The 53,458-nt window shown below is 71.9% G+C and carries 43 protein-coding genes; 30 read left to right on the top strand and 13 right to left on the bottom strand.

Going from position 1 to position 53,458, the window contains the following annotated elements:
• Nucleotides 1-368: 368 nt before the first annotated feature.
• The 3 genes from IH09_RS29225 to IH09_RS29215 are packed head-to-tail and all read right to left on the bottom strand — an operon-like array spanning nucleotide 369 to nucleotide 3,064.
• Nucleotides 369-1,181, bottom strand: coding sequence for a DeoR/GlpR family DNA-binding transcription regulator (locus IH09_RS29225; RefSeq protein ID WP_052860517.1), 813 nt, complete (start codon nucleotides 1,179-1,181; stop codon nucleotides 369-371).
• Nucleotides 1,182-1,221: 40 nt separating this feature from the next.
• Nucleotides 1,222-2,103: a class II fructose-bisphosphate aldolase gene (locus tag IH09_RS29220; protein ID WP_052860516.1), complete on the bottom strand. Its 882-nt coding sequence runs from the start codon at nucleotides 2,101-2,103 to the stop codon at nucleotides 1,222-1,224.
• 55 nt (nucleotides 2,104-2,158) lie between these two features.
• On the bottom strand, nucleotides 2,159-3,064 hold the full coding sequence (locus tag IH09_RS29215; protein WP_052860515.1) for an SIS domain-containing protein: 906 nt from the start codon (nucleotides 3,062-3,064) through the stop codon (nucleotides 2,159-2,161).
• Between the two features lie 303 nt (nucleotides 3,065-3,367).
• Between IH09_RS29215 and IH09_RS29210 the strand changes: the two genes are divergently transcribed.
• Nucleotides 3,368-4,786: a sugar porter family MFS transporter gene (locus IH09_RS29210; protein WP_110952651.1), complete on the top strand. Its 1,419-nt coding sequence runs from the start codon at nucleotides 3,368-3,370 to the stop codon at nucleotides 4,784-4,786.
• An 849-nt stretch (nucleotides 4,787-5,635) separates the two neighbouring features.
• On the opposite strand, the gene IH09_RS29205 is transcribed toward IH09_RS29210, so the two are convergent.
• Nucleotides 5,636-5,935: a YciI family protein gene (locus tag IH09_RS29205; RefSeq protein ID WP_052860514.1), complete on the bottom strand. Its 300-nt coding sequence runs from the start codon at nucleotides 5,933-5,935 to the stop codon at nucleotides 5,636-5,638.
• 279 nt (nucleotides 5,936-6,214) lie between these two features.
• Here IH09_RS29205 and IH09_RS29200 point away from each other — a divergent pair, with 279 nt between their 5' ends.
• Complete coding sequence (locus IH09_RS29200; RefSeq protein ID WP_052860521.1) at nucleotides 6,215-6,976, top strand: endonuclease V; 762 nt, start codon at nucleotides 6,215-6,217, stop codon at nucleotides 6,974-6,976.
• A gap of 185 nt (nucleotides 6,977-7,161) precedes the next feature.
• On the opposite strand, the gene IH09_RS29195 is transcribed toward IH09_RS29200, so the two are convergent.
• Nucleotides 7,162-7,902: an MgtC/SapB family protein gene (locus tag IH09_RS29195; RefSeq protein WP_052860513.1), complete on the bottom strand. Its 741-nt coding sequence runs from the start codon at nucleotides 7,900-7,902 to the stop codon at nucleotides 7,162-7,164.
• A 164-nt stretch (nucleotides 7,903-8,066) separates the two neighbouring features.
• On the opposite strand from IH09_RS29195, the gene IH09_RS29190 reads away from it, so the two are divergent.
• The 5 genes from IH09_RS29190 (at nucleotide 8,067) to IH09_RS29170 (ending at nucleotide 14,496) form a co-directional block, all read left to right on the top strand.
• Entirely contained in the window at nucleotides 8,067-8,447 is a 381-nt protein-coding gene (locus IH09_RS29190; protein ID WP_052860512.1) for an MmcQ/YjbR family DNA-binding protein, read from the top strand.
• Nucleotides 8,448-8,626: 179 nt separating this feature from the next.
• Nucleotides 8,627-9,784: a CaiB/BaiF CoA transferase family protein gene (locus tag IH09_RS29185; protein ID WP_052860511.1), complete on the top strand. Its 1,158-nt coding sequence runs from the start codon at nucleotides 8,627-8,629 to the stop codon at nucleotides 9,782-9,784.
• An 82-nt stretch (nucleotides 9,785-9,866) separates the two neighbouring features.
• Complete coding sequence (locus IH09_RS29180) at nucleotides 9,867-11,009, top strand: acyl-CoA dehydrogenase family protein (protein ID WP_052860520.1); 1,143 nt, start codon at nucleotides 9,867-9,869, stop codon at nucleotides 11,007-11,009.
• A gap of 56 nt (nucleotides 11,010-11,065) precedes the next feature.
• The gene (locus tag IH09_RS29175; RefSeq protein WP_052860510.1) at nucleotides 11,066-12,280 is read left to right on the top strand and encodes an acetyl-CoA C-acetyltransferase; all 1,215 of its coding nucleotides are present in this window, start codon (nucleotides 11,066-11,068) and stop codon (nucleotides 12,278-12,280) included.
• 35 nt (nucleotides 12,281-12,315) lie between these two features.
• The gene (locus IH09_RS29170) at nucleotides 12,316-14,496 is read left to right on the top strand and encodes a 3-hydroxyacyl-CoA dehydrogenase NAD-binding domain-containing protein (RefSeq protein ID WP_052860509.1); all 2,181 of its coding nucleotides are present in this window, start codon (nucleotides 12,316-12,318) and stop codon (nucleotides 14,494-14,496) included.
• Between the two features lie 35 nt (nucleotides 14,497-14,531).
• On the opposite strand, the gene IH09_RS29165 is transcribed toward IH09_RS29170, so the two are convergent.
• Nucleotides 14,532-15,260, bottom strand: a complete 729-nt coding sequence (locus IH09_RS29165) for a MerR family transcriptional regulator (protein WP_052860508.1) — start codon at nucleotides 15,258-15,260, stop codon at nucleotides 14,532-14,534.
• 418 nt (nucleotides 15,261-15,678) lie between these two features.
• Between IH09_RS29165 and IH09_RS29160 the strand changes: the two genes are divergently transcribed.
• Entirely contained in the window at nucleotides 15,679-17,148 is a 1,470-nt protein-coding gene (locus IH09_RS29160; protein WP_052860507.1) for an amino acid permease, read from the top strand.
• Nucleotides 17,149-17,399: 251 nt separating this feature from the next.
• Here the strand turns inward: IH09_RS29160 and sph are convergent, their stop codons facing one another.
• Both sph and IH09_RS29150 read right to left on the bottom strand, forming a co-directional pair.
• Complete coding sequence (gene sph / locus IH09_RS29155; protein ID WP_052860506.1) at nucleotides 17,400-18,353, bottom strand: sphingomyelin phosphodiesterase; 954 nt, start codon at nucleotides 18,351-18,353, stop codon at nucleotides 17,400-17,402.
• A 303-nt stretch (nucleotides 18,354-18,656) separates the two neighbouring features.
• Entirely contained in the window at nucleotides 18,657-20,168 is a 1,512-nt protein-coding gene (locus tag IH09_RS29150; RefSeq protein WP_052860505.1) for a M1 family metallopeptidase, read from the bottom strand.
• Between the two features lie 223 nt (nucleotides 20,169-20,391).
• Between IH09_RS29150 and IH09_RS29145 the strand changes: the two genes are divergently transcribed.
• Together IH09_RS29145 and IH09_RS29140 are read left to right on the top strand one after the other, a co-directional pair.
• Nucleotides 20,392-22,353, top strand: coding sequence for a Xaa-Pro dipeptidyl-peptidase (locus IH09_RS29145; RefSeq protein ID WP_052860519.1), 1,962 nt, complete (start codon nucleotides 20,392-20,394; stop codon nucleotides 22,351-22,353).
• A 113-nt stretch (nucleotides 22,354-22,466) separates the two neighbouring features.
• A complete protein-coding gene (locus IH09_RS29140) occupies nucleotides 22,467-23,864 on the top strand; it encodes a M14 family metallopeptidase (protein ID WP_052860504.1) in 1,398 nt (465 codons plus the stop codon).
• Here IH09_RS29140 and IH09_RS29135 read toward each other — a convergent pair.
• Nucleotides 23,861-24,865, bottom strand: a complete 1,005-nt coding sequence (locus IH09_RS29135; RefSeq protein ID WP_052860503.1) for an FAD-dependent oxidoreductase — start codon at nucleotides 24,863-24,865, stop codon at nucleotides 23,861-23,863. The genes IH09_RS29140 and IH09_RS29135 overlap by 4 nt on opposite strands.
• 273 nt (nucleotides 24,866-25,138) lie before the next feature.
• On the opposite strand from IH09_RS29135, the gene IH09_RS29130 reads away from it, so the two are divergent.
• The gene (locus IH09_RS29130; protein ID WP_052860502.1) at nucleotides 25,139-27,223 is read left to right on the top strand and encodes an FUSC family protein; all 2,085 of its coding nucleotides are present in this window, start codon (nucleotides 25,139-25,141) and stop codon (nucleotides 27,221-27,223) included.
• Nucleotides 27,224-27,277: 54 nt separating this feature from the next.
• On the opposite strand, the gene IH09_RS29125 is transcribed toward IH09_RS29130, so the two are convergent.
• Together IH09_RS29125 and IH09_RS29120 are read right to left on the bottom strand one after the other, a co-directional pair.
• Nucleotides 27,278-29,734 (bottom strand): helix-hairpin-helix domain-containing protein, encoded by a 2,457-nt coding sequence (locus IH09_RS29125; RefSeq protein WP_052860501.1) that lies wholly within the window; start codon nucleotides 29,732-29,734, stop codon nucleotides 27,278-27,280.
• A gap of 128 nt (nucleotides 29,735-29,862) precedes the next feature.
• Nucleotides 29,863-30,735, bottom strand: coding sequence for an SCO6745 family protein (locus IH09_RS29120; RefSeq protein ID WP_052860500.1), 873 nt, complete (start codon nucleotides 30,733-30,735; stop codon nucleotides 29,863-29,865).
• Nucleotides 30,736-30,860: 125 nt separating this feature from the next.
• Between IH09_RS29120 and IH09_RS29115 the strand changes: the two genes are divergently transcribed.
• On the top strand, nucleotides 30,861-31,814 hold the full coding sequence (locus IH09_RS29115; RefSeq protein WP_052860499.1) for a GlxA family transcriptional regulator: 954 nt from the start codon (nucleotides 30,861-30,863) through the stop codon (nucleotides 31,812-31,814).
• Between the two features lie 159 nt (nucleotides 31,815-31,973).
• A complete protein-coding gene (locus IH09_RS29110) occupies nucleotides 31,974-32,615 on the top strand; it encodes a DJ-1/PfpI family protein (RefSeq protein WP_052860498.1) in 642 nt (213 codons plus the stop codon).
• Between the two features lie 48 nt (nucleotides 32,616-32,663).
• On the opposite strand, the gene IH09_RS29105 is transcribed toward IH09_RS29110, so the two are convergent.
• On the bottom strand, nucleotides 32,664-33,434 hold the full coding sequence (locus IH09_RS29105; protein WP_052860497.1) for an enoyl-CoA hydratase/isomerase family protein: 771 nt from the start codon (nucleotides 33,432-33,434) through the stop codon (nucleotides 32,664-32,666).
• 55 nt (nucleotides 33,435-33,489) lie between these two features.
• On the opposite strand from IH09_RS29105, the gene IH09_RS29100 reads away from it, so the two are divergent.
• Nucleotides 33,490-35,133, top strand: a complete 1,644-nt coding sequence (locus IH09_RS29100; RefSeq protein WP_052860496.1) for an ABC-F family ATP-binding cassette domain-containing protein — start codon at nucleotides 33,490-33,492, stop codon at nucleotides 35,131-35,133.
• 246 nt (nucleotides 35,134-35,379) lie between these two features.
• The gene (locus IH09_RS29095) at nucleotides 35,380-35,871 is read left to right on the top strand and encodes an ATP-binding protein (RefSeq protein ID WP_052860495.1); all 492 of its coding nucleotides are present in this window, start codon (nucleotides 35,380-35,382) and stop codon (nucleotides 35,869-35,871) included.
• On the opposite strand, the gene idi is transcribed toward IH09_RS29095, so the two are convergent.
• Nucleotides 35,846-36,454, bottom strand: a complete 609-nt coding sequence (idi, locus tag IH09_RS29090; protein WP_052860494.1) for an isopentenyl-diphosphate Delta-isomerase — start codon at nucleotides 36,452-36,454, stop codon at nucleotides 35,846-35,848. The two genes, IH09_RS29095 and idi, sit on opposite strands and share 26 nt — an antisense overlap.
• Nucleotides 36,455-37,193: 739 nt before the next feature.
• On the opposite strand from idi, the gene IH09_RS29085 reads away from it, so the two are divergent.
• The 15 genes from IH09_RS29085 to IH09_RS29015 all read left to right on the top strand — a co-directional run.
• Nucleotides 37,194-38,999: a DUF5941 domain-containing protein gene (locus IH09_RS29085; RefSeq protein ID WP_052860493.1), complete on the top strand. Its 1,806-nt coding sequence runs from the start codon at nucleotides 37,194-37,196 to the stop codon at nucleotides 38,997-38,999.
• Entirely contained in the window at nucleotides 38,996-39,748 is a 753-nt protein-coding gene (locus IH09_RS29080; RefSeq protein ID WP_052860492.1) for a phosphocholine cytidylyltransferase family protein, read from the top strand. The genes IH09_RS29085 and IH09_RS29080 overlap by 4 nt, the downstream gene beginning before the upstream one ends.
• A complete protein-coding gene (locus IH09_RS29075) occupies nucleotides 39,736-40,797 on the top strand; it encodes an iron-containing alcohol dehydrogenase family protein (protein WP_052860491.1) in 1,062 nt (353 codons plus the stop codon). Before IH09_RS29080 ends, IH09_RS29075 begins: the two co-directional genes overlap by 13 nt.
• A complete protein-coding gene (locus IH09_RS29070; RefSeq protein WP_094793264.1) occupies nucleotides 40,775-41,554 on the top strand; it encodes a CDP-alcohol phosphatidyltransferase family protein in 780 nt (259 codons plus the stop codon). Before IH09_RS29075 ends, IH09_RS29070 begins: the two co-directional genes overlap by 23 nt.
• Nucleotides 41,555-41,568: 14 nt before the next feature.
• Nucleotides 41,569-42,441 (top strand): glycosyltransferase family 2 protein, encoded by an 873-nt coding sequence (locus tag IH09_RS29065; protein ID WP_052860489.1) that lies wholly within the window; start codon nucleotides 41,569-41,571, stop codon nucleotides 42,439-42,441.
• A 78-nt stretch (nucleotides 42,442-42,519) separates the two neighbouring features.
• On the top strand, nucleotides 42,520-43,449 hold the full coding sequence (locus tag IH09_RS29060; RefSeq protein WP_052860488.1) for an ABC transporter permease: 930 nt from the start codon (nucleotides 42,520-42,522) through the stop codon (nucleotides 43,447-43,449).
• Nucleotides 43,442-44,236 (top strand): ABC transporter ATP-binding protein, encoded by a 795-nt coding sequence (locus IH09_RS29055; RefSeq protein ID WP_052860487.1) that lies wholly within the window; start codon nucleotides 43,442-43,444, stop codon nucleotides 44,234-44,236. Before IH09_RS29060 ends, IH09_RS29055 begins: the two co-directional genes overlap by 8 nt.
• Before the next feature lie 455 nt (nucleotides 44,237-44,691).
• The gene (gene hpnC, locus IH09_RS29050; protein ID WP_052860518.1) at nucleotides 44,692-45,558 is read left to right on the top strand and encodes a squalene synthase HpnC; all 867 of its coding nucleotides are present in this window, start codon (nucleotides 44,692-44,694) and stop codon (nucleotides 45,556-45,558) included.
• On the top strand, nucleotides 45,555-46,508 hold the full coding sequence (hpnD, locus tag IH09_RS29045) for a presqualene diphosphate synthase HpnD (RefSeq protein WP_052860486.1): 954 nt from the start codon (nucleotides 45,555-45,557) through the stop codon (nucleotides 46,506-46,508). The genes hpnC and hpnD overlap by 4 nt, the downstream gene beginning before the upstream one ends.
• 97 nt (nucleotides 46,509-46,605) lie before the next feature.
• A complete protein-coding gene (gene hpnE, locus IH09_RS29040; protein ID WP_110952650.1) occupies nucleotides 46,606-48,063 on the top strand; it encodes a hydroxysqualene dehydroxylase HpnE in 1,458 nt (485 codons plus the stop codon).
• 53 nt (nucleotides 48,064-48,116) lie between these two features.
• Nucleotides 48,117-49,181, top strand: coding sequence for a polyprenyl synthetase family protein (locus IH09_RS29035; protein WP_172450768.1), 1,065 nt, complete (start codon nucleotides 48,117-48,119; stop codon nucleotides 49,179-49,181).
• Between the two features lie 105 nt (nucleotides 49,182-49,286).
• Nucleotides 49,287-51,293: a squalene--hopene cyclase gene (gene shc / locus IH09_RS29030; RefSeq protein WP_052860483.1), complete on the top strand. Its 2,007-nt coding sequence runs from the start codon at nucleotides 49,287-49,289 to the stop codon at nucleotides 51,291-51,293.
• Complete coding sequence (locus IH09_RS29025) at nucleotides 51,293-51,949, top strand: phosphorylase family protein (RefSeq protein WP_052860482.1); 657 nt, start codon at nucleotides 51,293-51,295, stop codon at nucleotides 51,947-51,949. The genes shc and IH09_RS29025 overlap by 1 nt, the downstream gene beginning before the upstream one ends.
• 5 nt (nucleotides 51,950-51,954) lie before the next feature.
• On the top strand, nucleotides 51,955-52,980 hold the full coding sequence (hpnH, locus tag IH09_RS29020) for an adenosyl-hopene transferase HpnH (protein ID WP_052860481.1): 1,026 nt from the start codon (nucleotides 51,955-51,957) through the stop codon (nucleotides 52,978-52,980).
• Between the two features lie 4 nt (nucleotides 52,981-52,984).
• Nucleotides 52,985-53,458: flavodoxin-dependent (E)-4-hydroxy-3-methylbut-2-enyl-diphosphate synthase (locus IH09_RS29015; protein WP_190233442.1), on the top strand; the 474-nt coding region annotated here is incomplete at its 3' end.

Genomic DNA, 53,458 nt, shown 5'->3' with positions numbered 1-53,458 from the left:
CCCTCCCCCTCCCCATCCCCTGGCCGGTGTCGCTCCATGGCGACCTGCCGGAGCCGGCCACCCCGTGCCGAGCCAGAGGCCACCGCCGACTCCGCCGACCAGCCCCAGCCGTCAGCACCGGCCAGCCGTCGGCACCCAGTCGCCGGTCGCCAGTCGCCAGCCGGAAGTGCCAGCCGGTCGCCAGTACCGGTTGGTCGTCAGCGCCGCCGGTCGGCCGTCAGCACGGTTCCGCCGGCGGCGGCGGAGCGCGTCGGCCAATCGGCGGCCTCCGTCAGCTCGCTCGCCCATTCGCCGTGGCCACCCACAGCGGTTAACCGGCGACAGTCTTCAGTGCGGGTCGACCAAGGGCCGCCGCCGAGGGGCGGCCATCACCCGTGGCTGTCGCCGTCCGTCAAACGCGCCGCCACCACGCGAAGACCCCGGTCGGAGAACTCGCGGCGGGTTGCCTCCTTCACTCCGCCGTCTGTGATGAAGGTGTCGAAGACGTCCGCGTCGCCCACCCGGGCGAAGCAGCGCTCGCCGATCTTCGACGAGTCCGCGACGACCACGGCACGTCGGGCACGCTCGGCCATGAGGCGGTTGACCCGGGCCTCCGCCTCGTCGTGCACCGTGGCCCCCATCACCGGGTCCATGCCGTTGGCCCCGATGAAGGCGATGTCGACGGAGATCTGCTGGAGCACCAACTCGCTGAACGGACCCACCAGTTCGAATGACCGCGAGTGCGCGACCCCGCCTGTCAGGACGATTTTGATCTGTGGCCGTACAGCCAGCTCGTTGGCGATGTTGAGGGAATTGGTGACAATCGTCAGATGCGGCTGTGGGCCCGCCTCAGCGAAGTCGGGGCGGGTGGCCAGCACCCGAGCGATCGCCGTGGTCGTCGTGCCACCGCTCAGACCGACCACGTCCCCGCGCCCGACCAGCTTCGCCGCCGCCCTCGCCACTGCCTCCTTCTCCTCGGACCGATGAGCGTGCTTGTAACGGATCGGCAGGTCGTACGCCACCGAGCTGAGCACCGCCCCGCCCCGCGTGCGGGTCAGCAGCTGCTGTTCGGCGAGGGCATCCATGTCGCGCCGCATCGTGGCGGCCGAAACCTCCAGCTCGGTAGCCGCCTCCTCGACCTCTACCCGGCCCCGGTCCCCGAGCAGCTCAAGCAGTGCGTTCATCCGTTCATGGCGCTTCATGGCGCGAGCCTAACCGGGCTCTGGTGCCCCCTCTGACGTCTCACCCCCGGACCGATGCCTGGGCGGCGTACAGCTCTGGTTCGGCCGCCGGAGTGGTCAGTACGCCCAGCAGTCTCGCCGCCTCCTCGGCCACGGCCTCCCGGGCCGACTTGATGTACTTCCGGGAGTCCACGAGCGCGGGGTTCGCGGTGAGGGTCTCCCGTATCGAGTGGGTGAAGACGGAGACCAGATGTGTGGAGATGTTGATCTTTGTCATGCCGGCGGCGATGGCGCGACGCAGTTCGTCGTCCGGTACGCCGGAGGAACCGTGCAGTACCAGTGGTACCGGTAGTGTCGTGCGCAACGCCGCGATCAGGTCCTTGTCCAGCACGGCCGTGCGCTCGTGCATCGCGTGCGAGGAGCCGACGGCCACGGCCAGTGCGTCCACTCCCGTCGCGCGGACGAAGGACAGCGCCTCATCCGGGTCGGTGCGCGCCCCCGGGGCGTGCACCCCGTCCTTGCCGCCGACCTTGCCGAGCTCCGCCTCGACGTAGACGCCGCGGGCGTGGCACCAGGAGGTCAGTTCGGCGGTGGTGGCGACGTTCTCCGCGTAGGGGAGTGCGGAGGCGTCCACCATGACCGACCCCACCCCGGCGGCGATGCCCTGGTGGACCAGGTCCGCGTCGGTGATGTGGTCGAGATGCACCGCGATGTGGGCGGTGGAGTCCTCGGCCAGTGCGAGGGTGGCGCGGGTGATGGGCAGCAGGCTGCCGTGGTAGCGGATGCAGTTCTCGCTGATCTGGAGGATGAGCGAGGTGCCCGTGCGCTCGGCGGCGGTGACGAGCGCCTCCGCGGTTTCCAGATGGATGACATTGAAGGCCGCGGCACCGACCCGCGCCTCACGCGCGGCGTCGACGATCGATGAGGCGGGAACGAGGGGCATGGGAATCTAACTCCCTTGCGGACGGGGCGGGTTTATGCGGGTGGAGGAGCACTTTCTACGGAGCGGCCGGCGCTTCGAGCATCACCGAACGGGTCAGGCTGCGCGGGCTGTCCGGGTCCAGGCCGCGGGCACGGGCCCGCTCCAGTGCCACGCGCTGGACCAGCACCAGATCGGCCAGTGGATCGCGCGCGTGACACACGAAACGCGCACCGGTCCGTGCCACATCCGCCTCCAGGCCCTGCGGAGCCGTACCGAACAGCCAGGTCACCCGGCCGGGCGCGGCTATCGCGATCGGTCCGTGGCGGTATTCCATCGCCGGGTAGGACTCCGTCCAGCTCTGTGAGGCTTCCCGCATCTTGAGAGCCGCCTCGTTTGCCAGACCGAACGTCCACCCCGTGCCGAGAAAGGAGAACTGCTCGGCGTCCACCCACTCCTGTTCGACCGGTGCGGACAGCGCCTCGTGTGCCTCGCGTACCGCTGTGGAGACGTCGGCGCCCAAATGTGCGCGCAGCAGCGTCAGCGCCGTGGTCGCGAACCGCGTCTGCACCACGGACTTCTCATCGGCGAACGGCAGCGCGACCGTCTCGTCGGAGAGCGCGACCGCCGGCGTCTCGGGGTCGCCGATGATCGTCACCGAGGGGATACGGCCCTTGACCGCGTCCAGGACGCGCAGCACCTCGGTCGTGGTGCCCGAACGGGTGATCGCCACCAGCGCGTCATAGCCGCGGTCGCTGCCGAGGAATGCCTCCGAGGCGGCGAACGGGTCCGTCACGCCCATTCCGGCGCCCTCGCGCAGTGCGGCGTACGACTGCGCCATGAACCACGATGTGCCGCAGCCGACAACGGCGACACGCTGACCAGGCTTGGGCAGTGGGCCTGCCGCGGCACCGATCCGCGCCGCCTCCTGCCAGGTGTCCGGCTGGCTGCGCAGTTCCTGCTCCATGTACGAGGTCTCGCTCATGACCCGCCCTCCCGTGATGCGTATGTCCGAGGTCTGTGTCTGCTGGATGCGATGAGTGACTGATGATGCAATTTCTGGTTCCGTTGCAATCAACTGTACGCATTGCTCTGCCTCGAATCCATCCCTCGCGAGGGTGAACGGGTGGGTGGGGGAGGGCGGTGCGGGAGTGTGAAGAGTGGTTTGAACAAGCTGAATGGATGGTTGCCCGTGAGGGGAGGAAGATGTTGACACATGCTTGAAATGCGTCCGGAGTTCGCAAGTTAAATCATGAAGTAGGTCGCTACGCCGCACGAAGGACTGCCCATGTCCATGGCAACACTTCCGGCGACGCCCCCACCGCCGTCGTCCAGGACCTCGCACCGCACCGGCAGGATGTTCGCGCTCACCGGCGCCGTCGTCGGCGTCATCTACGGCTACGACACCGGCAGCATCTCCGGTGCCCTGGTGTTCCTCAGCAAGGACTTCCACCTCACCGCCGCCGAAAAAGGGCTGGTCAACAGCATTCTGGTGTTCGGCTCCCTCGTCGGCGCACTGATCGGCGGCAAGCTCGCCGACGCCCTCGGCCGCCGGACCGCGATGCTGATCGTCGCCGTTTCGTACGCCGTCTTCGTCGCGCTCTCCGCGCTCGCGCCCAATGTCGTGGTGCTCGACGCCGTCCGCTTCCTGCTGGGCATCGCCATCGGCATCTCGATCGTCGCCGCGCCGCTCTACATCGCCGAATCGGTCCCTGCGCGCATCCGCGGCGCTTCCGTCGCCGCCTACCAAGTGGCCACCGTGGCGGGTATCGCCCTCACCTACTTCGTCAACTGGGGCCTGTCCGGTGGCGGCCACTGGCGCTGGATGCTCGGCCTCTCCGCGATACCCGCGGCACTGGTGCTGATCCCGCTGCTCCGACTGCCCGACACCCCTCGCTGGTACGTCCTCAAAGGCCGGACGGACCGAGCAGTCGAGGTCATGGCGATGACCGACCCGGATGTCGATCCGCGCGCGGAGGTGGCCGCCGTGGGCGCCGCGCTCGCCGCAGAGGGGGGCGGATCGGCGCGTTCGCTGCTGCACAAGCCCTATGCGCGCGCCACGCTCTTCGTCGTCGGCCTCGGCTTCTTCTGCCAGATCACCGGCATCAACGCAGTGACGTACTACAGCCCGCAGATCTTCCAGGAGATGGGCTTCACCGGCGATGGCCAGAACTTCCTGCTGCCGGCCTTCGTCGAGCTCGCCTCACTGGCCGCGACCGTCCTCGCCATCCTCATCATCGACCGGATCGGCCGGCGGCTGGTGCTGCTCTCCGGCATCGGCACGGTGGTCGTGATGCTCGCCGTCCTGACCACCGTCTTCGCCATGGGGGAACTGCACGGTACGGCCACCTGGGTGGGTTTCGGCGCCGTCCTGCTCTTCACCGCGGCGTTCAACTTCGGCTTCGGATCGCTGATCTGGGTCTATGCGAGTGAGGCGTTCCCCGCCCAGCTGCGGTCCACCGGGGCGTCGGTGATGCTGAGCGCCGACCTGGTCGCCAATCTCCTGATAGCCCAGTTCTTCCCGTCCCTGATGGCCTGGGTGGGCGCGGCCTGGACGTTCGGGGGCCTCGCCGTTCTGGCACTCGGCGCCCTGGGCTTCGCCTTCGTCACCGCTCCCGAGACCAAGGGCCGCCAACTGGAGGAGATCCAGGGCTACTGGCTCAACGGCGGCCGCTGGCCCACCCCGGCCCCCGAAACCGCTCCTTGACCTACGCACGGCAGTGGTCGGCTCGCCCCCGCCCGCTGGTCCGGTGCGGGGCCGTGGAACACCGCCGGTCTCGCATCGGCGCCCCCGCGCACCACGTCGTGCTCACCTGTACGGCCTATCGCCCGCCTGCTGCTCCTGGCGCCCGTATGACGTGTACGGTGCGAAAAAAATCAGCGGTCCGGTCGACCGTGCCTGAGCAAGGCAGCGTCATGGGCGTCTCCTGAGCGGACGGGTACCGGGCGCGGACCCCGCACGGCGCGAGCCGTCGGGAGCTGTCCGGGTGCCGCCCCGGTGTCCGTGCGGATGCCGTTCCCCAGTCCAGAAGAGCCTCGGCCATGGCCTTCCACCACCCTGCCGGTACGGCCCCCGCCCTCGACCGCCGCATCGGGCGCCTGCGGGAAGCCGCCCGAACGGAGCCACGACTCGACGGCGTGCTGCGGTACGGATCGTGGACCCTCGGAGAGGTCGATGCCTGCTCTCCGATACCGAGGCATACCCCTGCATTCAGGACGCGCGCACCCAGGGCTTCGATGCCGCGATTCCCGCGCGGGCCGCCGGGCACGGGCAACAGGACCTACCGGCCGTCGACCGCGAGCGGTACACCGCGGCCGTCGCCGCTGCCCGTCTTGAGGACGTACGGACCGGCCGCGCGGTGGAGCCGGGAATCGGTGACCGAGGCGACGGCTTGGTAGCAGATGACGTTCTCCGCCGGACTGCACGACGAGACAGGGGGACTTCCCGGCCGTGCATGAGCGAGGCAGCGCACGCACCGGAGCCGCTGACGGAGTTTGCCCGGTCCGCCGTACGCACGACGTACCGGGCCGCGCGCGACGGCGGAGCGGACCGGGCTCAGGAAGGCAGCTGTTCCCGGTACTGCTCCAGGGCCGGCGCGGTCGTGGTCGCCACGAATTCGGTGATCCGGTAGGTGCACACATCGGCGATGGAGAACGGGTCCTCCGCCACGAGCCGCTCGACGGCCGCCCGGTCCATACCGGCGGCGAGGATCACGCCTCCGTCGCGCGGCACCTTGCGGCCGGCGGCGATGAAGTGTCCGGTCGCGTACTGCTCGTTCAGCCACTCCACATGCTCCCGCAGTGCGGCGTCGACGCGTTCCATGGGGGCGGTGTAGGTCAGCTCAAGTACGAACATGTCTGCAATATAAAGGAGGCGCCGGCCGCGGCGACTGGCGCCCTGTCGGCAGGAAGTCCGCAGGCCACAGGCGTGGACGGACGCGCGGACCGTCACCTCGGGGGCGACCGGCCACGGAGCATCGCGCAAGGTCGCGCCTCCAAGCGGGAAGAGGCGCTGACGGTCACCGGTCGGCCGACGCCGCCGAGAGACCCCGGAGACCCCGGAACCACATGAGCCCCTGATCCGGCGGGGCAGGCCGATCCGCCGGATCAGAGGTTCGATAACGTGACCGCCACCATGGATGCCTCCGGAACGATCTCCCCCGACGATGAACTGCGGCACTGGCCCACCGACGAAGCGCAGGCGCGCGCCGTCCAGGACCGGCTGAGGTCCTCCGTACGCCTCGATCAGTCCGGCCCTGAACCGGGCTTCGCGGGCACCGTGGTCGGCGTGGATGTCGCCTATGACGATGAGCGTGATGTCGTCGCCGCGGCGGCCGTCGCGCTGGACGCCCGCACGCTCGCCGTGGTCGACGAGGCCACCGCCGTCGGCCGGGTCTCGTTCCCGTACGTCCCGGGCCTGCTGGCCTTCCGTGAGATTCCCACCGTCCTCGATGCCCTCGCCCGCCTCACGCGCACACCGGATCTCGTGGTGTGCGACGGGTACGGGCTGGCGCACCCGCGCCGTTTCGGACTCGCCAGCCACCTCGGGGTGCTCACCGGGCTGCCCACGATCGGCGTCGCCAAGAACCCCTTCACCTTCCGGTACACACCTCCGGGACCGGACCGGGGTGCGGTCTCTCCCCTCCTGGACGACCGGCCGGGCACCACGGATGCGCCGGGTTCCGGAGGCACCGCCGGCGGCGCCGGTCATCCGGAGGAGGTCGGGCGGGCGCTGCGCACCCAGACGGGTGTCAAACCGGTCTTCGTCTCCGTGGGCCACCGCGTCGACCTCGACCGGGCCTGTGCGCATACGCTCCATCTGGCGCCCAAGTACCGCCTCCCGGAGACCACCCGGGCCGCCGACTCCCTCTGCCGGAGGGCGCTCGCGAGCGTCTGAGAGCAACGGGGAGAGGCGGTGCGGCCGAGCGCCCATGGTGGTCCCGGAGCATCATGCCCGCCCTCCGGGAGCAGTCTCGGGGCGCCGTCGGCAGCGTGGTCCGGTCCGGTGCTGCGCCGGGGGAGGGCCGGTCGTACCGATGGCGGAGGGTGTCCGAGTCGTCCTCCGTCGCCCGCCCGCCGGGCTCACTCCGTGCTGTCGTTCTGCCGCCCCAGGGCCACCCCGCGCACCCCGTCCAGTTCTGCCAGTGCCTCGACCAACGGGTGCGCCGATCCGGTCCCTTCGAGGCGGAGCAGGACCTCGGCCGAGACGTTTTCGTCGTCGGCGCCGGTCTCCACCTGTACGTCGGTCACCCGGAAGCCGCTGCCGGTGCACATCGCCAACATCTGCCCCAGCAGTCCGTGTTGGGAACGGTAGGTCAGTCGCAGCTCCACCCGTTCGTAGGGCGACGCCTTCATGGTCCGTTCCGTCAGCTTCGGGAAGCCGCGGACGATGAGGAAGTGCACCGCCGTCGCACCGATCGCCAGCAGTGCCAGGCCCCCGCCGCACGCCATGCCGATGGCGCAGGTCAGCCAGATGGTGGCGGCTGTCGTGAGGCCGCGGACCGCGTCCTTCTTGACGAAGATCAGGCCGCCGCCGATGAAGCCGATGCCCGATACGACCTGCGCGGCGACGCGGGACGGGTCGAGGGAGACGCCTTCCACGCCCAGGAGGGCGCCGAAGCCGTGGATCGACACCTCCATGAACAGTGCGCTGCCGACGCCGACGAGCGTATGGGTGCGCAGCCCCGCGCTCTTCTGCCGGGCTTCGCGTTCCAGCCCGATCAGTGACGACAACAGCAGTGCTATCGCCAGTTCGCTGAACTGGCGCAGTCCCTGGCCGTGGTGGATACCGAAGAGCTCGGGGGCGAGTTGCGGAGACGACATGGCACCAGTGTCCTCCGCCGGACCGTCGCTCCGCGGGCTGTTGTCAGTGGTCGCCGTTAGCGTGGAATGCGGTGGAAGTCATCAGCCGCGAAGGACGGGTGCGGCGGCCGGGCGGGACGCGCTGCCCGAGACCGGCGCGGGACGGGAAAGGACGGGCGGAGCCCATGGTGAAGGCAGTGGATCCGGTGGCGGTGCGGGAGCGGGTGCGGACGTTCGCGCTCGGGCTTCCGGGGGCCGTCGAGGACTTTCCCTGGGGCGAGAGCGTCGTGAAGGCCGGTAAGAAGGTCTTCGTCTTCCTCGGCGTCGGTGACGGCAGTTGTCCGCCCGGGATCACGCTGAAGCTGACGGACCCGGAGGCGCACGCCCACGCGCTGTCCTCGCCCGGTGTCGAGTCCGCCGGATACGGGCTGGGCAAGGCAGGGTGGGTGCGGGTGTCCCTGGCGGAGCGGGGCGCCCCGCCGGCGGAGCTGCTCTGCGACTGGGCCGAGGAGTCGTATCGCGTCATAGCCCCGAAGAAATTCGTCGCCGAACTCGACGGGGGATAGCCGGCGCGCAGCGATCAGGCGCACCAAGACCCGTGACGGCGATGACAGTTGGGCATCGCAGCCACGGGCTTCTTCGTGATCGGCACACGGCTCGGGGGCTTGTGGAAAGTGGAACACGTTCTTAACATCACAAGTGTTACATCAGAAGTGTCACAGTGCGGTGAGAGGACTGGGGCTCGATGGCGGATTCAGGGCACGGCCCGCTGAGCGGGGTGCGCGTGGTGGAGCTGGCGGGGATCGGGCCCGGTCCGTTCGCGGCCATGCTGCTGGCCGATCTCGGCGCCGATGTCGTCCGCGTCGACCGGCCCGGAGGCGCGGGACCGCGCATCGCTCCCGAGTACGACCTCACCAACCGCAACAAACGCTCGGTGGTGGTGGACCTGAAGAGCCCTGAGGGGGCGGCGCAGGTACTCGACCTGGCCGAGCGCGCCGATGTGCTGGTCGAGGGGTACCGACCCGGCGTGGCGGAGCGGCTCGGCGTCGGCCCCGAGGAGTGCCTGGCGCGCAACCCCCGGCTCGTCTACGGCCGGATGACCGGCTGGGGGCAGCAGGGACCGCTCGCCGACACCGCGGGACACGACATCGCCTATATCGCACTCACCGGCGCCCTCGGCATGATCGGCCCGCCCGACGGCCCGCCCGCCATCCCCGCCAACATCCTCGGCGACTACGCCGGCGGCTCCCTCTATCTCGTCATCGGCGTCCTGGCGGCCCTCCAGCACGCCCGCGCCGAGGGCGGAAAGGGCCAGATCGTGGATGCCGCGATCGTCGACGGCACGGCCCATCTGACGGCGATGATCCACGGCATGCTGGCGGCCGGCGGCTGGCAGGACCGGCGCGGTACGAATCTGCTGGACGGCGGGGCGCCGTTCTACGGCACGTACGAGACCGCCGACGGCGGCCATATGGCGGTCGGCGCGCTGGAACCGCGTTTCTACGCCGAGTTCAGCCGCCTCCTGGGCATCGAGGACGGTGCCCCCGACCGGAACGACCCGGCCGCCTGGGGCGCCCTGCGCACCGCCATCGCCGCCCGCTTCAGAACCCGCAGCCGGGCGGAGTGGACCGAGGTCTTCGCGCACTCCGATGCCTGCGTGGCGCCCGTACTGTCCCTGCGCGAGGCCCCCGCGCACCCGCATCTCGCCGCCCGTGGCACCTTCGTCGACCGCTACGGCCTCACCCAGCCCGCGCCCGCACCCCGCTTCTCCGCGACCCCGGGCACCGTGCGCCGCCCGCCCGCGCAGCCCGGCGCCGACACCGAAGAGATCGCCCGTGACTGGCAGGTCCCCGGCCTCACCGCCGGTCCCGGCGGCCGCGGGCGGCAGGACGCGGGCAGCTGATGGAACCCGCCGCCACACCCCGGTGCGCGGACGCGCCGCGCCGCCGTTCGCCGATCCGACCGGCTCCAAGGAGGGCCCGCAGATGAAGCGCCAGATCTTCACCGAGGACCACGACGCCTTCCGGGAGACCGTACGCACCTTCCTCGCCAAGGAGGTGACGCCGCACTACGAACAGTGGGAGAAGGACGGCATCGTCAGCCGGGCCGCCTGGCGGGCGGCCGGCCGGCAAGGACTCCTGGGGCTCGCCGTCCCCGAGGAGTACGGCGGGGGCGGGGAGCCCGACTTCCGCTACAGCGCGGTGCTGGCCGAGGAGTTCACCCGGGCCGGCGCCGCCGGACTCGCCATCGGCCTGCACAACGACATCATCGGCCCGTATCTGACCTCGCTCGGCACCGATGCGCAGAAGCGTCGCTGGCTGCCCGGATTCTGCACCGGTGAGACCATCACCGCCATCGCGATGACCGAGCCCGGCGCCGGCTCCGATCTGCAGGGCATCCGCACCACCGCCGAGGACCACGGCGACCACTGGATCCTCAACGGCTCCAAGACCTTCATCTCCAACGGCATCCTCGCCGACCTCGTCATCGTGGTGGCCAGGACCACCCCGGAGGGCGGGGCGCACGGCCTGAGCCTGCTGGTCGTCGAGCGGGGCATGGACGGCTTCGAGCGCGGCCGCAACCTCGACAAGATCGGCCAGAAGTCCCAGGACACCGCCGAGCTGTTCTTCCACGACGTACGGGTGCCCAAGGAGAATCTCCTCGGCGAGCTGAACGGCGCGTTCGGCCATCTGATGACCCATCTCGCACAGGAGCGGATGGGCATAGCCGTCGCCGGGATCGCCGCCGCCGAGCACCTCCTGGAGATCACCACGCAGTACGTCAAGGAACGCGAGGCATTCGGCCGGCCGCTGGCCAAGCTCCAGCACATCCGCTTCGAGATGGCCGAGATGGCCACCGAGTGCGCCGTCACCCGCGCCTTCCTCGACCGCTGCATCGTCGACCACACCGCTGGCGAACTGGATGCGGTGCATGCCTCGATGGCCAAGTGGTGGGCCACCGAACTGCAAAAACGCGTCGCCGACCGGTGCCTGCAACTCCACGGTGGATACGGCTATATGGCCGAATACCGGGTGGCCAAGGCATTCACCGACGGCCGCATCCAGACGATCTACGGAGGGACCACCGAGATCATGAAGGAGATCATCGGCCGCTCCCTCCTCGGCTGACCCGGACCGGCCGCCCCGCCGCGAAAGCCTCACCCTCATGCGAAAGGCTGCTTGACTTGAGTACCGAAGCGTACGTATACGACGCGATCCGCACCCCCCGCGGCCGCGGCAAGGCCAATGGCGCACTGCACGGGACCAAACCGATCGACCTCGTCGTCGGCCTCCTCCACGAAGTGCGCCGGCGCTTCCCCGGACTCGACCCGGCCGCCATCGACGACATCGTCCTCGGCGTCGTCGGACCGGTCGGCGACCAGGGCTCCGACATCGCCCGGATCGCGGCGATCGCCGCCGGACTGCCCGATACCGTCGCGGGCGTCCAGGAGAACCGCTTCTGTGCCTCCGGCCTGGAAGCCGTCAACATGGCCGCCGCCAAGGTGCGTTCGGGCTGGGAGGACCTGGTGCTGGCGGGCGGCGTCGAGTCGATGTCCCGGGTCCCGATGGCCTCCGACGGCGGCGCCTGGTTCGCCGACCCGATGACCAACTTCGACACCGGTTTCGTCCCGCAGGGCATCGGCGCCGACCTCATCGCCACCATCGAGGGCTACACCCGGCGCGACGTCGACGAGTTCGCGGCGCTCTCCCAGGAGCGCGCCGCCACGGCCTGGAAGGACGGCCGCTTCGCACGCTCCGTCGTCCCCGTACGGGACCGCAACGGCCTCGTCGTCCTCGACCGGGACGAGCACCCGCGTCCCGGCACGACCGCCGACTCCCTGGCCGCGCTCAAGCCCTCCTTCGCCTCCATCGGCGACCTGGGCGGCTTCGACGCCGTGGCCCTCCAGAAGTACCACTGGGTCGAGAAGATCGATCACGTCCACCACGCCGGCAACTCCTCCGGCATCGTGGACGGCGCGGCCCTGGTCGCCATCGGCTCCCGGGAGGTCGGCGAGCGCTATGGCCTGACCCCGCGCGCCCGCATCCTCTCCGCCGCGGTCTCCGGCTCCGAACCGACGATCATGCTGACCGGCCCCGCGCCCGCCAGCCGCAAGGCTCTGGCCAAGGCCGGTCTGACCATCGACGACATCGACCTCGTCGAGATCAACGAAGCCTTCGCGGCCGTCGTCCTGCGCTTCGCCAAGGACATGGGCCTGAGCCTGGACAAGGTCAACGTCAACGGCGGCGCCATCGCCCTGGGCCACCCGCTCGGTGCCACCGGCGCGATGATCCTGGGCACCCTCATCGACGAACTGGAGCGGCAGGACAAGCGCTACGGCCTGGCCACCCTCTGCGTCGGCGGCGGTATGGGCATCGCCACCGTCATCGAGCGCCTCTGACCGCCCCGTCCCACCCCCCTAACGGAGAAGCCACCGTGAGCGAGCCCACTGCTGTGTCGACCATTCGCTGGGAACAGGACGAGACCGGCATCGTCACTCTGGTCCTGGACGACCCGGACCAGTCCGCCAATACCATGAACAACGCCTTCAAGGCGTCCCTCACCGCGATCGCCGACCGCCTGGAAGCGGAGCGGGACACCGTCCGCGGCATCATCGTCACCTCCGCCAAGAAGACCTTCTTCGCCGGCGGCGACCTGCGCGACCTGATTGCCGTCACCCCTGCCCAGGCCCAGCAGGCATTCGAGGCGGGCAACGGCATCAAGCGCGACCTGCGCCGCATCGAAACCCTCGGCAAACCGGTCGTCGCCGCCATCAACGGCGCCGCGCTGGGCGGCGGTTACGAGATCGCGCTCGCCTGCCACCACCGCATCGCCCTCGACACCTCCGCCACCAAGATCGGCCTGCCCGAGGTCACCCTCGGTCTGCTGCCCGCGGGCGGCGGCGTCACCCGTACGGTCCGGCTGCTCGGTATCGCCGACGCCCTGCTGAAGGTGCTGCTCCAGGGCACCCGGTACAACGCCACCCGCGCCAAGGACGCCGGGCTGATCCACGACACCGCCGCCACCCCCGAGGAACTCCTCACCAAGGCCCGCGCCTTCATCGACGACAACCCGGAGTCCCGGCAGCCGTGGGACGCTCCGGGCTACCGCATCCCGGGCGGCACCCCGGCCCAGCCGAAGTTCGCGGCCAACCTCCCGGCGTTCCCCGCCAACCTCAAGAAGCAGCTCAACGGCGCGCCGTACCCCGCCCCCCGCAACATCCTCGCCGCCGCCGTCGAGGGCTCCCAGGTCGACTTCGAGACCGCCCAGACCATCGAGGCGCGGTATTTCGTCGAGCTGGTGACCGGCCAGATCTCCAAGAACATGATCCAGGCGTTCTTCTTCGACCTCCAGGCCGTCAACTCCGGCGCCAGCCGCCCCAAGGACACCGCGCCCCGCACGGTCGAGAAGGTCGCCGTACTGGGCGCCGGCATGATGGGCGCGGGCATCGCCTACTCCTGTGCCAAGGCCGGTATGCGGGTCGTCCTCAAGGACGTCTCCATGGCCGCCGCCGAGAAGGGCAAGGAGTATGCGGCCGGTGTCCTCGCCAAGGCGCTGGCCAAGGGCCGTACGACCGAGCGGCAGCGGGACGAGCTGCTGGCGCGCATCACCCCCACCGCCGATCCGCAGGACGTCGCCGGCTGCGACGCCGTCATCGAGGCGGTCTTCGAGGACGTATCGCTCAAGCGGAAGGTGTTCCAGGAGATCGAGCACCTCGTCGCCCCCGACGCGCTGCTCTGCTCCAACACCTCCACCCTGCCGATCTCGCTGCTGGCCCAGGGCGTCGAGCGCGAGCGCGACTTCATCGGCCTGCACTTCTTCTCGCCGGTCGACAAGATGCCGCTGGTGGAGATCATCAAGGGCGCGGAAACCGGCGACGAGGCCCTGGCCCGCGCCTTCGACCTGGTCCGGCAGCTCGGCAAGACCCCCATCGTCGTCAACGACTCGCGCGGCTTCTTCACCTCCCGCGTCATCGGCCACTTCATCAACGAGGGCGTGGCGATGATCGGCGAGGGCCTCGACCCGGCCTCCGTCGAACAGGCCGCCGCCCAGGCCGGATACCCGGCCAAGGTGCTGTCCCTGATGGACGAGCTGACGCTCACACTGCCGCGGAAGATCCGGCTGGAGACCCGGCGGGCGGTCGAGGAGGCCGGCGGCAGCTGGCAGCCGCACCCCGCCGACGCGGTCATCGACCGGATGGTGGACGAGTTCGGGCGCCCCGGCCGCAGCGGCGGCGCGGGCTTCTACGAGTACGGCGAGGACGGCAAGCGGGCCGGCCTGTGGCCCGGACTGCGCGAGCACTTCGCCACCGAGGGCGCCGCCATCCCCTTCGCCGACATGCAGGAGCGGATGCTCTTCGCCGAGGCGCTGGACACCGTCCGCTGCCTGGAAGAGGGGGTGCTCACCTCCGTCGCCGACGCCAACATCGGCTCCCTCCTGGGGATCGGCTTCCCCGGCTGGACCGGCGGCGTGCTCCAGTACATCAACGGCTACGAGGGCGGTCTGCCCGGCTTCGTGGCCCGCGCCCGGGAGCTGGCGGCCGCGTACGGCGAGCGGTTCGAGCCGTCCGCGCTCCTGGTCGAGAAGGCGGGGAAGGGCGAGAAGTTCGGCGACTGACCGGGTCGCGGGGGCGGGCCGGCCCGGCCCGCCCCTCACGCCTCGCGCCCGCCGAACCACTCCCGCAGCTCTTCCTTCATCGACCGCTGGAAGGCGGTGACCAGCGCCTGCACCACCATCGGCTGCATATGGGCGGAGAGCGACTTCAGCCGCGCCACGTCGTCCGGATCCGGACCGCCGTCCCGGTACGGCTCCCCTACCTCGTCCTTGAAGAGCCGGCTCAGCTCGCGCGCCGTCGAGCGGGTGTGCTCGATGACGACGCCGCGTGCCGCGAGGATCGTCTCCAGCGCGATCGGGACGTCGAGCAGCCGCGTGCCCAGATGCAGCAGCCCCGGATCCACCTGGAAGACCAGCGGGTCATCCGTCCGTACGAGCACGTTCATGGCCGCCAGCCGGTCCAGATCCCCCTCGGCCAGCTCCCGGCCGGCCCGGCGCTCCAGCTGCGCCCGCGTCATGTCCTCCGCCTGGTCCGGGATCCAGCCGGCGACCAAGGCCCGGTGGATGGCCAGATCCTGGGCGCTCAGATCGGGCGGCAGCTGCTGGAGATAGCGCTCGATCGCGGAGAGCGTCATGCCCTGGTGCTGGAGTTCCTCGATGAGCGCGAGCCGTGAGAGGTGGTCCGGTCCGTAGCGGCCGACCCGGCGGGGACCGATCTCCGGCGGTGGCAGCAGTCCGCGCGTGCTGTAGAAGCGGATCGTGCGGACCGTGACGCCGGCGCGGGCGGCCAGCTCGTCGACCGTCAGGCCGGTGGCGGACTCCATCATGTTCAACAGTATTGCTGTCTCACCACCCCTGTGAAACCTTCTCGACCGCGTGGCCCGGCAGCTCGTGGCATGTCATGGCCCGGTCCAGGCTCTCGGCCCCGCGTTCCGTTGTGTTCCGCTCCGGTTTGATCGGGCCCACCTCGCCAGGAGCCCGCCCGGACCGATCGGGTCAAGCGATTTTCGTCTCTCGGTGCGGAGCGGAGTCCCGGGTCCGGTGAGTTGACCCCTTCTTTAAGGCTCCAGCGGGGGATTATTCGGGACAAATATCAGCAAGCTCTGGATGGGTTGCCTGAAGTGTGATCTCCCCCACAGACGGGGGGCTGCCCGTCGGGGAGGGTGTGCCGTCGGCCGCCCTCGTGCGATCGGCGGGACCCGGTCACGGCTTTCCGCACCTGACCGAAAGTGAGATGAGCCACCAGTGAGCACCGAAACCGTCACGGACGATGCCCCAAGGCCGCCGGGCGGGGGGAGCGGGGCGGCGGGGGACGCGGGTGACGCGGGGTACAGCAAGGGCCTGAAGGCCCGGCACATCAACATGATCGCGATCGGCGGGGCGATCGGCACCGGGCTCTTCCTGGGCGCCGGCGGCCGGCTGCACTCCGCCGGGCCCGCGCTGGCCGTCGCCTACGCGGTCTGCGGCCTCTTCGCCTTCTTCGTCGTGCGGGCCCTGGGCGAGCTGGTGCTGCACCGCCCGTCCTCCGGCTCCTTCGTTTCGTACGCACGGGAGTTCCTGGGGGAGAAGGGCGCGTACGTCGCGGGCTGGATGTACGTCGTCAACTGGTCGACGACCGGTATCGCCGACATCACCGCGATCGCGCTCTACACCCACTACTGGAGCCTGTTCACCGAGGTCCCGCAGTGGGTGATGGCGCTGATCGCGCTCGCGGTCGTGCTGACCGTCAACCTGATCTCGGTGAAGATCTTCGGTGAGCTGGAGTTCTGGTTCGCGATCATCAAGGTCGCCGCGCTGGTCGTCTTCATGGCCATCGGCATCTTCCTGCTGGCCACCCGGCATCCGGTCGGCGGGCACACGCCCGGCCTGCATCTGCTGAGCGACAACGGCGGACTCTTCCCGACCGGTCTGCTGCCCGTGGTGATCGTGCTCCAGGGCGTGGTGTTCGCCTACTCCGCGGTGGAGTTGGTCGGCGTGACCGCGGGCGAGACCAGCGAGCCGGAGAAGGTCGTACCCAAGGCCGTCAACTCGATCATGTGGCGGGTGGGGGTCTTCTACGTCGGCTCGGTGCTGCTGCTGACGCTGCTGCTGCCGTGGAACAAGTACACCGGCGGGGAGAGCCCCTTCGTCACCGTCCTGTCCAACGTCGGAGTGCCGGCGGCGGGCGATGTGATGAACCTCGTCGTGCTGACCGCTGCCATGTCGAGTCTGAACTCGGGGCTCTACTCGACCGGCCGCATTCTGCGCTCCATGTCGATGGCGGGCTCCGCGCCCAGGTTCGCCGGCCTGATGAACCGCAACCAGGTGCCGTACGGCGGCATCATGCTCACCTCGTCGGTGTGCGTGCTGGGTGTCGGGCTCAACTACCTCGTACCGGGTCAGGCGTTCGAGATCGTGCTGAACATCGCCGCCCTGGGCATCATCAGCACCTGGTGCACGATCATGATCTGCCATCTGGTGTTCGTGCGCCGCTCCAAGAGCGGGCTGGTGCGGCGCCCGCACTTCCGTCTTCCGGGTACGCCGGTCACCGACATCGCGACCATCGCGTTCCTGCTCGGTGTCATCGTGCTGATGTGGTTCGACTCCGGCGACGGCGGTGTCGGACGCAAGACCGTACTGCTGATCCCGGTTCTCGGGGCGATGCTGGTGGGCGGCTGGTTCGTGGTACGCGGCCGGGTGAACCGGCTCGCCGCGGAGCGCAGCACGGCGGAATAGCCGCACGACGCCGGGCGTCCGGGCGCAGCACCGGACGCCCGGACCGACGGGGCGGTCGCGGGGTCCGAGAGACATCCGCGGCCGCCCCTTCCGCTCGGACGCGGGCGCCCGGGCCGATTGTCAGTGGTCGCCCTTACCGTGGATTCATGGCCGATATCGGGGAGTTGAAGCACAGCGGGATCAGCGGGATCAGCGGGATCAGCGGGATCAGCGGGCGGCGAGCGCACCCGCACGCCGGGCCGGCCGTCCGGTCATCCGGCGCTCAGCGGATAGTGGTCGGAGAGGTTGGTGTAGGTGTAGTCCTTGCCCCAGCTGGAGACCGTCCAGGGCGCGGACCGCTCCTTCACCACCTCGTTCCGCCAGGAGGCGGGACGGGCATGTCCGTTGCGGTGCAGGACATAGTCCAGATCCTCGCGCGGGTCCGTCGGGTAGCGGTACTTCGCGACCGAGTTCTCCTGGGTGTCGAAGGAGTACGGATGGCCCGTGCGGGCGTCGGCGGGGGCCAGGCCGGCGTCGCCGAGCATCGCCCGGCATTCGGGGCTCCGCGAGTCGACGTTCAGATCGCCCGCGACCATGACCTCTTCGTCCGCCGGGATGTTCTTGGCGTCCAGGAAGGCGTCCATCTCCTTGAACTGCTTGGCGCGGATCGAGGCCGCCTGGCCCGCCGCGCAGCCCGGGTCGGTGGACTGGGTGTGCGTGCCGACCACATGCACCCTGGTGCCGTTGACGTTCAGCACGGCATAGACGAAGCCCTTGTTGGAGAAGTAGTCGGAGCCGCAGGCGTCCTTGTAGACGTACTGCTCCTTGCGGACGATCGGCCATGCGCTCAGCAGCGTCACCCCGCCGTCCTCGGGGGTGAGGGCGGAGTAGGCGCCGCCGGTGGCGTCCCAGCCGCTCTTGCTCCGGCCCACCACCGGGGTCTGGTGAGGGTACTGCCCGGAGGCACGGGCCTTCAGGGCGTCGGAGGAGGAGTTGTCGAAGGCTTCCTGGAGGACGACGACGTCCTTGCCCTGGAAGAAGTCCGCGGACGCTATCGCCGTGGCGCGGTGGTCCTGGCCCCAGTTGGGGTAGAGCGTCTTGCTCATGAGGAAGGTGTTGTAGGTGAGCACCTTCAGCCGGGGGGCGTCGGCGGCCGACGCGGTGGGGGAGGCCAGAGCGAGACCGGCGACGGCGAGGGCGGCGGCCGCCGCGACCGCCCGGGACATACGCAAGGGGGAGCGCGACACGGAATCTCCCTACGGAGGGTGGGGGGTTGGTTCGGTGTCGCTCATCACATCAGCTGCGGTTACCTCTGGGTAACCCCTCGGTGGGTGGGAGATGGACAGGCCGTGGCCTTTGCCGGGCGGCTCCCTCCGCGGGCCGCCGAGGCCGGTGCCGTCGCCGGTTCCCGCCACCGGCACACCCCGGGCCGCCCGGTGCGCCGGCTCGCCGTCGCGGCGGCGGATATCCGCCGCGACGGCGAGCAACAGCCCAGCCGGAGAAGGGAGATGGGGGACGTGAATGCTCGGTCAGTGCCGGTGCGGCTGCACGTGCATATCGTGCGTGGCCGCGATCTGCTTCCAGGACTTGGGCTGCGCCACCGGTGTCTGCGCGGCGCGGAACGACCGCTGTGCCGTCGACTTCGTCGCGGCCGCCGCCGGCTTGGACGGCTGGAACAGCCAGGTGTCGAAGAACTCCGCCAGCGGCTTGCCGGACTTCTGCTCGGCGAACTTCACGAAGTCGGCCACCGAGGCGTTGCCGTACCGGTGCTCCGTAGGCCACGCCTTGAGAATCTTGAAGAAGGTCCGGTCGCCGAGCTTGTCGCGCAGCGCCTGGAGCGCCAGCGCACCCCGGTCGTAGACCGCCGAATCGAACTGCCGGTCCGCGCCCGGGTCGCCCGGCTTGACCTTCCAGAACGGGTCATCGGCCGGATGCTGGGCGTAGACGTAGTCCGCCAGCTCCTGCGCGGTGCCCTCGCCCTCCTTCTCCGACCAGAGCCACTGGCTGTAGGCGGCGAATCCCTCGTTGACCCAGATGTCCTTCCAGTCCTTCAGCGAGACGCTGTCGCCGTACCACTGGTGCGCCAGCTCGTGCACGACGACGGAGACGTTGGCGCCCCGGTCGAACGCCTTCTTGCCGTAGAACGGGCGGGTCTGGGTCTCCAGGGCGTAACCGGCCGGCACGTTCGGCACATAGCCGCCGACCGAGTTGAACGGATACGGGCCGAAGACGCCCTCCAGCCACTCGGTGACCTCGGCGGTGCGCTCGATGCTCGCCCGCGCCGCCCCCTCGTTCGCGCCGAGGTCCTTGCTGACGGCGTTGAGCACCGGCAGGCCGTTCGCGGTCTTGTCGGTGGTGATGTCGAACTTGCCGATGGCGAGCGTCGTCAGATACGTCGCCTGCGGCTTGTCCGAGCGCCAGTTGTAGCGCGTCCAGCCGAGCTTGGAGGACTGCGAGGTCAGCACGCCGTTGCTGATCGCCTGGGTACCGTCCGGGACCGCGACCGAGATGTCGAACGTCGCCTTGTCGGTGGGGTGGTCGTTGCTCGGGAACCACCACACGGCGGAGTCCGGCTCCTGCGCCACCACGCCGCCGTCGGGCGTACGGGCCCAGGCGCTGAAGTTGTCGATCTTCAGCTCGGAGGGCTTGCCGGCATAGCGCACGACGACGCTGATCTGCTTGCCCTTCTCCAGCGGCGTGGCCGGAGTGATCTCCAGCTCGTGCTTGCCGGAGGTCGCGTAGGTCGCCTTCTTGCCGTTGACCCGGATCTCGCTGACCTTCAGGCCGAAGTCCAGGTTGAAACGGGAGAGGTCCTGGGTGGTGGTGGCGAGCAGCGTCGCCGTGCCCTCCAGCAGGTCCGTCTTCGGCTGGTACTTGAGCCGCAGGTCGTAGTGGGAAACGTCGTATCCGCCGTTTCCGCTCTCGGGGTAGTAGCTGTCGCCCACACCCGGAGCGCCGGGCGTGAAGTCGGCCGCCGATGCCGGGATCGCCAGCAGCAGGCTGAGCGCGGCCGCGCCCGGGACGAGAAGTCTGTGACGCACGAGTCCTCCAACTCGTAGGGGAGATGGATCTCTTCAGACCCTATGTACCCACCAGGTCACCGTCATGTCCATGGCCCCACCTGACACATGACCGACATGAACCGTCATACACCCGCAGCATCAACCTCTTTCCCGTCCGCATCCTCCGTCACCTGCGACACCCCGCTCCCGCCACGCACCCTTACGCGCGGGATGCGGCCGCGCTACCGTCCGCCCCGTGACGATTCCTGCGCGGGTCACCCGCATCCCCTGGAAAGCACTCGTGGTGGCGGCCGTCGTCGCCCTGCTGTCCGCCCTCATCGGACCGGCCGCCGCACAGACGGCACCCACCGAGAGCAGACCCGTCTACTCCTACGACCACGCCATACGCGAATCGGTCTGGGTGGACACACGGCTCGACGGCGACGCGGACGGGAAGACCGACCGGGTCGCCGTCGATATCGTCCGGCCCAGGGAACCCGCGCAGCAGGGCCGCCGGATCCCCGTAATCATGGACGCCAGTCCGTACTACTCCTGCTGCGGGCGCGGCAACGACAGTCAGCGCAAGACGTACGACGCCCAGGGCCGCCCGGTCCAGTTCCCGCTCTACTACGACAACTACTTCGTGCCGCGCGGCTATGCGACGGTCCTGGTCGACCTCGCCGGCACCAACCGCTCCGACGGCTGTGTGGACGTCGGCGGACGCTCCGACATCCAGTCGGCGAAAGCCGTCGTGGACTGGCTGGGCGGCAGAGGCCGCGCCTACCGCACCCGCACCGGAGGCGAACCCGTCACCGCCGACTGGTCGAACGGCCGTACCGGCATGATCGGCAAGAGCTGGGACGGCACCATCGCCAACGGCGTCGCGGCCACCGGCGTCCGGGGCCTGGAGACCATCGTCCCGATCGCCGGCATCTCCTCCTGGTACGACTACTACTTCGCCAAAGGCGCCCCGCTCTACGACTCGGGACCCGACGGGCTCGCGGACGTCGTCGAGAGCCCCGCCGCGCACCAGCACTGCGCCGCCGTGCAGCAGAAACTCGTCGACGGCGCCCCGCGCAGCGGCGACTGGACCGATCTGTGGACCGAACGCGACTACGTCCGCAACGCGGGCAAGGTCCACGCCAGCGTCTTCCTGGTCCACGGGATGCAGGACCTCAACGTCCGCACCCGGAACGCCGGCCGGTGGTGGGACGCGCTCGCCCGGCACGGTGTCGAGCGCAAGATCTGGCTGTCCCAGACCGGCCACGTCGACCCGTTCGACTACCGCCGTCCGGAGTGGGTCGACACCCTGCACCGGTGGTTCGACCACTATCTGATGGGCTACGACAACGGCATCGAGCGGGCCCCGATGGCGGACATCGAGCGCGCCCCCGGCACCTGGTCCACCGACCCGCAGTGGCCCGCCGTCGGCACCACGGCCACCACACTGCGGCCGCGCAACGGTGCCACACCCGGCGTGGGCACCCTGGGCACCACCCCCGCACCACGGGGCGCGACCGCGACGTTCACCGACGACCCTCAGCTCGGGGAGGGCGACTGGGCCGCCCGGATCGACGAACCGACCCCCGCCAAGGCCGGGTTCAGCACCGGCCCGCTGACCGCGCCGCTGCGGCTGTCCGGCTCCGGCACGGTGACCGTGACCGCCACCCCCAGCACCGCGACCGCACACCTCTCGGCCGTCCTGGCGGACCTCGGCCCGGACACCATCCGCAACTACACGGGCGCCGGGGAGGGCATCACCACCCTGGCCGACAGCACCTGCTGGGGCGCCGGCAACCGGGGCGACACCGGCTGTTTCCGGGAGACCGCCGCCGACACCCGGCAGGTCGGATACACCGTCTTCAGCCGCGGCTGGGCCGACCTCGGCAACTACGCCGACGACCACAAGGGCCGCCCGCTCACCCCCGGCAGGCCGTACACCATCACCCTGGATCTGGCCGCCAGCGACCACATCGTGCCCGCCGGACACCGCCTCGCGCTCATCGTGGCCGGGACCGACGCGGGCCTGATCGACCCGCCGGACTCGAAACCGCAGCTCACCCTCGACCTCGCCCGCACCACCGCCCGGCTGCCGCTGACCGGCGGCGCCCCGGCACTTGCCCGCGCGACGGCGGGCACCGCACCGAGGACGGCCGGCACCGGCGGGCCGCTGGCCGGGCTCGCCCCGCCGCGCCCGGCCGGCCACCTGCCGTCCGCGGGCTGACCCCGCCGGGGCCGCCCCACTCGGGGGCGGCCCCGCCCGGCACCCTCCACCCCGTCCCTCCGCCGTGGCACCCCGGCCCGTCCGACTCCGCCCGACCCAAGGGAGGCACCCCCGTGATACCCCGCTCCCGTGGCCTCGCCCACGTGGCGCTGGCCGTCGGCCTCACGGCCACGCTCGGCGTGACCCTGCCGGACGCCCCGCCCGCCGGCCGGGCCGGTTCCGCGCCGCCCCGTACCGGCTTCGAGACGAGCCACGGCGTCCGCTGGACCACCCAGCCGGAGGAGCAGGACTTCCTCGCCGCCGTCGGCCGGGCCACGTCCCGGGTCCGTGTCGACCGGATCGGCGCCACCGCGCAGGGCCGCCCCCTCCAGCTCGTCCGGATCGGCGCCCCGGCTCCGGCGCGCCCCCAGGACGTCCGGCGCGGCAACTCCGTGCTGCTCGTCTGCTCGCAGCACGGCGACGAACCGGCCGGCCGCGAGGCGTGTCTGAGCACCGTCCGCGACCTCGCGTACGCCACGGACCGGGCGACCCGCCGGTTCCTCGCACACACCAGCGTGCTGGTCGTACCGACCGCCAACCCCGACGGTCGGGCCGCCGACAGACGCGGCAACTCCGACGGCACCGACATCAACCGCGACCACCTCGCCCTGACCACCGCCGAGGCCCGCGCGGTGGCCGGCGTGCTGCGCGACTACCGCCCCGGCACCGTCTACGACCTGCACGAGTACGGCCCCACCGCGCCGTACTACCGGAAGGATCTGCTGACGCTGTGGCCGCGCAACCTCAACACGTCGGACGCGGTGCACCGCGAAGCCACCGCGCTCGCCGAGGAGTTCGTCGCACCGGCCGTCCGGAAGGCGGGATTCAGCACCGGTGTCTACGGCATCTGGACCGACCCGCGCACCGGCGACCCCGTCAAGCAGGTCGCCGGCGACGGACAGGAGCGGATCCTGCGCAACGCCGCGGGCGTGAAGGGCGCGGTCGGCCTGCTCGTCGAGACCCGAGTCGACGCGCTCACCGACGCCGAGCGGGCCGACCCCGCGCGCAACAACCGGCGCCGGGTCGACTCGCAACGGGCGGGCCTGCGCGGCGCGTTCACCTTCGCCGACCGGCACCGCGCGCGGATCGAGGCGGCCACCGCCGCCGCCCGGCGCTCCGGATACACCGACCGCGGACCGGTCTACCTCGGCGGCGCCGACAACGAACCCGCCACCGACGCTGAGATCCTCGCCCACCCGCCGTGCGCCTACCGGCTCGACGCCACCCAGTTCGCCCGGGTCGGGAACGCCCTGGCGCTGCACGGCGTGGCGGTGCGACGGCACGGCCGCGGCGCCGACGTGCCGCTGCGCCAGCCGCTGCGCACCCTCGTACCGCTGCTGCTGGACGGGCGGGCCGCGTCCCCTCTGACGAGCGCGACGCCGGTACCCGTCTGCGGCCGCGGCGAAGCGGACAACGGGCAGGGCGGGGAACCCGGCGCCGGGCGCGGGGCGGCCCCTCCGGGCACCCGTTAGGCGGCGTCCGCCTCCGCTATCAGGCGGACCACGTCGTCCGCGCACCCCCAGGCCACGGTCACGCCCGCGCCGCCGTGCCCGTAGTTGTGCACGCACAGCGCCCCGCCGGGCAGCCGCTCGGCCGCCAGCCGCACCTCGGACCGGGCCGGCCGCAGGCCCACCCGGTGCGCCAGGACCCGGGCCCGCGCCAGTGCGGGGAAGCGCCGCGCACAGCGCGCCACGATCGCCACCGCGACGGCGGGGTCCGGCTCCCGCGACCACGCGTGCTCGCACGCCGTACCGCCGAGCACCACCCCGTACGGCTGCGGCAGCACATACGTCGTCTCCGCCGCGCCCGGGGCGGCGGAGACGAACCACTCCTCGACGCCCGGATTCTCGACGATCACCAACTGCCCCTGCACCGGATACACCCCGGGATCGGGCACCAGGTCGCGCGCCCCCAGTCCGGAACAGTTCACGACCGTGCCGGCCTCCCGGCCCGCCTCCGCCAGAGAGGTGACGGGACGCCGCTCCACCACCCCGCCCGCCGCCGCGAACCGGCGCTCCAGATAGCGGAGATGGGCCGGCATGTCCACCAGGGGAGTGCGGGCCCGCCACCCCGACGCACCGCCCTCGGGCAGCTCGTCCGGGCGCGCCCGCCGCAGCTCGGGCACCGCCTCGTACCAGGCGGCCAGTCCGTCGTCGGCGGCGGGCGGGCCGGCGGTCCCGTCCGCCACCTCGGCCGTCATGGTGCCCGTCACCATCCGGGCGCCGGTCTCGGCCGGCCGCTCCGCGAGAGCGGCGAGCACCTCGTACGAGCGCACGGACCACCGCACGGCCCGTGCGTACGGCTGGACGCGGTACGGCCAGCACAGTCCGCCGGCCACCGCCGAGGTCGTCCCGCCGACCGCATCGCGGGTGATCAGCCGCACCCGGCGGCCGCTCTCCGCCAGCGCGATGGCCGACGTCAGGCCGATCACGCCGCCACCGATGACCAGGACACCGCTTTCGTCGATCGTCATGGCAGGACGCTAACCGTTCGGGCCGGTGCGGGCGAAGAGCGGTCCGGCCGCTCGCAGGCGCACGGTGGGGCGGACGGGGCACGGGTGCGGGGGAGCGGACGGGCGGCGGGGCCGGGCGCCGGGGCAGGCCCGCGGACCTCGCTTGATCTTGGTGTAACCCTCCGGGAATCATCCGGACAAACCAGGACCTTAGGCTGGTAGCAGCACCGTCGGCCGATGACGCCCCTCGGATTCCGCTCACCGCCATCCGTCCGCCGTCGTCTGAGGAGGCCCATGCCCCGCGCGCAGCGCGCCGTGCCCGCCTGGCTCGCCCACCCCTTCCGCTGGCAGCGGCTGCCCGTCCCGTGGGCGGCGGTCGCCCGCGGCACCCTGTGCGCGGGGCCGCTGCTGGGCGCGGGTATCGCGACCGGCCATCCGGCGGCCGGCGTACTGACCGGCCTCGGCTCGATGCTGGCCGGTGTCAACGACCGGCCCGGCACCCGCCGCACCGGCATCGTCCACATCGGCCTGCCCGCCCTCGCCTCGGCCCTCGGCATGCTGATGGGCGCCTCGCTCCAGTCCGCCGGCGCGGGCTGGTGGGTGGTCCCGGCGCTCTTCGCCGTCGGCTTCGTCTCCGGCGCGGGCAGCGTGGCCGGGCCGGTACGGTCCAACGCGGGCATGCAGATGCTGGCCACCACCATCCTCGGCGCCGGTATGCCGCTGCCCGGCGCGCCCTGGATGAAGGCCCTCTACGTCCTCGCCGGCTGCCTGTGGCTGCTCCTGCTGCGCCTGGTACTGCGCTCGCCGCGCCCCGCGGGCGGCCCGCTCAGCGGTGAGCGGGCGGTGGTGGCCACCGTCTTCGACGCGCTCGCCGACGCGCTGGGCGCGGCCGGCGGACCCGGCGCCGAGCCCGCCCGGCGCAAGGTGACCGCCGCCCTGGACCGCGCGGACGAGGCGCTGCGGCTGCGCCGGCTGACCGGCCGGCTGCTGCACCGCCGGGTCCGTCCGGAGGAACTCCTGCTGGCCGAGCGGTTCACCGCGGCGACGCGGCTGTGCGAGGCCAGCGTCGCGCTCCTGTGGGAGGCCCGTCCGCTGCCGTCCCGGGTCGCGGAGAGCCCCCGGCGGTTCGCCGAGACGCTGCGCAGCGGCCGCCCGCCGGGCACCCTGTCGGCCCCGGAGACCGGTTCCGCCGCGCGCGGCGCCTTCGACCGCGCCCTCCTGGACGCCGCGGTCGTCTTCGCCCGCCCGCAGCCGCTGTCGCCGACCGAGACCTCACCGGCCGAGCCGTCGCCGACGGAGCCGACGGGCCCGGAGCCCGCGCCCGCCCTGGGGACGGGAGCCACCCCCGGGCCGGACGGACCGGCGCGGCCGGCGCCGCCCGGCCGTGCCGCCCCGGTGACCGCGGCCCGCCGGGCGTTCCGTCTCATCAGCGGGCGGACACGCCCCGGGCGGAGCATGCTCGGACCCGCCGGACGGGGCTACGGCCTGCGGGTCGCCGTCTGCATCGCCGCGGCCACCGCCGTGGCCCTGCTGCTGCGGGCCGACCACTGGTACTGGCTCCCGGCGACCGTCACCTTCCTCGTCAAACCGGACCTCGGCCCGCTCTTCTCCCGTACGGTCAACCGGTTCGCCGGCACCCTTGCCGGTGTGCTGCTCTTCGCCGGGGCCGGGCTGGTGCTGACCGGCTCGTGGTGGCCGGCGCTGGTGGCCGGGGCGGGCGGCGCACTGCTGCCGTTCGCCACCCGCCACTTCGCGCTCCAGACCGTCGCGATCACCCTCATGGTGCTGTCGTTCGTGTACGTCAGCGGCGCTCCGCAGGCCGCCGGCGAGCGGATCGCCGATACCTCCATCGCCTGCGGCATCGTGCTCGTCGTCGGCCATCTGCCGCAGCTCGCCGACCCGCGCCGCCGAGTCGGCCAGCGCGTCACCGCCGCGCTGCGCGCCACCGAGCAGTTCCTGCGGCACGTCCTGGAGGCGGCGCCGGGGCAGGACCCCACCGAGCGGCTGGCGCTGCGCCGGGCCGCCTACCGGGCGCTGGGGGAGGCACGGGCCGCCGCGGAGAGCGCCGCGGCCGAACTCCTCGCCGCCCGCGGCGGCCGCACCCCGGACTGGCTGACCGTCGTCACCGCGGCCGAACGCATCGTGGACGCCGCGACGGCCTGCGCGGTACGCCTCGACCACGGCGCCCGCCGCCCGAGCACCGACGAGGCGGAGCGGCTGTGCCGGGCGCTGTCCGCGATGGCCGACGCCCTGGAGGACCCCCGGTGGCCGGGCCCCGCCGCCCCGGCTCCCGAGCTACGGCCCGTCCCGGACTGCGCCACCCTCACGGACGTGGCCGCCGAACTGGAACGGCTGCGGGGTTACGCGGGCGCCGCCTGAACCCGCGCGGGGCCGACCGGGGCGGGTCCCCGGCCGGCCCCGCGCCGTCCGCCGTCAGCGCCCGCCGCGCTCCCTGCCCAGCAGGCCGGCCCGGCGCAGCGCGTCGGCCATCGCGTCGTTCGCCGGCGCGGCCTCGCGCCCGCCGCCGCGGCGCTCCCCGCCACGCGGCGCCTGGCCGCCCTGCCGAGGCCGCGGCGCACCGTCGCGACCGCCCGCGCCACCGCGGCGCTCACCGCCACCGCTGCGGCGTCCGTCGCCGCCCGCGCCGCCGCGCCGCTCGCCGCCGCCCGCCGCCGCGCCCTTGCCGGGTTCGTCGTCCAGTCGCAGCGTCAGCGAGATCCGCTTGCGCGGAATGTCGACATCGAGCACCTTGACCCGCACGATGTCGCCCGGCTTCACCACATCCCGCGGGTCCTTGACGAACGTCTTCGACATCGCCGAGACATGGACCAGCCCGTCCTGGTGGACGCCGACGTCCACGAACGCCCCGAAGGCGGCGACGTTCGTCACCACGCCCTCCAGGAGCATCCCCGGCGCCAGATCGCCGATCTTCTCCACACCGTCCTTGAACGTCGCGGTCTTGAAGACCGGCCGCGGGTCACGCCCCGGCTTCTCCAGCTCCCGGAGGATGTCGCCGACCGTCGGCAGACCGAAGGAGTCATCGACGAAATCCGCCGGCCGCAGCGCGCGCAGCGCCGGCGCGTTGCCGATCAGCGACCCGACCGCGCCGCCCGTGGCACCGGCCATCCGGCGCACCACCGGGTACGCCTCCGGGTGCACGCTGGAGGCGTCCAGCGGGTCGTCGCCGCCGCGGATCCGCAGGAAGCCCGCGCACTGCTCGTACGCCTTCGGGCCGAGCCGGGACACGTCCTTGAGGGCCTTGCGGGAGCGGAACGGGCCGTTGGTGTCGCGGTGCGCGACGATGTTCTCGGCCAGGCCGGAGCCGATGCCCGACACCCGCGAAAGCAGCGGTGCGGACGCGGTGTTGACGTCCACCCCGACACCGTTCACACAGTCCTCGACCACCGCGTCCAGCGAGCGCGACAGCTTCACCTCGGACAGGTCGTGCTGGTATTGACCGACGCCGATCGACTTCGGGTCGATCTTGACCAGCTCGGCCAGCGGGTCCTGGAGCCGGCGCGCGATGGACACCGCGCCGCGCAGCGACACGTCCAGCTCGGGCAGCTCCTGGGAGGCGAATGCGGAGGCGGAGTACACCGAGGCGCCCGCCTCGGACACCATCACCTTCGTCAGCTTCAGCTCGGGCTGCGCGGCGATCAGATCGGCCGCCAGCTTGTCGGTCTCCCGCGAGGCGGTGCCGTTGCCGATCGCGATCAGCTCGACGTCGTGCTCGCGCGCCAGCCGCGCCAGAGTGGCCAGCGACGCGTCCCACTTCTGCTGCGGCACATGCGGATAGATCGTCTCGGTGGCCGCCACCTTGCCGGTCGCGTCGACGACCGCGACCTTCACCCCCGTACGGAAACCGGGGTCGAGGCCCATCGTCGCGCGCGTCCCGGCGGGTGCCGCCAGCAGCAGATCGCGCAGGTTCGACGCGAAGACCCGCACCGCCTCGTCCTCGGCGGCCTGCCGCAGCCGCAGCCGCAGATCGATCCCGAGGTGCACCTGGACACGGGTGCGCCAGGCCCAGCGGACGGTGTCCTGAAGCCACTTGTCGCCCGGCCGGCCCCGGTCGGCGATGCCGAAGCGGTGCGCGATGGCCCGCTCGTACGGGGCCGGCCCCTCGGTCGCCGCGGACGGGTCCGCCGGCTCCAGCGCGAGGTCGAGGACCTCCTCCTTCTCGCCGCGGAACATCGCCAGCACCCGGTGCGAGGGCAGTTCGGTGAACGGCTCGGCGAAGTCGAAGTAGTCGGCGAACTTCGCGCCGGCCTCCTCCTTGCCGTCGCGCACCTTCGCCGCGACCCGCCCGTGCGACCACATCCGCTCGCGCAACTCGCCGATCAGGTCCGCGTCCTCACCGAACCGCTCGGTCAGGATGGCCCGCGCGCCCTCCAGGGCGGCGGCCGCGTCGGCGACGCCCTTGGCGTCGTCCACGAACGCGGCGGCGGCCGCGGCGGGCGCCACCGACGGATCGCCCAGCAGCCCCTCGGCCAGCGGCTCCAGTCCGGCCTCCCGCGCGATCTGCGCCTTGGTGCGCCGCTTGGGCTTGTACGGGAGGTAGATGTCCTCCAGCCGGGCCTTGGCGTCGGCGCCGCGGATCCGCGCCTCCAGGGCGGCGTCCAGTTTGCCCTGCGACCGCACCGACTCCAGGATCGCGGTCCGCCGCTCCTCCAGCTCCCGCAGATAGCGCAGCCGCTCCTCCAGCGCGCGCAACTGCGCGTCGTCGAGGAGTTCGGTGGCTTCCTTGCGGTAACGCGCGATGAACGGCACCGTCGAGCCACCGTCGAGCAGTTCGACCGCGGCCCTCACCTGCCGCTCCTTGACGCCGAGCTCCCCGGCGATCCTGGCTTCGATGGACCCGGGGGTCCCGATGGGCTCAGTGGGTGCCGTCACGTTGATCCTGACCCGCCTTCCAGCGCTTGCTTGAGCCTGCATTGTGCAGGCTGGCGGGCCGCACTGTCGCGCCGCCCAGCCGGGATCGCCGGGGTGTGAGAAGGCGCACGCACACCCCGGCGGACGGCTCAGCGCTTGCCGAAGAGGTCCGCGGGGAAGGCCCCGGCGGCCACCGCGGGGGTGACGAACCCGGCCGTCAGCTCGGTCAGCCGGGCCACCCCCGCGGCGCCCAGATGCTCGTACGGCGCCCGGTCCAGGCGGTCGGTGGCGTCCTCCAGGTCCTTGCGCAGCTGCTCACCCGCCGGCGTCAGCCCGCCCGCGGCGTCCAGCAGTCCGCGCCCGCGCAGCCGGTCCTGCGCCGCCGCCCACTCCTCCTCGGACCAGCCGCGCGTCCGCATGATCCACTCAAAGCTCATCCCGCGGCCGCTGGCGGTGTGCGTGACCAGCGCCTCCACCGCGTCCAGTTCGGCGTCCAGCAGCGTCATCAGGTGCCCGTCACCGCGGTGTTCGCGCAGCAGCGTCGCGGCGTGCCAGAGGGCCAGGTGCGGCGCGTCCGGCACCGGCAGGTCGGCGTGCGCGGCGAACAGCGGGCGGGCGTACGGGGTGCACGCCTCGGCGGCGCGCAGCGCCAGCCGGGCGGCCTCCGCCATCTCCGCGGACTCCAGGGCGGCGTCGCCCATCAGCCGCCGCAGTGAGGTGTCCGCGACCCGCAGCCGGGCGTCCAGGACGGTCCGCGGCGCGGCGACCGACCAGATGTGCGGGACGTGCCGCGCGACAAGCGTGTGGCTGAAGTTGTAGAAGGCCGCGGTGACGGCGCCGGGGCCGACCGCGCCCATGGCCGCGGCCCGGGTCGCGAGATAGACGGCGGCACTGTCCTCGATGCCGGTCTTCGCGAGTTCGGTGCTCAGTTCGGGCGAGAAGTAGTGCATCGCGTGGAACGAGTTGAGGGAGCTCTGGCAGCGCCGGCCGGCGCGCTCGGGCAGTGCGGTCGAAGAGGTCATGGCGGGCAGGCTACCGACCCGTCGGTATGGGGGTGCGCGCAGGTCCGGTCACCGCCGGGGCGGATGGCAGTAAAGGTGGGTTATTCGTCATTGCCGCCTTCGCCGGAGCTGCCCAGGATGGAGGCATGGAACAGCGCGATGTGCTGGTCGTCCTCTTCGACCGCCTCCAGAGCCTCGACGTCACCGGGCCGGTCGAGGTCTTCAGCGGCGCGTCCGCCGCCGCCCCGGGCGCCTACCGCATCCGCACCGCGAGCCTGGACGGCGCCCCGGTCCGCACCTCCAGCGGCCTGACGCTCACCCCGGACCTCGCGCTCGCCGACGCCGGAGCGCCCGACACCCTCCTGATCCCCGGCGGCGAGGGCACCCGCACCCCCGATCCGCGGCTCATCGACTGGCTGCGCACCCACGCCCACCGCGCCCGGCGCAAGGTCTCGGTGTGCAGCGGGGCGCTGCTGCTGGCGGAGGCCGGGCTGCTGGACGGCCGCCGCGTGACGACCCACTGGACGCTCTGCGCCGCCCTCGCCGAGCGGTTCCCCGCCGTCCGGGTCGAACCGGAGCCGATCTACGTACGGGACGGGGACGTCACCACCTCCGCGGGCGTCACGGCCGGTATCGACCTCGCGCTGGCCCTGGTGGAGGAGGACCTCGGCCGGGACCTCGCGCTGACCGTCGCCCGCCATCTGGTCGTCTTCCTGCGCCGGCCGGGCAACCAGACCCAGTTCAGCGCACAGCTCGCCGTCCAGACCGCGGAGCGGCGCCCGCTGCGCGACGTCCAGCAGTGGATCACCGAGCACCCGGCGGCCGACCTGTCCGTGGACGCCCTCGCGGACCGTGCTGGGCTCTCCCCGCGGCACTTCGCCCGCGCCTTCCGCGACGAGGTCGGCATGACGCCGGGCCGCTATGCCGGCCGGGTACGGCTGGAGGCCGCCCGGCGTCGCCTGGAGGACACCGCCGACGGCATCGAGGAGGTGGCCCGGCACTGCGGGTACGGCACCCCCGAGGCGATGCGCCGCGCCTTCGTACGGGTCCTGGGCGCCGCCCCGGCCGAATACCGCCGGCGCTTCCAGCCGGCCCGCTGACCGGCCCGGCCGCACCCGGCCGGACCCGTCGCCCGTTACCACGACAGCCGCGCGGAGCCACCCCGCCCCGGCCCGCCGCCCCCTGACGATCAGGCTCACATCGACCGGCCGACAACCCAAGCCCCCTCAGCACCTCCCGCATTCCCGAAAGGCACCGCCATGCAGATCGCGATCCTGCTCTACGACCGCTTCACCGCGCTGGACGCCGTGGGCCCCTACGAGACGCTCGGCCGCCTGCCGGGCGCGGCGCCGGTCTTCGTCGGCGCGCGCACCGGCCCGTACCGCAACGACGCGGGCAGTCTCACGATGGTGGCCGACGCCGCACTGTCCGAGGTCACCGCGCCCGACATCCTCGTCGTACCGGGCGGTCCGGGGCAGAGCGTGCTCATGGCGGACGGCCCGCTGCACGACTGGCTCCGCGCCGTGGACGCGGGCACCACCTGGACCACCTCGGTGTGCACCGGTTCCCTGCTCCTGGCCGCGGCCGGTCTCCTCACCGGCCGCCGGGCGACCTCCCACTGGCTGGCGCTGGACCAGCTGCCCGCGTTCGGTGCCACGCCGACCGGGGAACGGGTGGTCGTCGACGGAAAGTACGTCACCGCGGCCGGGGTCTCCTCCGGGATCGACATGGGCCTGACGCTGGCGGGCCGGATCGCGGGCGACGCCGTCGCCCAGGCGATCCAGCTCGGCATGGAGTACGACCCGCAGCCGCCGTACGACGCCGGTTCCCCGCAGAAGGCGCCCGCCGAGGTCACCGCGGAACTGCGGGAGCGCAGCCGGTTCCTCCTCAACGGGGAGTGAGCCCCGGCCGGGGAGCGGCCCGGCGGTGACACCCCGGCGGGCGCCGCCTCAGCCCGCCGGCCAGGTGAAGCGCGGCGCCCGGCGCTCCAGGAAGGCGGCGGCCCCCTCCACGGTGTCGCCGCTCTCCCGCGCCTGCGCCGCCCAGTACGCGGCCCGCTCCTCGGCCGCCGCCACCGGTACGTCCCACGCCCCGTCCACCAGCTCCTTCGCCGCCGTCTGCGTCAGCCGCGACCGGCTCGCCAGTACGGCCGCGAAGTCCGCCACCCGCTTGTCCAGCTCGCCCTCGGGCAGCACCTCGTCCACCAGACCGGTACGCAGCGCCCGCGCGCTGTCGATCAACTCCCCGGAGAAGAGCAGGTACTTGGCGGCCGACGGGCCGACCAGCCGGACCAGCCGCCGGGTGGCGGACACCGGATAGACGACCGCCAGCTTCGCCGGCGTCACCCCGAACAGCGCCCCCTCCTCCGCGAACCGCAGATCGCAGGCGGCCGCCAGCTGGCAGCCGCCGCCCACGCAGTAGCCGCGGATCGCCGCCAGCGTCGGCCCGGGGAACGCCGCCAGCGCCTCCTCGGCCGCCATCGCCAGCGCCTGCGGCTCGTCCACCGCGTCCCGCAGCGCCCCGATGTCCGCCCCGGCGCAGAACGTCCCGCCCTCGCCCGTCAGCACCAGGGCCCGTACCGCGCGATCGGCCGCCAGCCGCGCCAGCAGCGGCGGCAGCTCCCGCCACATCCCCGCGGTCATCGCGTTCCGCTTGCCGGTGTTGCTGATCGTGACGGTCGCTGTGCCGTCGCTGACACACGTCCTCAGGCCCGGTTCCATGCCCCGGATATTAGAGCGACCGTCCAGCGGGCGGGCGGATACGATCGGCGGTCTGATGTCAGCAACTCTCGTCGCCAAAGACCTCGCCGCCGGCCACGGCGAGCGCGTCCTGTTCTCCGGTCTCGATCTGGTCGTCGCCCCCGGCGACGTGATCGGCCTCGTCGGCGCCAACGGCGCGGGCAAGTCCACCCTGCTGCGCCTGCTGGCCGGGCTGGACACCCCGGAGGACGGCGGACTCGCGCTCAGCCCGCCCACCGCCACCGTCGGCCACCTCCCGCAGGAGCCCGACCGCCGCCCGGGGGAGTCCGTCCGCTCCTTCCTCGCCCGCCGCACCGGTGTGGCCGACGCGCAGCTCGCCCTGGACGCCGCCACCCAGGCGCTGGTCGACGAGCGGCCGGGCGCGGACGACGCCTACGCCGACGCCCTGGAGCGCTGGCTCGCGCTGGGCGCCGCCGACCTGGAGGAGCGCGCCGAGGAGACCGCCGCCCAGCTCGGCCTCACCATCGGCCTCGACCAGCCGATGACCTCCCTGTCCGGCGGCCAGGCCGCCCGCGCCTCGCTCGCCTCCCTGCTGCTCTCCCGCTACGACGTCTTCCTGCTGGACGAGCCGACCAACGACCTCGATCTGGACGGACTGCAACGGCTGGAATCGTTCGTCACCGGCCTGCGCGCCGGCACGGTCCTGGTCAGCCACGACCGCGAGTTCCTGACCCGTACGGTCAACCGCGTCGTCGAACTCGACCTCGCCCAGCAGCAGGTCAACACCTACGGCGGCGGCTACGCCTCCTACCTGGAGGAACGCGCGCGGGCCCGCCGGCACGCCCGGGAGCAGTACGAGGAGTACGCCGACACCAAGTCCGCCCTGGAGACCCGCGCCCACACCCAGCGCAACTGGATGGAGAAGGGCGTCCGGAACGCCCGCCGCAAGGCCACCGATGGCGACAAGATCGGCCGCAACGCGCGGGTGGAGTCCACCGAGAAGCAGGCCGCCAAGGCCAAGCAGACGCAGCGCCTGATCGAGCGTCTCGATGTCGTCGAGGAGCCCCGCAAGGAGTGGGAGCTGCGGATGGAGATCGCCGCCGCGCCCCGGGCCGGCGCGGTGGTGGCCACCCTCCGCGGTGCCGAGGTCCGCCGCGGCGACTTCCGCTTCGGGCCGGTGGACCTCCAGATCGACTGGGCGGACCGGGTCGCCATCACCGGGCCCAACGGCTCCGGCAAGTCCACACTGCTCGCCACCCTCCTCGGCCGGCTCCCGCTGGACGCCGGGCAGGCTTCGCTCGGCCCCGGCGTGGTGGTCGGCGAGGTCGACCAGGCGCGCGGCCTGTTCGTCGGCGACGAGCCGCTGATGGACGCCTTCCGGGCCTCGGTCCCGGATCTGCCGCCCGCCGAGGTGCGCACCCTGCTCGCGAAGTTCGGGCTGAAGGCGGCCCATGTGCTGCGCCCGGCGCGCACCCTCTCGCCGGGGGAGCGGACCCGGGCCGCGCTCGCCCTCCTCCAGGGCCGCGGGGTCAACCTCCTCGTGCTGGACGAGCCGACCAACCACCTCGACCTGCCGGCCATCGAACAGCTGGAGTCCGCGCTCGCCTCGTACCCGGGCACCCTGCTGCTGGTCACCCACGACCGCCGGATGCTGGACGCGGTGCACACCACCCGCCGCATCGAGGCCGATGGCGGACGGATCACCGACCGGCAGGTGTGAGCGCGGGCGGGGCGGGGCCGCCGGACGCGCCGCCCCGTGTGACGGTCAGCGGTCCGGTGCCCTGCCGGGGCACCGGACCCTACGGCGGCCACTCCGCGGCAGTCCGTGGACAAGAATCAAAGGCAGCAGGATCAGTCGCCGGACCGAGCGCGCCACTCGTAAACAGTCAAAAGACGTCGATTGGTGCTGACTTATGTTCAGCGGGCCGGTCGGGGCCATGGCGTTCTCAACACTCGACATGTGAGGATGCCTTCCGGACCCCCCGCAGAACCCCCCGAGGAACTGACCGTCCCGCCCGCGTACGAAGGTGTGTGGCGGTTCACCGCCCCGGCACTGGAGGTGTCCGTGCCCCGGGCGCGCCACGCGGTCCGGGCCCTCCTCGACGACCGGCGCGTACCCGTCGCCGCCTGCGTCGTGGACAGCCTGCTGCTGATCGTCTCCGAACTCGTCACCAACGCCGTACAGCACGCCGCCCTGCTCTCACCCGAGATCGCCGTACAGCTCAGCGTCGGCGCCGGCCGGCTGCGCGTCGCCGTCGAGGACGGCCACCCCTACCGCCCCAGAGCGGTGGAGGCGGACGAGGACGACACCGGCGGCCGGGGCCTGTGGCTGGTCAAGATGATCACCGCGGAGGCGGGCGGCAGCTGCGACGTCGAGCACACCGCGAACGGCGGCAAGGCGGTCTGGGCCGAGCTGCCGCTCGTCCCGCTGGCTACCAGCCCGCCGACGGCCCGGTGAGCTCGCGGACCGCCGGGCGCGCGGCGTCCAGTACGGTCATGAACCACGCCGAGAACGGCTCCTTGGCATGCCGCTCGGCCAGCTCCTGCGCCGTCACGAACGCGATCTCGCCGATCTCCGCCGGATCCGGCGCGGGCTCGGCCCGCACCACCCCGACGAAGAGGTGGTTGAACTCCTGCTCCACGAGGCCGGAGGCCGGATCGGGGTGGTTGTAGCGCACCGTGCCGGCCTCCGCGAGCAGCGCCGGGGCGAGCCCCAGCTCCTCGGCGGTGCGCCGGGCCGCGGCCGCGAACGGCGTCTCGCCCGGGTACGGATGCCCGCAGCAGGTGTTGGACCACACACCGGGGGAGTGGTACTTCGCCAGCGCCCGGCGCTGGAGCAGCAGCCGGCCCTTCTCGTCGAAGAGGAAGACGGAGAACGCCCGGTGCAGCTGGCCGGGAGGCTGGTGGGCGGCGAGCTTCTCCGCGGTGCCGATCGTCGTACCGTCCTCGTCGACCAGCTCCAGCATGATCGATTCAGCGGCGGCCGGTGCGCTCGCCGCCGAGAGCCCGGCGGTCTGTCCGTTGGCAGGTGTGATCGGCATTGCCCGTCCTTGTCGTCGGTCTTCGACGACAAGTCTGCCCTAGGGGGTGTCATCGAAGCAGTCCCTGCCCCGCGGTGTCCGACACGGCACCCCGCGGCATTGTCGGGATCACCCCGATACATCCAGTATCGGGGGCGCTCCGCCGCCGTGCGACGCACCGCACCGGACACCGCGGGACCCGCCCTGCGGCGGGCGAGACGGCCCCGGCAGTGTCCGCATCGGCACCGGGCGGCGTGCACGCGGAGCCACCGAACCCGCACAGGGGCGGCACGGAACACCGCGCCCCGCATCCCGCATCCCGGCACCGTGCCCGTGCACCCCGCCCGGCCGGTGAGAAGGTCCACACCGCTCCCGCGCGCACCACGGCCGACGCCCGCACCGCCGGCCCGGCCGAGCAGTGGGCCGTCAGTGGCCGCCCGCCCCGCACCACCGCTGCCGATCCAATCCGCCCCACCCATGACCAGTCCGTACATAACCGGCACCCGATCGGTCCCGGCCGCGGACGGCAGTTGTTCATGCGGCGCCCGATCGACGATGATGATCGCGGCAGACGCGGCCTTCGGTCACTCGATCGTGCGATGAATGCGCGGTGAACGGCCTCCTCCGGCGATCCGATAGCCTCTGCCGACGTGCCACCAACCCTTCAGGGGTGAGGTGTGCCACGCCCACTGCCCGGGTAGTTCGTACCGAATGCGGACCGACCGGCGCTGCCTTGTCAGCATCCAAGGAGTGAGTTCGTCTGTCGACCGCCATCCTCACCGGTCCGCCGGTAGCCGGGTCGTCGCTCGAAGCCGACCTGCGCTCGCTGGGCTTCGACGTCCGCACGGCGGATGACCCCGCCTCCGCCGCGGACCTGATCGCCGCGGTGCCCGCACAGGAGCGGGTGGCCGTCGTCGACCCCCGCTTCGTCGGCCATCCGCACGCCCTGCGGCTCGCCCTGACCGACCCGCGCTTCCCGGCCGCGGCCGTGCCCGGCGCGCTCACCGCGCAGCCCGAGGCCCGCCCCGCGCTGGTCCGCGCCGCCGCCGCGATCCCGGTCGGCGCCGGCACCGCGCACCTGACCGACGTCCTCACGGAGACGCTGACCGACTCCCTCGACCGCGACGGCGTCGGCCTCCAGCGCATCGAGCTGGGCAGCCTGGTCGCCACCGTCGCGCTCACCCCCGCCCAGCGCGCGGACGCCCGGGATGCCGTGGCGGCCGTCGACGACGAGGCGGTGCGGCTGCGCACCGCGGTCAAGTCCCGCGACGGGTTCTTCACGACCTTCTGCATCAGCCCGTACTCCCGCTACCTCGCCCGCTGGTGCGCGCGCCGCGGTCTGACCCCCAACCAGGTCACCACCGCGTCCCTGCTCACCGCGGTCATCGCGGCGGGCTGCGCGGCCACCGGCAGCCGCGGCGGCTTCATCGCGGCCGGTGTCCTGCTGCTCTTCTCCTTCGTCCTGGACTGCACCGACGGGCAGCTCGCCCGCTACTCCCTCCAGTACTCGACGATGGGCGCCTGGCTCGACGCGACCTTCGACCGGGCCAAGGAGTACGCCTACTACGCCGGTCTCGCCCTGGGCGCCGCCCGCGGCGGCGACGACGTCTGGGCGCTGGCGCTCGGTGCGATGGTCCTCCAGACCTGCCGCCATGTCGTCGATTTCTCCTTCAACGAGGCGAACCACGACGCCAACGCCAACACCAGCCCCACCGCGGCGCTCTCCGACCGGCTCGACAGCGTCGGCTGGACGGTCTGGGTACGCCGGATGATCGTGCTGCCCATCGGCGAACGCTGGGCCATGATCGCCGTCCTCACCGCGTTCACCACCCCGCGCATCGTCTTCTACGCGCTGCTCATCGGCTGCGCACTGGCCGCCTGCTACACCACCGCCGGCCGGGTGCTGCGCTCCCTGACGCGCCGGGCCCGGCGGACCGACCGCGCCGCGCGGGCGCTCGCCGACCTCGCCGACTCCGGCCCGCTCGCCGAACTGTGCGCCGGCGGAGCGCGCGGCCGCGGCCGCGCGAGCTCCTTCCTGGCGCCCGTCATGGCCTTCCTGTCCACCGCGGTCCTGCTGGTCTGGGTGCTCTTCCAGGACCACCCCGCGTCCTGGCCGACCGTCGGCGTCGCGGCCTGCTCCGCGCTGCTGGCCGGCGCGGCCGTCGCCCGCCCGCTCAAGGGCGTCCTCGACTGGCTGGTGCCGCCGCTCTTCCGGATCGGCGAATACACCACGATCCTGGTCCTGGCCGCCCGCTCGGACGCGCCCGGAGCGCTGCCCGCGGCGTTCGGACTGGTCGCGGCCGTCGCCTACCATCACTACGACACGGTCTACCGCATCCGAGGTGGCAGCGGCGCCCCTCCGCGGTGGCTGGTCCGGGCGGCCGGCGGCCATGAGGGACGGATTCTCGTCGTCACCGTCCTCGCCGCGCTGCTGTCCCCCTCAGGTTTCACCATCGCGCTGACCGCCCTCGCTGTGGTCCTGGCGCTGCTGGTGCTCATCGAGAGCATCCGCTTCTGGGTGTCCTCCGGTGCACCCGCCGTACACGATGAAGGAGAACCCGCATGATCGGCCTCGTGCTGGCAGCCGGCGCCGGACGGCGTCTGCGTCCCTACACCGACACTCTGCCCAAGGCACTGGTGCCGGTGGGCCCGGAACAGGACGGGGAAGCCACGACCATCCTGGACCTGACGCTCGGCAACTTCGCCGAGATCGGCCTGACCGAGGTCGCGATCATCGTCGGCTACCGCAAGGAAGCCGTGTACGAGCGCAAGGAGGCCCTGGAGCAGAAGTACGGCCTCAAGCTCACCCTCATCGACAACGACAAGGCCGAGGAGTGGAACAACGCCTACTCCCTGTGGTGCGGCCGTGACTCCCTCCAGCACACGGTGATCCTCGCCAACGGCGACACCGTGCACCCGGTCTCCGTCGAGAAGACCCTGCTCGCCGCCCGCGGCGACGGCCGGAAGATCATCCTCGCGCTGGACACGGTGAAGCAGCTCGCCGACGAGGAGATGAAGGTCATCGTGGACCCCGTCAAGGGCGTCCAGAAGATCACCAAGCTGATGGACCCGGCGACCGCCACCGGTGAGTACATCGGCGTCACCCTCATCGAGGGCGAGGCCGCCGCCGATCTGGCCGACGCCCTGAAGACGACCTTCGAGCGCGACCCCGACCTCTACTACGAGGACGGCTACCAGGAGCTCGTCAACCGCGGCTTCAAGATCGACGTGGCGCCCATCGGCGACGTCTCGTGGGTCGAGATCGACAACCACGACGACCTCGCGAAGGGCCGTGAGATCGCATGCCGGTACTGACCCGGCTCATTCCGTCCCCCGTCGTCGTCGACATCAACGCCGGCGCCCTGGACGGCCTGGCGGGCCTCCTGGCCGACCAGCGCATCTCCGCCTCCGGCAAGCTGGCCGTCGCGATCAGCGGCGGCTCCGGGGCGCGGCTGCGCGAACGGCTGGCCCCCGCGCTGCCCGGCGCCGAGTGGTACGAGGTCGGCGGCGGCACCCTCGACGACGCGATCAAGCTCGGCGACGCCATGAAGAAGGGGCACTACGACGCGGTCGTGGGGCTCGGCGGCGGCAAGATCATCGACTGTGCGAAGTACGCCGCGGCGCGGATCGGGCTGCCGCTCGTGGCCGTCGCGACGAACCTCTCGCACGACGGCCTGTGCTCGCCGGTCGCGACCCTCGACAACGACGCGGGCCGCGGCTCCTACGGCGTGCCCAACCCGATCGCCGTGGTGATCGACCTCGACATCATCCGCGAGGCTCCGGTCCGGTTCGTCCGGTCCGGTATCGGCGACGCGATCTCCAACATCTCCGCGGTCGCGGACTGGGAGCTCTCGCACCGGGAGACCGGGGAGTCGATAGACGGACTGGCCGCCGCCATGGCACGCCAGGCCGGTGAGGCCGTGCTCCGGCATCCGGGCGAGGTCGGCGACGACGCGTTCCTCCAGGTGCTCGCCGAGGGCCTGGTCCTCACCGGCATCTCGATGTCGGTGGCCGGCGACAGCCGCCCCGCGTCCGGCGCCTGCCATGAGATCAACCACGCCTTCGACATCCTCTACCCCCGGCGCTCGGCGAGCCACGGCGAGCAGTGCGGCCTCGGCGCCGCCTTCGCCATGCACCTGCGCGGGGACCGGGAGACGAGCGCGCTGATGGCCGGGGTACTGCGCCGGCACGGCCTGCCGGTCACACCGGGCGAGATCGGCTTCACCGACGAGGAATTCGTCGCCGCCGTCGCCTACGCGCCCAAGACCCGCCCCGGGCGCTACACGATCCTGGAACACCTCGACCTGTCCACCGACCAGATCAGGGACGCTTACGCCGACTATGCACAAGCCGTCAGTAGCTGAACTCCGGCCGGTCGTCCACCCCGAGGGTGTGAAGGACCGGCGCAGCGGTGAGCACTGGGCCGGTCGCCTCTACATGCGGGAAATCTCGCTGCGCTGCGACCGGTACCTGGTGAACACCAGGATCACGCCCAACCAGCTCACGTACGTGATGACCGTGTTCGGCGTCCTCGCCGCCCCGGCCCTCCTGGTGCCGGGGATCTGGGGCGCGGTGCTCGGCGTGCTGATGGTCCAGCTCTACCTGCTGCTCGACTGCGTCGACGGCGAGGTCGCCCGCTGGAAGAAGCAGTTCTCGCTCGGCGGCGTGTACCTGGACCGCGTCGGCGCCTATCTGTGCGACGCCGCCGTGCTGGTCGGCTTCGGCCTGCGCGCCGCGGACCTGTGGGGTTCCGGGCGGATCGACTGGCTGTGGGCCTTCCTCGGCACCCTCGCCGCCCTCGGGGCCATCCTGATCAAGGCAGAGACCGACCTCGTCGGCGTCGCCCGGCACCAGGGCGGGCTGCCGCCGGTCAAGGAGGCGGCGTCCGAGCCGCGCTCGTCCGGAGTGGCGCTGGCCCGCAAGGCCGCCGCGGCGCTGAAGTTCCACCGGCTCGTCCTGGGGATCGAGGCGTCCCTGCTGATCCTGGTGCTGGCGGTGCTGGACGCGATCCGGGGCGACCTGTTCTTCTCCCGCCTCGGCGTCGCCGTACTGGCCGGTATCGCCCTCCTGCAGACGCTGCTGCACCTCGTGTCCATCCTCGCCTCCAGCAGGCTCAAATGACCGCGGCTACCCCGATGCGGCTCGGGGCGGTCGTCCTGACCATGGGCAACCGCCCGGCGGAGCTGCGCGCGCTGCTGGACTCGGTCGCCGCCCAGCACGGGGATGCGATCGAGATCGCGGTCGTCGGCAACGGTTCGCCGCTGCCCGAGCTCCCCGAGGGCGTACGGACCGTCGAGCTGCCGGAGAACGTCGGCATCCCTGCGGGCCGCAACGTCGGCATCGAGGCGTTCGGACCCGGCGGCACCGAGGTGGACGTACTGCTCTTCCTGGACGACGACGGTCTGCTGGCCCGCCAGGACACCGCCGAGCTGTGCCGGGAAGCCTTCGCCAAGGATCCGGAGCTCGGCATCATCAGCTTCCGGATCGCGGATCCGGACACCGGTGAGACCCAGCGCCGCCACGTGCCACGGCTGCGCGCCGCAGACCCCCTGCGGTCCTCCCGGGTCACCACCTTCCTCGGCGGCGCGAACGCGGTCCGCACCAAGGTGCTCGACGAGGTCGGCGGGCTGCCCGGCGACTTCTTCTACGCACATGAGGAGACCGACCTGGCCTGGCGGGCCCTGGATGCGGGCTGGCTGATCGACTACCGGTCGGACATGGTCCTCTTCCACCCGACGACGGCTCCGGCCCGGCACGCGGTCTACCACCGGATGGTGGCGCGCAACCGGGTCTGGCTGGCCCGGCGCAACCTGCCCGTCCCGCTGGTCGTGGTCTATCCCGCCGTCTGGTTCCTGCTGACCCTGGCCCGCCGCCCGTCGCGGCCGGCGCTGCGGGCCTGGCTGGGCGGTTTCCGTGAGGGCTGGGCGAGCCCGTGCGGTCCCAGGCGTCCCATGAAGTGGCGTACCGTGTGGCGCCTGACCCGACTGGGCCGCCCTCCTGTCATCTGACAAGCTCGTATCTGAGAGCATCGGGCGTGAGCCGGGGCACGGCCCCGGCAGCGCACCTTGAGGACGAAAGTGTCAACTGTGAGCGAGACTACGCACGACAGTGCGGTCGCCATGAGTGCCCCGCCATCACCCGACGAGGGGCTCACCGCGGCCCAGCGTGCCCAGAAGTACGGGCTTTCGCAGAGCGGGGCCCGACCCAGTCTGCCGGAGTACGTCCGGCAGCTGTGGGACCGGCGGCACTTCATCTCCGCCTTTTCCAGCGCGAAGCTGACGGCGCAGTACAGCCAGGCGAAGCTGGGACAGGTCTGGCAGGTGGCGACGCCGCTGCTGAACGCGCTCGTCTACTACCTCATCTTCGGTCTGCTGATCGGCACGCGGAAGGGCGTCCCCGACTTCGTCCCGTTCCTGGTGACCGGTGTCTTCATCTTCACCTTCACACAGAGCTCGGTGATGGCCGGTACGCGGGCGATCTCCGGCAACCTGGGGCTGGTCCGCGCGCTGCACTTCCCGCGTGCCTGCCTGCCCATCTCGTTCTGCCTCATGCAGCTCCAGCAGCTGCTGTTCTCGATGGGTGTGCTGGTCCTCATCCTGCTCGGCTTCGGGCAGCTGCCGACCTGGTCGTGGCTGCTGGTGTTCCCGGCGCTGCTGCTGCAGTTCGTCTTCAACACCGGCCTGGCGATGGTCATGGCCCGGCTGGGCAGCAAGACCCCCGACCTGGCGCAGCTGATGCCGTTCATCATGCGTACGTGGATGTATGCGTCCGGCGTGATGTTCAGCATCGACCTGATCCTCAAGGGCAAGGACGTCCCGGGGTTCGTCGAGGTCGTGCTCAACGCCAACCCGGCCGCCGTCTACATCGACCTGATGCGTTTCGCGCTGATCGACAGCTTCACGGCACAGCAGCTGCCGCCCCATGTGTGGGCGTTCGCCGCCGGCTGGGCCGTGCTGATGGGTGTCGTCGGCTTCGTGTACTTCTGGAAGGCTGAGGAGCGGTACGGACGTGGCTGAGCAGAAGGACGCCGCCCAGGCGGCAGAGGCCCGCGTGCCGACCGTGATCGCGGACGAGCTGCACATCGTCTACCGGGTGTACGGCACCGGTGCGGGCAAGGGCGGTGCCACGGCGGCGCTCAACCGGATCATCCGCCGCAAGCCGTCGGCGGGCGTGCGCGAGGTGCACGCGGTCAAGGGCGTGAGCTTCACGGCGTACCGCGGTGAGTCGATCGGCCTGATCGGGTCGAACGGCTCCGGCAAGTCGACGCTGCTCAAGGCGGTCGCGGGGCTGCTCCCCGCGGAGTCGGGCAAGGTCTACACGCACGGCCAGCCCTCGCTGCTGGGTGTCAACGCGGCCCTGATGAACGACCTGACCGGCGAGAAGAACGTCATCCTCGGTGGTCTGGCCATGGGCATGTCCCGCGAACAGGTCCGCGAGCGCTACGAGGGCATCGTCGACTTCTCCGGCATCAACGAGAAGGGCGACTTCATCTCGCTGCCGATGCGCACGTACTCCTCCGGTATGGCGGCCCGTCTGCGGTTCTCCATCGCCGCGGCCAAGGACCACGACGTGCTGATGATCGACGAGGCGCTGGCCACCGGCGACCGCAGCTTCCAGAAGCGTTCCGAGGAGCGCATCCGCGAGCTGCGCAAGGAAGCCGGTACGGTCTTCCTGGTCAGCCACAACAACAAGTCGATCCGGGACACCTGTGACCGGGTGCTGTGGCTGGAGCGGGGCGAGCTGCTGATGGACGGCCCGACCGACGAAGTGATCAAGGCGTACGAGAAGGAGTCGGGCAAGTAGTCCCGCCCGCTCCCCGAGGCCCCGCGACTCCGGCTCGCCGGGGCCTCGGTCGTTAATGGATGGTCAACTCCGCCGAGGTCGGGAACGGTTGGATCCGCTGCGACGTTGACTGGATCGTTGCCTTGAGCTTCGGTACCCGGTCGGACGCGGACCAGATGTACAGCGTAAGCTGTACGGGGTACTGAACAACACAAGTGGTACAAGTCGGGCAATGCTCACCCGCTCGGGCGATGACGGCCCGGCCAGGCCGTGCTGCTACCTGCGGCGTGTCCGAAAAGGGATGTTTTGGCTTGGCGGTGTAGAACGGGAGACGTGACGGCAATGGCTACTGGTTCGCTCCGGCTTCCCGATGCGCCGGGCAGCCCCCGGTGAGCGAAGGGGAGGCGCAGACGCGCAGCGTCTTCGACCGGCGGGCGGCGGTCTCCGGCGGACCGGCCGACGCGCAGTCACGCACCGTGCTGGACCAGGCCGCGCACGAGAACTTCCCGGTGGCGCCGTTCTTCCTGCCCCGCGCCTGGCGCGCCGACCTGATGGCCGTCTACGGCTTCGCCCGGCTCGTCGACGACATCGGCGACGGCGATCTCGCCCCCGGTGGCGGCGACGCCGTGCTGCTCGGCCTGGACCGCGCGCAGTGTGACGACCGCCCCGCGCTGCTGGACGCCCTGGAGGCGGACCTGTACCGCGTCTTCAGCGACCGGGCTCCCGGGCCCCGGCATCCGCTGATGCGCCGGCTCGGCCCGACTGTCCGCCGCTGCGCGCTGACCACCGAACCGTTCGTCCGCCTGATCGAGGCGAACCGGCAGGACCAGCGGGTGGCGCGCTACGCCACCTACGACGATCTGCTCGCCTACTGCGAGCTGTCCGCCAACCCCGTCGGCCGCCTCGTCCTCGGCATCACCGGCACCGCCAGCCCCGAGCGCATCCGCCGCTCGGACGCGGTCTGCACCGCGTTGCAGATCGTCGAACACCTCCAGGACGTGGCCGAGGACCTCGGCCGCGACCGTATCTACCTCCCTGCCGAGGACATGAAGACTTTCGGGGTCACCGAGGCCGATCTGGCCGCCCCGAGCGGGGGCGCACCGGTGCGCGCGCTGATCGCCTACGAAGCGGAGCGCGCCCGCGAGCTGCTGAATGAAGGCACCCCGCTGGTGGGTAGCGTGCACGGCAGGCTCAAACTGCTGCTGGCCGGCTTCGTGGCCGGCGGGCGCGCCGCACTCCGGGCGGTCGCGGCCGCCGATCACGACGTACTCCCCGGACCGCCCAAGTCGACCAAGCTCAGCCTGCTGCGCGAGGTGGGGGCGACATTGCGAAGAGAGGGGTGAGTCGGACCGTGGAGGCAACCGCACACACATCCGCGCCGGTCATCGCCGCATACCGCTACTGCGAGGCCGTGACCGGGCAGCAGGCACGGAACTTCGCCTACGGCATCCGGCTGCTGCCGGCCGAGAAGCGACAGGCCATGTCGGCGCTCTACGCCTTCTCGCGGCGGGTCGACGACATCGGCGACGGCACCCTGGAGCCGGCCGCCAAGCACCGGCGCCTGGAGGACACCCGGGCGCTGCTGGCCCGGGTCCGGAACGGCCAGGTGGGGGAGGACGACACCGATCCGGTGGCCGTCGCGCTCGCCGACGCCGCCCGCCGCTTCCCGCTGCCGCTCGACGGGCTCGACGAGCTGATCGACGGTGTCCTGATGGACGTCCGCGGCCGGCACTACGAGACCTGGGACGACCTCAAGGACTACTGCCGCTGCGTCGCCGGGGCCATCGGCCGTCTGTCGCTGGGCGTGTTCGGTACCGTGCCCGGCGCGCGGGACGCCGAGCGCGCCTCCGAGTACGCCGATACCCTCGGGCTCGCCCTCCAACTCACCAACATCCTCCGGGACGTTCGCGAGGACGCGGGCAACGGACGCACCTACCTCCCCGCCGAGGACCTGGCCAAGTTCGGCTGCTCGGCCGGCTTCCACGGCCCGGTCCCGCCGGCCGGCGCCGACTTCACCGGCCTGGTGCGCTTCGAGGTCAAGCGCGCCCGCGCGCTCTTCGCCGACGGCTTCCAGCTGCTGCCGATGCTCGACCGGCGCAGCGGCGCCTGCGTGGCGGCGATGGCAGGTATCTACCACCGCCTGCTGTCGCGGATCGCCGCCGACCCCGCGGCGGTGCTGCGCGGCCGGGTCTCGCTGCCCGGCCACGAGAAGGCGTTCGTCGCGGTGCGCGGGCTCTCCGGGCTCGACGCGCGCGCGATCGGCCGCCGGCAGACCGTCAGGAGGCGCGGATGACGTGCCGGGCCGGCGACAGCGATGATCCGGCGTCGGCGCGGCGGGCAACCCTCCGGCGGACGGCTGCGTCCATGACGGAAGTACGGGGGGAGCACGCATGACATCGGGAGACGGGCGGGCCGACCGCCACCACACACCGCCGGCAGGCCGTCCCGAAGGGGCGGCTGCGGTGGTCGTCGGGGGCGGACTGGCCGGCACCACGGCGGCGCTCGCGCTGGCCGACGCGGGGCTGCGGGTCACCCTCGTGGAGGGCCGTCCCCGGCTGGGCGGCCTGGTCTTCTCCTTCCGCCGCGACTCCGCCGCCGGCGAGCTGACCGTCGACAACGGCCAGCACGTCTACCTGCGCTGCTGCACCGCCTACCGCCGGTTCCTGGAGCGGATCGACGCCGCACACCTGGTCCCCGTCCAGGACCGTATGGACGTACCGGTCCTCGACGCCGACCGGATGCGGCTCGGCCGGCTGCGGCGCACCGCGCTGCCCGTCCCGCTCCACCTGGCCAGGAGCCTGGCCCTGTATCCGCACCTCTCGCCCGCCGAGCGGGCCGGTGTCGTGCGCGCCACCCTCGCGCTCCGGCGCCTGGACCCGGCCGACCCCGCGCTGGACGGCCACGACTTCGGCAGCTGGCTGCGCCGGTACGGCCAGTCGGCCCGTACGGTCGAGGCCCTGTGGGACCTGGTCGGCGTCGCCACCCTCAACGCCACCGCCGACGAAGTGTCCCTGGGCCTGGCCGCCAAGGTCTTCAAGACCGGGCTGCTCTCCGACCCGGGCGCCGCCGACATCGGCTGGGCCCACGTCCCGCTCGGCGACGTCCACGACACCCTCGCCCGCACCGCCCTGGAGAAGGCCGGGGTACGCGTCGCCCTGCGCACCCGCGCCACCGCCGTGACCCGCACCGACGGCGGCTGGCAGGTCTCGGTGTCGAGCGGCCCGCACGGCGGCGAGCAACTGGCCGCGGACACCGTCGTCCTCGCCGTACCGCAGCGGGAGAGCCACGCACTGCTCCCCGGCGGTGCGCTGGCCGACCCGGACCGGCTGCTGGGCATCGGCACCGCGCCGATCCTCAACCTCCATGCCGTCTACGACCGCAGAGTGCTGCGCCGCCCCTTCTTCGCCGCGGTCGGCTCACCGGTCCAGTGGGTCTTCGACCGCACGGACGCCTCCGGGCTCGCCGCACTGCCCGAGGGGACCGGCCGTCAGTATCTGGCCGTCTCGCAGTCCGCCGCGCAGGACGAGATCGACCTGCCGATCGCCAAGCTCCGCGCCCGCTACCTCCCCGAACTGGAGCGGCTGCTGCCCGCCGCCCGGGGCGCCAGGATCATCGACTTCTTCGTCACCCGCGAGCGCACCGCGACCTTCGCGCCCGCCCCGGGCGTCGGCAGGCTCCGCCCCGCCGCCCGTACCCAAGTCCCCGGCCTGTTCCTGGCCGGTGCGTGGACCGCCACCGGGTGGCCCGCGACCATGGAAAGCGCCGTGCGCAGCGGCACCGTCGCCGCTCGCGAGGCGCTCACCGAACTCGGCTTCCCTCAGGGCCAGTTGACCCAGGAGGCGGCATGACTACGAGTATCAGTTCCCGCACGAGCACGAGCATCGGAAACAGAGGAGAAACCGTGAACCCGGCTTCCCCAGCTATCGACACCGAGAGCGTCACCGCGCTGCTGGAGCGTGGGCGGACACTCGCCACTCCCGTGCTGCGTGCCGCCGTGGACCGGCTCGCCCCTCCCATGGACACCGTCGCCGCCTACCACTTCGGCTGGATCGACGCACAGGGCCGCCCGTCCGCGGGCGACAGCGGCAAGGCCGTACGGCCCGCGCTCGCCCTGCTGTCCGCGCAGGCCGCGGGCAAGGCGCCCGAGGTGGGCGTGCCGGGTGCGGTGGCGGTCGAGCTGGTGCACAACTTCTCGCTGCTGCACGACGACCTGATGGACGGCGACGAGCAGCGCCGGCACCGCGACACCGTATGGAAGGTGCACGGCCCCGCGCAGGCCATCCTCGTTGGCGACGCGCTGTTCGCGCTCGCCAACGAAATACTGCTGGAACTGGGCACGGTCGAGGCCGGCCGGGCCACCCGCCGGCTCACCGTGGCCACCCGCAAACTGATCGACGGCCAGGCCCAGGACATCTCCTACGAGCACCGCGAGCGGGTCACCGTCGAGGAGTGCCTGGAGATGGAGGGCAACAAGACGGGCGCCCTCCTCGCCTGCGCGGTCTCCATCGGCGCCGTCCTCGGCGGCGCCGACGACCACACCGCGGACACCCTGGAGCGGTACGGATACCACCTCGGCCTCGCCTTCCAGGCGGTCGACGACCTGCTCGGCATCTGGGGCGACCCGGACGCCACGGGCAAGCAGACCTGGAGCGATCTGCGCCAGCGCAAGAAGTCGCTGCCGGTGGTCGCCGCGCTCGCCGCCGGGGGCCCGGCCTCCGAGCGCCTCGCCGGGATCCTCGCGGCGGACGCCAAGAAGAGCGAGACCGAGATCGCCGACTTCACCGAGGAGGAGTTCGCCTCCCGCGCGGCCCTGATCGAGGAGGCCGGCGGCCGCGAGTGGACCTCTCAGGAGGCCCGCCGCCAGCACGCCACCGCCATCGCCGCACTGGACGAGGTCGAGATGCCGGAAGAGATCCGCGGGCAGCTCGTCGCGCTCGCGGACTTCGTCGTCGTACGAGAGAGATGATCACTATCAAACCGATCTAGATCGCAGTCGCCGGTCGGCGCCAGCCGGGCGCCGGCCGACGGAATCCCTGAGCACGCTTCACAGTTCACTGCCGAAGGGGAAGCCATGAAAGCGACGACCGACGGAAGCACCGGGGCGCCCGCCCCCCGGGCCCCCTCGGCCAGCGATGACGCCGCCGAGACAACCGCATACACGCCGACCGTCGTGGCGGGGGACACGATGGCCGCCGCACGACACGCGACCACCCGCGCCACCGAGCATCTGCTCGCCGCCCAGGACTCCGCCGGATGGTGGAAGGGCACCCTCGAAACCAACGTCACGATGGACGCGGAAGACCTGCTGCTCCGTCAGTTCCTCGGCATCCAGGACCGCGGGACCACCGAGGCGGCGGCCCGCCACATCCGCGCCGAACAGCGCGCCGACAACACCTGGGCCACCTTTCACGAAGGGCCCGGCGACCTCTCCGCCACCATCGAGGCATACGTCGCCCTCCGGCTCGCCGGAGACGCCCCCGACGCCCCCCACATGGCCGGCGCCGCCGCCTGGATCCGCGGCCACGGCGGTATCGCCGCCGCCCGCGTCTTCACCCGCATCTGGCTGGCCCTCTTCGGCTGGTGGCGGTGGGAGGACCTCCCCGAACTCCCGCCGGAGCTCATCTACTTCCCCCAGTGGTTCCCGCTCAACATCTACGACTTCGGATGCTGGGCGCGGCAGACCATCGTGCCGCTGACCATCGTCTCGGCCAAGCGCCCGGTACGGCCCGCACCGTTCGCCCTCGACGAGCTGCACACCGACCCGCGCCATCCCCGCCCGCGGCAGCCGCTCGCCCCGGCCGCCAGCTGGGACGGCCTCTTCCAGCGCCTCGACAAGGCGCTGCACCTCTACCACAAGGTCGCACTGCGCAAGCTGCGCGGGGCCGCGATGCGCTCCGCCGCCCGCTGGATCGTCGAACGGCAGGAGAACGACGGCTGCTGGGGCGGTATCCAGCCCCCCGCCGTCTACTCCATCATCGCCCTGCACCTCCTCGGCTACGACCTCGACCACCCCGTCCTCAGCGCCGGTCTGCAGTCGCTGGACCGGTTCGCCGTCTGGCAGGAGGACGGCAGCCGCATGATCGAGGCATGCCAGTCCCCGGTCTGGGACACCTGCCTGGCGACCATCGCGCTCGCCGACGCCGGAGTCCCCGCCGACCACCCGCAGCTGGTCAAGGCCGTCGACTGGATGCTCGCCGAGGAGATCGACCGGCCCGGCGACTGGGCGGTCCGCAGACCGCAACTCCAGCCCGGCGGCTGGGCGTTCGAGTTCGAGAACGACAACTACCCGGACATCGACGACACCGCCGAGGTGGTGCTGGCGCTGCGCCGGGTGCGTCATCCGGATCCGGCGCGCGTCGACGCCGCCGTCCAGCGCGCGGTGCGCTGGAACCTCGGCATGCAGTCGAAGAACGGAGCCTGGGCCGCCTTCGACGCCGACAACACCAGCCCGTTCCCCAACCGCCTGCCGTTCTGCGACTTCGGCGAGGTCATCGACCCGCCGTCGGCCGACGTCACCGCCCATGTCGTCGAGATGCTCGCCGACGTCGACCGCACGCACGACCCGCGCACCCGCCGCGGCATCCAGTGGCTGCTGGCCGAACAGGAGCCCAGCGGCGCCTGGTTCGGCCGCTGGGGCACCAACTACCTCTACGGCACGGGATCGGTGCTCCCCGCGCTCGCCGCGGCCGGTATCCCCGGTTCGCACCCCGCGGTCCGCCGGGCCGTCGGCTGGCTGGAGCGGGTGCAGAACGACGACGGCGGCTGGGGCGAGGACCAGCGGTCCTACCAGGACAAGAAGTGGGCCGGCCGCGGCGCGTCGACCGCCTCGCAGACCGGCTGGGCGCTGATGGCGCTGCTCGCGGCCGGCGAGCGGGACAGCGAGGCGGTACGGCGCGGGGTGCGCTGGCTGGCCGACACCCAGCGCGCGGACGGCACCTGGGACGAGCCGTACTTCACCGGCACCGGCTTCCCCTGGGACTTCTCCATCAACTACCACCTGTACCGGCAGGTCTTCCCGCTGACGGCCCTGGGCCGCTACGTCAACGGCGGACCGGCCGGTGCGTCCCTGGGGGCCTGATGCCACGCAGGCCCGCGCCGGATGCCGGACCGCCGCTGCTGGTCGCCTGCGCGCTCGGCATCGAACGGTTCGCGCTGCGCGGCGGTGAGCGCGGCGCCGGCAACCCGCCCGCGATCACCCTCCGTACCGGTATGGGCCCGCAGGCGGCGGAGCGCGCCCTCGCCAAGGCGCTGGCCGACGGCGCCCGCACCGCGGATTCGCCCGTCATCGCCAGCGGCTTCTGCGCCGGCCTCGCCCCCGGGATGCGGCCCGGCGACGTGGTCGTCGCCGAGACCACCCGCGATCACCGCCCGGACGCGCCGGAGGTGGTCTGCCGGGACAACGGCCCGCTGCTGCGGGCCTTGCGGGCGCGCGGCCTGACCGTGCACACCGGCCTGCTGTGCGGCTCCGACCACGTCGTACGCGGCGCGGCGCGGGTCGCCCTGCACGCCACCGGCGCCGTCGCGGTGGACATGGAATCCGCCGCCACGCTCCGCGCGGCCACGCGGGCCGGCCGCCGTCCGGTTGCGGCCGTACGGGTGGTCGTGGACGCTCCGGAACATGAACTCGTCCGTATCGGCACCGTGCGCGGTGGAATATCGGCCTTCCGTGTGCTGCGCTCTGTGTTTCCTGTTTTTTTCGAATGGCACCGTTCTTTGCTGCTCCCCAGGAGGTGAGCTAGATGGCCATGCCGCTCCGTCAGTCCATCCGGGTCGGAACCTATCTCTTTGAACAGAAAGTGCTGCGGAAGCGCGAGAAGTTCCCGCTCATCGTCGAGCTCGAACCCCTCTTCGCCTGCAACCTGAAATGTGAGGGCTGCGGCAAGATCCAGCATCCGGCGGGGGTGCTCAAGCAGCGGATGCCGGTGGCGCAGGCGGTCGGCGCGGTGCTGGAGTCCGGCGCCCCGATGGTCTCCATCGCCGGCGGCGAACCCTTGATGCACCCCCAGATCCATGAAATCGTACGGCAGTTGGTGGCCCGCCGGAAATATGTCTTCCTGTGCACCAACGCGATGCTGCTGCGCAAGAAACTGGAGAAGTTCACGCCCTCGCCGTATTTCGCCTTCGCGGTGCACATCGACGGAATGCGGGAACGGCATGACGAATCCGTCGCGAAGGAAGGCGTTTTCGACGAAGCGGTGGCGGCCATAAAGGAGGCCAAGCGGCGTGGTTTCCGCGTCACCACCAATTCCACCTTCTTCAACACCGACACCCCGCAGAACATCATCGAGGTCCTCAACTTCCTCAACGACGACCTCCAGGTCGACGAGATGATGCTGTCGCCCGCCTACGCCTACGAGAAGGCCCCCGACCAGGAGCACTTCCTGGGCGTCGAGCAGACCCGGGAGCTGTTCAAGAAGGCGTTCGCCGGCGGCAACCGCCGTCGCTGGCGGCTCAACCACAGCCCGCTCTTCCTCGACTTCCTGGAGGGCAAGGCGGACTTCCCGTGCACGGCCTGGGCGATCCCCAACTACTCGCTCTTCGGCTGGCAGCGGCCCTGCTACCTCATGAGCGACGGATACGTCCCGACGTACCGGGAGCTCATCGAGGAGACCGACTGGAGCAAGTACGGCCGGGGCAAGGACCCGCGCTGCGCCAACTGCATGGCGCACTGCGGCTACGAACCCACCGCCGTCCTGGCCACCATGGGCTCCCTCAAGGAGTCCCTGCGGGCCGCCCGGGAGACCGTCGCAGGAAACCGCGGGTGACGTGATGAGCAGTGGCGAGCTTCCCGGGGGAGTGCGGGACATCCCCCGGAGCAGCACGGTACCGGTGCTCCCCGAGGTCCCGGCCCGGCCGCTGGCGGCGCGGCGTAAGTCGCGCGCCATCCAGGTCGGGCCGGTGACGGTGGGCGGCGGCGCTCCCGTCTCGGTGCAGTCGATGACGACGACGCGGACGTCCGATGTGGGGGCGACGCTTCAGCAGATCGCGGAGTTGACGGCGTCGGGGTGTCAGATCGTGCGGGTGGCGTGTCCGACGCAGGATGATGCGGATGCGCTGGCGGTGATTGCGCGGAAGTCGCAGATTCCGGTGATCGCGGATATTCACTTCCAGCCGAAGTATGTGTTCGCGGCGATCGATGCGGGGTGTGCGGCGGTCCGGGTGAATCCGGGGAACATCAAGCAGTTCGATGACAAGGTCCGGGAGATCGCGAAGGCGGCGTCGGAGGCGGGTACCCCGATCCGG

The sequence above is a fragment of the Streptomyces celluloflavus genome (genome assembly GCA_000720995.1).
Classification (GTDB): Bacteria; Actinomycetota; Actinomycetes; order Streptomycetales; family Streptomycetaceae; genus Streptomyces; species Streptomyces celluloflavus.
This window is presented reverse-complemented; position numbering and strand designations above follow the sequence as displayed.

Coding starts and splice junctions, on each gene's coding strand:
- IH09_RS29225 (WP_052860517.1), bottom strand. CDS start 1,181: ATGAAGCGCCATGAACGGATGAACGCACTGCTTGAGCTGCTCGGGGAC.
- IH09_RS29220 (WP_052860516.1), bottom strand. CDS start 2,103: ATGCCCCTCGTTCCCGCCTCATCGATCGTCGACGCCGCGCGTGAGGCG.
- IH09_RS29215 (WP_052860515.1), bottom strand. CDS start 3,064: ATGAGCGAGACCTCGTACATGGAGCAGGAACTGCGCAGCCAGCCGGAC.
- IH09_RS29210 (WP_110952651.1), top strand. CDS start 3,368: ATGTCCATGGCAACACTTCCGGCGACGCCCCCACCGCCGTCGTCCAGG.
- IH09_RS29205 (WP_052860514.1), bottom strand. CDS start 5,935: ATGTTCGTACTTGAGCTGACCTACACCGCCCCCATGGAACGCGTCGAC.
- IH09_RS29200 (WP_052860521.1), top strand. CDS start 6,215: ATGGATGCCTCCGGAACGATCTCCCCCGACGATGAACTGCGGCACTGG.
- IH09_RS29195 (WP_052860513.1), bottom strand. CDS start 7,902: ATGTCGTCTCCGCAACTCGCCCCCGAGCTCTTCGGTATCCACCACGGC.
- IH09_RS29190 (WP_052860512.1), top strand. CDS start 8,067: ATGGTGAAGGCAGTGGATCCGGTGGCGGTGCGGGAGCGGGTGCGGACG.
- IH09_RS29185 (WP_052860511.1), top strand. CDS start 8,627: ATGGCGGATTCAGGGCACGGCCCGCTGAGCGGGGTGCGCGTGGTGGAG.
- IH09_RS29180 (WP_052860520.1), top strand. CDS start 9,867: ATGAAGCGCCAGATCTTCACCGAGGACCACGACGCCTTCCGGGAGACC.
- IH09_RS29165 (WP_052860508.1), bottom strand. CDS start 15,260: ATGATGGAGTCCGCCACCGGCCTGACGGTCGACGAGCTGGCCGCCCGC.
- sph (WP_052860506.1), bottom strand. CDS start 18,353: ATGTCCCGGGCGGTCGCGGCGGCCGCCGCCCTCGCCGTCGCCGGTCTC.
- IH09_RS29135 (WP_052860503.1), bottom strand. CDS start 24,865: ATGACGATCGACGAAAGCGGTGTCCTGGTCATCGGTGGCGGCGTGATC.
- IH09_RS29130 (WP_052860502.1), top strand. CDS start 25,139: ATGCCCCGCGCGCAGCGCGCCGTGCCCGCCTGGCTCGCCCACCCCTTC.
- IH09_RS29120 (WP_052860500.1), bottom strand. CDS start 30,735: ATGACCTCTTCGACCGCACTGCCCGAGCGCGCCGGCCGGCGCTGCCAG.
- IH09_RS29115 (WP_052860499.1), top strand. CDS start 30,861: ATGGAACAGCGCGATGTGCTGGTCGTCCTCTTCGACCGCCTCCAGAGC.
- IH09_RS29110 (WP_052860498.1), top strand. CDS start 31,974: ATGCAGATCGCGATCCTGCTCTACGACCGCTTCACCGCGCTGGACGCC.
- IH09_RS29105 (WP_052860497.1), bottom strand. CDS start 33,434: ATGGAACCGGGCCTGAGGACGTGTGTCAGCGACGGCACAGCGACCGTC.
- IH09_RS29100 (WP_052860496.1), top strand. CDS start 33,490: ATGTCAGCAACTCTCGTCGCCAAAGACCTCGCCGCCGGCCACGGCGAG.
- IH09_RS29095 (WP_052860495.1), top strand. CDS start 35,380: ATGCCTTCCGGACCCCCCGCAGAACCCCCCGAGGAACTGACCGTCCCG.
- idi (WP_052860494.1), bottom strand. CDS start 36,454: ATGCCGATCACACCTGCCAACGGACAGACCGCCGGGCTCTCGGCGGCG.
- IH09_RS29080 (WP_052860492.1), top strand. CDS start 38,996: ATGATCGGCCTCGTGCTGGCAGCCGGCGCCGGACGGCGTCTGCGTCCC.
- IH09_RS29075 (WP_052860491.1), top strand. CDS start 39,736: ATGCCGGTACTGACCCGGCTCATTCCGTCCCCCGTCGTCGTCGACATC.
- IH09_RS29070 (WP_094793264.1), top strand. CDS start 40,775: ATGCACAAGCCGTCAGTAGCTGAACTCCGGCCGGTCGTCCACCCCGAG.
- IH09_RS29065 (WP_052860489.1), top strand. CDS start 41,569: ATGCGGCTCGGGGCGGTCGTCCTGACCATGGGCAACCGCCCGGCGGAG.
- hpnE (WP_110952650.1), top strand. CDS start 46,606: ATGACATCGGGAGACGGGCGGGCCGACCGCCACCACACACCGCCGGCA.
- shc (WP_052860483.1), top strand. CDS start 49,287: ATGAAAGCGACGACCGACGGAAGCACCGGGGCGCCCGCCCCCCGGGCC.
- IH09_RS29025 (WP_052860482.1), top strand. CDS start 51,293: ATGCCACGCAGGCCCGCGCCGGATGCCGGACCGCCGCTGCTGGTCGCC.
- hpnH (WP_052860481.1), top strand. CDS start 51,955: ATGGCCATGCCGCTCCGTCAGTCCATCCGGGTCGGAACCTATCTCTTT.